40 protein-coding genes, 2 tRNA genes and 1 pseudogene are annotated in these 54,857 nt (G+C 54.7%); 26 read left to right on the top strand and 17 right to left on the bottom strand.

All coding sequences use genetic code 11. The features are described from left to right. On the bottom strand, positions 1 to 727 hold a 727-nt coding region (locus H6G52_RS17290; RefSeq protein WP_190529950.1), incomplete at its 3' end, for an RNA-guided endonuclease TnpB family protein. A 274-nt stretch (positions 728 to 1,001) separates the two neighbouring features. Here H6G52_RS17290 and H6G52_RS17285 point away from each other — a divergent pair. Then, positions 1,002 to 1,532: a DUF4330 domain-containing protein gene (locus H6G52_RS17285; RefSeq protein ID WP_099532700.1), complete on the top strand. Its 531-nt coding sequence runs from the start codon at positions 1,002 to 1,004 to the stop codon at positions 1,530 to 1,532. A gap of 85 nt (positions 1,533 to 1,617) precedes the next feature. After that, the gene (locus tag H6G52_RS17280; RefSeq protein WP_190529944.1) at positions 1,618 to 3,246 is read left to right on the top strand and encodes an alpha-D-glucose phosphate-specific phosphoglucomutase; all 1,629 of its coding nucleotides are present in this window, start codon (positions 1,618 to 1,620) and stop codon (positions 3,244 to 3,246) included. 409 nt (positions 3,247 to 3,655) lie between these two features. Here H6G52_RS17280 and H6G52_RS17275 read toward each other — a convergent pair. Next, positions 3,656 to 3,727: transfer RNA gene (locus H6G52_RS17275), tRNA-Val, on the bottom strand. Between the two features lie 499 nt (positions 3,728 to 4,226). On the opposite strand from H6G52_RS17275, the gene H6G52_RS17270 reads away from it, so the two are divergent. Beyond that, the gene (locus H6G52_RS17270; RefSeq protein WP_190529948.1) at positions 4,227 to 5,948 is read left to right on the top strand and encodes an AarF/UbiB family protein; all 1,722 of its coding nucleotides are present in this window, start codon (positions 4,227 to 4,229) and stop codon (positions 5,946 to 5,948) included. A gap of 216 nt (positions 5,949 to 6,164) precedes the next feature. On the opposite strand, the gene H6G52_RS17265 is transcribed toward H6G52_RS17270, so the two are convergent. Beyond that, on the bottom strand, positions 6,165 to 6,908 hold the full coding sequence (locus H6G52_RS17265; RefSeq protein WP_347343090.1) for a phosphoadenylyl-sulfate reductase: 744 nt from the start codon (positions 6,906 to 6,908) through the stop codon (positions 6,165 to 6,167). A 468-nt stretch (positions 6,909 to 7,376) separates the two neighbouring features. Between H6G52_RS17265 and topA the strand changes: the two genes are divergently transcribed. After that, entirely contained in the window at positions 7,377 to 10,172 is a 2,796-nt protein-coding gene (gene topA, locus H6G52_RS17260) for a type I DNA topoisomerase (RefSeq protein WP_190529940.1), read from the top strand. A 39-nt stretch (positions 10,173 to 10,211) separates the two neighbouring features. Then, positions 10,212 to 10,577: an IS630 transposase-related protein gene (locus tag H6G52_RS17255; RefSeq protein ID WP_190529938.1), complete on the top strand. Its 366-nt coding sequence runs from the start codon at positions 10,212 to 10,214 to the stop codon at positions 10,575 to 10,577. Positions 10,578 to 10,874: 297 nt separating this feature from the next. Here the strand turns inward: H6G52_RS17255 and H6G52_RS17250 are convergent, their stop codons facing one another. Next, a complete protein-coding gene (locus H6G52_RS17250) occupies positions 10,875 to 11,981 on the bottom strand; it encodes a tetratricopeptide repeat protein (RefSeq protein WP_158234476.1) in 1,107 nt (368 codons plus the stop codon). Between the two features lie 1,069 nt (positions 11,982 to 13,050). Here H6G52_RS17250 and prfB point away from each other — a divergent pair. Beyond that, positions 13,051 to 14,176, top strand: a protein-coding gene (gene prfB, locus H6G52_RS17245) for a peptide chain release factor 2 (protein ID WP_143473080.1) whose coding sequence is annotated in 2 segments (ribosomal slippage) — positions 13,051 to 13,125 and positions 13,127 to 14,176 — 1,125 coding nt in all. Because the reading frame shifts where the segments join, the coding sequence is not laid out codon by codon here. A gap of 88 nt (positions 14,177 to 14,264) precedes the next feature. On the opposite strand, the gene H6G52_RS17240 is transcribed toward prfB, so the two are convergent. From H6G52_RS17240 to H6G52_RS17230, 3 genes are all read right to left on the bottom strand, one after another. Continuing rightward, positions 14,265 to 15,179 (bottom strand): branched-chain amino acid transaminase, encoded by a 915-nt coding sequence (locus H6G52_RS17240; RefSeq protein WP_190529936.1) that lies wholly within the window; start codon positions 15,177 to 15,179, stop codon positions 14,265 to 14,267. Between the two features lie 100 nt (positions 15,180 to 15,279). Beyond that, positions 15,280 to 16,371 carry a redox-regulated ATPase YchF gene (gene ychF / locus H6G52_RS17235; RefSeq protein WP_190354791.1) on the bottom strand — a complete coding sequence of 364 codons (1,092 nt, stop codon included), beginning with the start codon at positions 16,369 to 16,371 and terminating at the stop codon, positions 15,280 to 15,282. Between the two features lie 81 nt (positions 16,372 to 16,452). Further along, the gene (locus H6G52_RS17230) at positions 16,453 to 17,868 is read right to left on the bottom strand and encodes a hypothetical protein (RefSeq protein WP_190529934.1); all 1,416 of its coding nucleotides are present in this window, start codon (positions 17,866 to 17,868) and stop codon (positions 16,453 to 16,455) included. Between the two features lie 203 nt (positions 17,869 to 18,071). Between H6G52_RS17230 and cobA the strand changes: the two genes are divergently transcribed. After that, complete coding sequence (cobA, locus tag H6G52_RS17225) at positions 18,072 to 19,754, top strand: uroporphyrinogen-III C-methyltransferase (RefSeq protein WP_190529932.1); 1,683 nt, start codon at positions 18,072 to 18,074, stop codon at positions 19,752 to 19,754. Between the two features lie 150 nt (positions 19,755 to 19,904). Here cobA and H6G52_RS17220 read toward each other — a convergent pair whose 3' ends face one another. Continuing rightward, a complete protein-coding gene (locus H6G52_RS17220; RefSeq protein ID WP_190529930.1) occupies positions 19,905 to 21,059 on the bottom strand; it encodes a hypothetical protein in 1,155 nt (384 codons plus the stop codon). 459 nt (positions 21,060 to 21,518) lie between these two features. Here H6G52_RS17220 and H6G52_RS17215 point away from each other — a divergent pair, with 459 nt between their 5' ends. Continuing rightward, positions 21,519 to 21,902, top strand: a complete 384-nt coding sequence (locus H6G52_RS17215) for a histidine kinase (protein WP_190354795.1) — start codon at positions 21,519 to 21,521, stop codon at positions 21,900 to 21,902. 192 nt (positions 21,903 to 22,094) lie between these two features. Beyond that, positions 22,095 to 22,454: a dihydroneopterin aldolase gene (folB, locus tag H6G52_RS17210; RefSeq protein WP_099534150.1), complete on the top strand. Its 360-nt coding sequence runs from the start codon at positions 22,095 to 22,097 to the stop codon at positions 22,452 to 22,454. 102 nt (positions 22,455 to 22,556) lie between these two features. On the opposite strand, the gene H6G52_RS17205 is transcribed toward folB, so the two are convergent. After that, a complete protein-coding gene (locus H6G52_RS17205; protein WP_190529928.1) occupies positions 22,557 to 23,279 on the bottom strand; it encodes a DUF4079 domain-containing protein in 723 nt (240 codons plus the stop codon). Between the two features lie 534 nt (positions 23,280 to 23,813). On the opposite strand from H6G52_RS17205, the gene H6G52_RS17200 reads away from it, so the two are divergent. The 12 genes from H6G52_RS17200 to H6G52_RS17145 all read left to right on the top strand — a co-directional run bounded on the left by H6G52_RS17200 (position 23,814) and on the right by H6G52_RS17145 (position 40,114). Further along, positions 23,814 to 26,213: a glycosyltransferase gene (locus tag H6G52_RS17200; RefSeq protein WP_190529926.1), complete on the top strand. Its 2,400-nt coding sequence runs from the start codon at positions 23,814 to 23,816 to the stop codon at positions 26,211 to 26,213. 305 nt (positions 26,214 to 26,518) lie between these two features. Then, positions 26,519 to 27,055: a pentapeptide repeat-containing protein gene (locus tag H6G52_RS17195; protein ID WP_242026470.1), complete on the top strand. Its 537-nt coding sequence runs from the start codon at positions 26,519 to 26,521 to the stop codon at positions 27,053 to 27,055. A gap of 380 nt (positions 27,056 to 27,435) precedes the next feature. Next, positions 27,436 to 28,824, top strand: coding sequence for a hypothetical protein (locus tag H6G52_RS17190; protein ID WP_099534125.1), 1,389 nt, complete (start codon positions 27,436 to 27,438; stop codon positions 28,822 to 28,824). Positions 28,825 to 28,974: 150 nt separating this feature from the next. Next, positions 28,975 to 31,683 carry a DEAD/DEAH box helicase gene (locus H6G52_RS17185; RefSeq protein ID WP_370567737.1) on the top strand — a complete coding sequence of 903 codons (2,709 nt, stop codon included), beginning with the start codon at positions 28,975 to 28,977 and terminating at the stop codon, positions 31,681 to 31,683. A gap of 24 nt (positions 31,684 to 31,707) precedes the next feature. After that, complete coding sequence (locus tag H6G52_RS17180; protein WP_190529924.1) at positions 31,708 to 33,069, top strand: MFS transporter; 1,362 nt, start codon at positions 31,708 to 31,710, stop codon at positions 33,067 to 33,069. Positions 33,070 to 33,455: 386 nt separating this feature from the next. After that, entirely contained in the window at positions 33,456 to 33,797 is a 342-nt protein-coding gene (locus tag H6G52_RS17175; protein WP_099534128.1) for a DUF760 domain-containing protein, read from the top strand. A 110-nt stretch (positions 33,798 to 33,907) separates the two neighbouring features. Continuing rightward, positions 33,908 to 34,579, top strand: coding sequence for an RNA polymerase subunit sigma-70 (locus H6G52_RS17170; protein ID WP_099534129.1), 672 nt, complete (start codon positions 33,908 to 33,910; stop codon positions 34,577 to 34,579). 360 nt (positions 34,580 to 34,939) lie between these two features. Next, on the top strand, positions 34,940 to 36,700 hold the full coding sequence (locus H6G52_RS17165) for an ABC transporter ATP-binding protein (RefSeq protein ID WP_099534130.1): 1,761 nt from the start codon (positions 34,940 to 34,942) through the stop codon (positions 36,698 to 36,700). A 78-nt stretch (positions 36,701 to 36,778) separates the two neighbouring features. After that, a complete protein-coding gene (locus H6G52_RS17160; RefSeq protein WP_190529922.1) occupies positions 36,779 to 37,705 on the top strand; it encodes a glycerate kinase in 927 nt (308 codons plus the stop codon). 107 nt (positions 37,706 to 37,812) lie between these two features. Beyond that, complete coding sequence (locus H6G52_RS17155; protein ID WP_099534132.1) at positions 37,813 to 38,652, top strand: 3'(2'),5'-bisphosphate nucleotidase CysQ; 840 nt, start codon at positions 37,813 to 37,815, stop codon at positions 38,650 to 38,652. A gap of 494 nt (positions 38,653 to 39,146) precedes the next feature. Next, positions 39,147 to 39,806: a Crp/Fnr family transcriptional regulator gene (locus H6G52_RS17150; RefSeq protein WP_190354801.1), complete on the top strand. Its 660-nt coding sequence runs from the start codon at positions 39,147 to 39,149 to the stop codon at positions 39,804 to 39,806. 137 nt (positions 39,807 to 39,943) lie between these two features. Then, positions 39,944 to 40,114: a DUF2256 domain-containing protein gene (locus H6G52_RS17145; protein ID WP_099534134.1), complete on the top strand. Its 171-nt coding sequence runs from the start codon at positions 39,944 to 39,946 to the stop codon at positions 40,112 to 40,114. 156 nt (positions 40,115 to 40,270) lie between these two features. Here the strand turns inward: H6G52_RS17145 and H6G52_RS17140 are convergent, their stop codons facing one another. Beyond that, a complete protein-coding gene (locus H6G52_RS17140; protein ID WP_190529920.1) occupies positions 40,271 to 41,164 on the bottom strand; it encodes a glutaminase in 894 nt (297 codons plus the stop codon). Between the two features lie 292 nt (positions 41,165 to 41,456). On the opposite strand from H6G52_RS17140, the gene H6G52_RS17135 reads away from it, so the two are divergent. After that, entirely contained in the window at positions 41,457 to 42,641 is a 1,185-nt protein-coding gene (locus H6G52_RS17135) for a transaldolase (RefSeq protein WP_099534136.1), read from the top strand. Between the two features lie 84 nt (positions 42,642 to 42,725). Here H6G52_RS17135 and H6G52_RS17130 read toward each other — a convergent pair whose 3' ends face one another. Next, positions 42,726 to 44,036, bottom strand: a complete 1,311-nt coding sequence (locus H6G52_RS17130; protein WP_190529918.1) for a hemolysin family protein — start codon at positions 44,034 to 44,036, stop codon at positions 42,726 to 42,728. A gap of 212 nt (positions 44,037 to 44,248) precedes the next feature. Further along, on the bottom strand, positions 44,249 to 44,920 hold the full coding sequence (locus tag H6G52_RS17125; RefSeq protein WP_099534138.1) for a hypothetical protein: 672 nt from the start codon (positions 44,918 to 44,920) through the stop codon (positions 44,249 to 44,251). Positions 44,921 to 45,131: 211 nt separating this feature from the next. Here H6G52_RS17125 and H6G52_RS17120 point away from each other — a divergent pair. Continuing rightward, positions 45,132 to 45,204: transfer RNA gene (locus tag H6G52_RS17120), tRNA-Ile, on the top strand. A 169-nt stretch (positions 45,205 to 45,373) separates the two neighbouring features. Further along, complete coding sequence (locus tag H6G52_RS17115; protein ID WP_190529916.1) at positions 45,374 to 47,188, top strand: M3 family oligoendopeptidase; 1,815 nt, start codon at positions 45,374 to 45,376, stop codon at positions 47,186 to 47,188. A gap of 47 nt (positions 47,189 to 47,235) precedes the next feature. Here H6G52_RS17115 and H6G52_RS17110 read toward each other — a convergent pair whose 3' ends face one another. After that, on the bottom strand, positions 47,236 to 48,540 hold the full coding sequence (locus tag H6G52_RS17110) for an AmpG family muropeptide MFS transporter (protein WP_370567060.1): 1,305 nt from the start codon (positions 48,538 to 48,540) through the stop codon (positions 47,236 to 47,238). Positions 48,541 to 48,703: 163 nt separating this feature from the next. Between H6G52_RS17110 and H6G52_RS17105 the strand changes: the two genes are divergently transcribed. Continuing rightward, positions 48,704 to 49,252: a DUF1003 domain-containing protein gene (locus tag H6G52_RS17105; RefSeq protein ID WP_190529914.1), complete on the top strand. Its 549-nt coding sequence runs from the start codon at positions 48,704 to 48,706 to the stop codon at positions 49,250 to 49,252. Positions 49,253 to 49,356: 104 nt separating this feature from the next. Here H6G52_RS17105 and H6G52_RS17100 read toward each other — a convergent pair whose 3' ends face one another. The 3 genes from H6G52_RS17100 to acs all read right to left on the bottom strand — a co-directional run bounded on the left by H6G52_RS17100 (position 49,357) and on the right by acs (position 52,550). Further along, positions 49,357 to 49,845, bottom strand: coding sequence for a type II toxin-antitoxin system VapC family toxin (locus H6G52_RS17100; protein ID WP_190529912.1), 489 nt, complete (start codon positions 49,843 to 49,845; stop codon positions 49,357 to 49,359). Between the two features lie 45 nt (positions 49,846 to 49,890). Continuing rightward, on the bottom strand, positions 49,891 to 50,490 hold the full coding sequence (locus H6G52_RS17095; RefSeq protein ID WP_190529910.1) for a hypothetical protein: 600 nt from the start codon (positions 50,488 to 50,490) through the stop codon (positions 49,891 to 49,893). Positions 50,491 to 50,579: 89 nt separating this feature from the next. Beyond that, positions 50,580 to 52,550: an acetate--CoA ligase gene (gene acs, locus H6G52_RS17090; protein WP_190529908.1), complete on the bottom strand. Its 1,971-nt coding sequence runs from the start codon at positions 52,548 to 52,550 to the stop codon at positions 50,580 to 50,582. Between the two features lie 904 nt (positions 52,551 to 53,454). On the opposite strand from acs, the gene H6G52_RS17085 reads away from it, so the two are divergent. After that, positions 53,455 to 54,561, top strand: a complete 1,107-nt coding sequence (locus H6G52_RS17085) for a sulfotransferase family 2 domain-containing protein (RefSeq protein ID WP_190529907.1) — start codon at positions 53,455 to 53,457, stop codon at positions 54,559 to 54,561. 179 nt (positions 54,562 to 54,740) lie between these two features. Here H6G52_RS17085 and H6G52_RS17080 read toward each other — a convergent pair. Continuing rightward, a pseudogene (locus H6G52_RS17080) lies at positions 54,741 to 54,857 on the bottom strand (IS1 family transposase); the annotation flags it as partial.

The raw sequence follows: 54,857 nt of genomic DNA, 5'->3' as shown, positions 1-54,857 counted from the left end.
GATGGCGCTTGCCTAAAATCACCCTTGCCTTGCGACGATTGCTTGACCCTTTAACCTTTCTGCTAACCCTCCTTTGAGCCTGCTTGATCCGTTGCTCTCCCCTGCGAAGAAAGTGCGGATTTTCTGCTCTGTAGTCATCCTGAGTGACGTAGAAATCGTTGAGTCCTACATCTAACCCAATCGCCTTACCAGAAGGCTGAACTATTTCAGAGCGTTCAATAGATACGGCAAATTGAACATAGTACCCATCTGCACGTTTCACCAGTCTGACCCGCTTGATTTGGTTAGGTTGGTAAAAATGCAAATCACGAGTTCCCTTCAGTTTCAATCTGCCAATCTGCTTACCATCAGTGAACGTGATTGATTTACGATCCTCCGCTAGTTTCCACCCAGTCGTTTTGTATTCCACTGAGCGAACGTCTTTCTTAAATTGCGGAAAACCTTTCTTGCCTGGGATCTGCTTTTTGCAGTTCTCATAAAACCGCGAGATCGCAGACCAAGTGCGTTCTGCCGATGCTTGACGAGCCATTGAGTTGAGTTCATTGGCAAACGGAAATTCTTTTGCCAGCACCGCACAATACTTGTTGAGGTCGTATTTAGACAAGCCTTTATTATCCATCCAATAGCGTAAGCACTTGTTTTGGATGAACTTGGCAGTCCTCAACGCCTCATCAATCGCGCTGAACTGAGCAGGCTTTCCGTAGACTTTGAACTCAAGAATTAGCATATTTGCATTATAGCTTATGCTGACTTGCTTGGCATAAGAATAACGGGCGCTAAAGTACCCTTGTCGCCTTTTATCCTTGCTCTCAAGAGACAAGGTTTTCATGCTCCCGTGCGACCTGATAACCTTACTGCTGTCTAGGCTTTCTAGGTTATCTAGACCGCGCAGGTTCTTGGATCTCATTTCCCCTTGGATCTTGGATTTTGAATCTGGGATCTAGGGGTTGGTCTTGGGCTGCACAACCCTCGCCCCTTTCGTACACCTTCGGCATACCGCCATGAAACTGCTCGACTCACAGGGTCGCCTCCTTGGCAAACTCAGCATTTTAGACCTCGGTGCAGGCCTGGTTATCCTGCTTGTGCTGGTTGGGATCTTCTTGGTGCCCGGAACCGGCGGCTCCGTGGCCCAAGTGGGCGCAGTAAAACAAATGGTTGAAATTGACGCGGTGGCTCGGGGTCTTTCCATTCGGGATCCACAAACCGTGATCCAAGAAATGACCAGTTCCGGCAAAACCAACGTGATTATTCGGAACCAACCCTACGGCAGCATCACCGTGAAATCGGTGCAAACCCTCACCCGCACCACCCTGGTTCCTCAACCCGATGGCACGGTGAAAGCCCTGCCAGATCCCCGCCCTGATTTATATAACAGTGACCTGTATTTGACCCTCAGCGGCGAGGCCACCATGACGGAAAATGGGCCCGTTCTGGGGAATAACAAGCTCAAAATTGGCATTCCCGTGGAATTAGAAGGAAAGGCCTATAACTTCAATGCCAGCGTGATTGATGTGCGGTTGCTGAAGAAATAGGACTGGTCTTTTGGTTTCTGCTAGTGCGGGTTCCCAGCGGAGGCGATCGCCCCCATGACCCCATAAAATTTCGCCCTATTACCCTATGAATATTCACCACGTCGCCAGTCAGCCTTTTTTAGATCAAAAGCCCGGCACTTCCGGCCTGCGGAAGCGCGTGCCCGTTTTTCAGCAGCGGCATTATTTAGAAAACTTTGTTCAATCCATCTTTGACAGCCTCGAAAATTTTGCCGGCCAAACCCTAGTCCTGGGTGGTGATGGGCGCTACTACAACCGCACCGCGATCCAAACAATCTTGAAAATGGCCGCGGCCAATGGGGTGGGGCGCGTGTTGGTGGGTCAGGGGGGAATTTTGTCCACTCCGGCGGCCTCCTGTGTGATTCGCAAAAACGAAGCCTTTGGCGGCATCATCCTCTCGGCCAGCCACAACCCCGGCGGCCCCGATGCGGACTTTGGCATTAAGTTCAACACGGCCAACGGCGGCCCGGCTCCCGAAAAGGTGACGGATGCGATTTATCACCGCACCAAAACCCTGGATGGCTATCGAATTCTGGAGGCGACGGATTTGGATCTTGATCGCCCCGGCACGAGCCAACTGGGCGACATGACCGTTGAGGTGATCGATTCCGTCAGTGACTACGCGGCTCTGATGCAGTCGTTATTTGACTTCGATCGCCTGCGGGATTGGTTCAAAACCGGCCGCGCCTGTGTGGATTCCATGCACGCCGTGACCGGCCCCTATGCCCAGGCAATTTTGCAAGGGCTGTTGGGTGCGCCGGCCGGCACGGTGATGAACGGTGTGCCCCTGGAGGACTTTGGCGGGGGGCATCCGGATCCCAACCTGGTTTATGCCCATGACTTGGTGGAAATTCTGTTTGGCGACGGTGCGCCGGACTTTGGGGCCGCTTCCGATGGGGACGGCGATCGCAACATGATTTTGGGGCGTAACTTCTTCGTCACCCCCAGCGACAGCTTGGCCGTGTTGGCCGCCAACGCCACCCTCATCCCGGGCTATCGCGAAGGTTTGGCCGGTGTGGCGCGATCGATGCCCACCAGCGCCGCAGTCGATCGAGTGGCGGCCAAGCTGGGCATTGATTGCTATGAAACCCCCACCGGCTGGAAGTTCTTCGGTAATTTGCTGGATGCGGGCAAGGCCACCCTCTGCGGTGAAGAAAGCTTCGGCACGGGGTCGAACCATGTGCGCGAAAAAGACGGTCTTTGGGCGGTGCTGTTCTGGCTGAACTTGCTGGCGGTGCGCGGCCAGTCTGTGGAGGCGATCGTGCGGGAACATTGGCAAACCTACGGCCGCAACTACTACTCCCGCCATGACTATGAAGAGGTGGAGAGCGATCGGGCTAATACCCTGGTTGATAACCTGCGGGCTAAGCTGGGCGACCTGAAGGGCCAGAAATTCGGCTCCTACGAGGTGGACTACGCCGATGATTTTGCCTACACCGATCCTGTGGATGGCAGCCTCAGCCAAAAACAAGGGATTCGGATCGGGTTTACGGATGGCTCCCGGATTGTGTTCCGCCTGTCGGGCACGGGAACCCAAGGAGCCACGCTGCGGTTGTATTTGGAAAGCTACGAACCCGATTCCGCCAAGCATGATCAAGACACCCAAGTGGCCCTCGGGGATTTGATCGCGATCGCGGAGGAAGTGGCCCAAATCAAGTCCCTGACCGGGCGCGATCGCCCCACGGTGATCACCTAACGATCAGTCGCTGCGATCTGATTGCTGATTAGACTTCTTGCGCGAATCAGCTAACAGCCCTCATCCCCCAACCCCTTCTCCCAAGGCGGGTGAAGGGGAGCCAGAAATCAGGAATAACGGCGATTTCGTTGTTGATTTTCAAGTCCCTCTCCCGACTTGGGAGAGGGATTTAGGGTGAGGGTCTGGATTGATGCAAGCGGCCTATTGAGGATGAGGCGAGTTCTGCACCCAGCGAGCGGCTTTCGTGGTCGCATTTTCACCGATCCTGGATCTGGGATCAGTTACCGGATACTTGGCTGATCAACCCTGAGTTTTCCGTCTTGGCCTCGACAGCCTCGATCGAAACTCTCGATTGAATTGGTGAATTGGCTCATCAAGACCCGTTGAGCTTGTGTTGAACCTGTTTAGATGGGCGATACTGGATTTGAACCAGTGACCCCTTCCGTGTGAAGGAAGTGCGCTACCACTGTGCTAATCGCCCGCGCTCAGTGCGTTTCCGCCTTTGCAGAATCAAAGATTAGCATGGTGACCGCAATTGCTCAAGTCATTTGGCAAAATTTTTTGAACATTTTCTGAACTTCCATTGGGAACTTGTTTGCCAATGCTCGCGCATCAGCCGCGATCGAGCAGCGGTACCGGAGCTGAAACACCCGATTTTTCGAGCGATCGGGCGTAATCATTTCCAGGGCCACTCCAGGGGAACACCAATTCCACGGGCGATCAAATAAGGGCGATCGAGCGGGGCAATGCGATTGGCTGGTTGTAACCAAGGGCTGCATCCCCTTGCTTCCCACGATCCGGCAACGGCAGCATCAGGGTTTCAGGCGATTTGACGACCCCCCAAGCTGGTTGTAACGAAAAGCTTTGATTGTTTTTCGATTTTTGTAGTTTCCTATACGGGTGCTACAGCTAAAATAAATACCGGCTTTAGGTTGGTTGAGGCTGCTAGCGTGAACGCCACTTCGGTTCTTTTGGAAGATTTGCGCGCTGGCACAACCAGCAATCGCGCCCGTCGCTACGATCCCAAGGAAATTGCCCGATTTTACGGCCGGCGACCTTGGATTGGCATCTTGCGACTGTTGCAAATTGCTTGGTTCAGTGCTGCATTCGTGTTTGGCTGGTTGAGCGATCAATTGTGGGGCGAGCGGGCTGACCAAGTGGGCCAGCGAGCCGAGCAACTGCGTCAAATTTTGATCCACTTGGGCCCCACGTTCATCAAAGTTGGGCAAGCCCTGTCCACTCGGCCCGATCTGGTGCGGGTGGATTATTTAGCGGAACTCGAGAAACTTCAGGATCAGCTCCCGCCGTTTTCGACGGAACTGGCTTTCAGCATCATTGAAGCGGACTTGGATCGCCCCCTGCGGGACATCTTTCGCGACATTTCCCCCGAACCGATCGCGGCGGCCAGCTTGGGACAGGTCTACCGCGCCAAGCTCTACAGCGGCGAGGACGTGGCCGTGAAAGTGCAGCGGCCGAATCTGCTGCCAACCTTGACCCTTGATTTGTATTTAATTCGCTGGTGCGCCAGTTGGGCCGCTCCCTGGTTGCCGCTCAATTTGGGCCATGATTTGACCCTGATTGTGGATGAATTTGGCAGCAAACTTTTTGAAGAAATTGATTACCAAAACGAAGGACGCAACGCCGAGCGATTTGGTGAAAATTTCCGTGATGATCCCACGGTCAAAGTACCGGTCATTTACTGGGACTACAGCAGCCATCGGGTGCTGACGTTGGAATGGATTGACGGCCTCAAGCTGACCAACACGGACTCGGTGCGGGAAGCGGGTCTCGATCGGGATTCTTTGATCGGAATTGGCGTCACTTCTGGTCTGCGACAGCTCCTAGAATTTGGCTTTTTCCATGCGGATCCCCACCCGGGAAATCTGTTTGCCCTGCGCGATGGTCGAATGGCTTACATTGATTTTGGGATGATGGATCAGTTAAACGAATCCACCAAGGAAACGATCGTGGATTCGGTGGTGCATTTGTTGAACCGGAAGTATGAGGAATTGGCGGGGGATTTTGTGCGCCTCGGCTTCCTGGCTCCGAATACGAATATTCGTCCCATCATTCCGGCGCTGGAGTCGGTTTTGGGCGAGGCGATCGGGCGGAATGTGGGTAGCTTCAACTTCAAAACCGTCACCGATCGGTTCTCGGAATTGATGTATGACTATCCGTTCCGAGTGCCGGCCAAATTTGCCTTGATTATTCGATCGCTCGTCACCCAAGAGGGCTTGGCCCTGAGTTTGAACCCCCAGTTCAAGATTCTGGAAATTGCCTATCCTTACGTGGCGCGACGGTTGTTGATGGGGGAATCGCCCCAACTGCGTCGCCGTCTGATTGAAGTGCTGTTTGAAGATGGCAAATTTCAATGGACGCGCCTGGAAAATATGCTGGCGATCGCCCGTTCAGATTCCGGGTTTGACCTGGTTCCTACCGCCGGTTTGGGATTGCGCTATTTGATGTCCGAAGAGGGGCAATTGCTGCGTCAACGGTTGTTGCTAGCCCTGGTGGAAGACGATCGCCTCCATGGGGCTGAATTGCAACGCCTGTGGGATTTGGTGAAGGATGATTTGGAACCCAGCCGCCTGATGCAAGTGGCGTTGGACACTGCTTGGGATGCGATCACTGAGTTTTCGCGCGATCGGGCTGCTCAATTGTTGCCCACTTGGGGCGCACCGGCTGCCGCCTTTAAAAGCTAGCCTGCAACCCATGGTTAATTGTGGTTGATTAACGCCAACTAATTCACGTCAACTAATTCACACCAACCAATTAACGTCAACCAGCGCCAATCAACGAAAACCAACGAAAACTTAACCAATTAGATCAGGGGCTTAAGCTATGGAACAAGGGGCTTAAGCCCCTTGTCTGTTATGGTTTCATCCGTTTTGGTTGCGCTGATCGTTGGAGCTACTAGCCTACTTTTGCTCGTTCAAGTTCACCGCATGGAGACCGCATTCTTTTTTGCCCGCATCTTCCCACCACCAACGACCTTCCCGCTCATGTTGGTTGGGCAATACGGGCCGGGTGCAAGGTTCACAACCAATGCTGATAAAGCCCTTTTCATGAAGTGCGTTATAGGGCACTTCGTAGGCGCGAATGTACATCCAAACATCGCTGGAAGACCAATTAGCCAGCGGATTAAACTTCACCAATTGATGGTCGGGTGTGGAAAATCCACCATCCACTTGCACGATCGGGACACTATCCCGAGTGGCAGGATTTTGATCTTTCCGTTGACCCGTAATCCAAGCATCCAGAGTGGTTAATTTACGGCGCAGGGGGGCAACCTTACGGATACCACAGCACTCTTTATGGCCATCTTCATAGAAGCTAAATAGCCCCTTGGCGTTCACCAATGCTTCCACGGCCGCTGCATCGGGAAACATCACATCGATCGAGATGTTGTAGCGTTGACGAACGCGATCGAGCAGTTGATAGGTTTCCGCATGTAACCGCCCCGTGTCCAGGGTAAAAACTTTAAAGGGCTTGCCCAATCGATGGGCCATATCAATCAAAACCACATCCTCAGCGCCGCTGAAGGAAATGGCCAGATTGTCATACAAACTCAGGGCCCGATCGAGAATTTTTTGGGGGCTTTCATTCTCTAATTCCTGAGCCAAACTGTTAATGTCAATGGCGGGGGCAGCTAAGGATGTCACGGTTGGTGTTCTCCCTTGGATCGTGATGAAAATTGAGCGCAATTGAGCGGGAAGCGAACGGCGAGGCAATCCCACCCCAATTTGCTGAAATGCTGAAGTCCAAGGGATCCATTCTATGATGGCGACGACCATTCAGGGATTCAGGGTTGGCGTTGCGGCCTGCTCCGAAGGGGATCCACTGTCGATCGTGAGCAAACGGCCGTCTGTTGGCAAAAGCCGGGTCAATGGCAGCGCCCATGCATCCAAGCCGACCAATCTTGTCACCGAAGCGATCGCGACTTGACATTTCCCGAAATTTCTTCCACTCTGTCCAATTAGTCTTTACGGCTAGTCTTTGCAGCCACTTCGATCGCCCGTTTTGTCCCGATCGCGTCGTCCGCCTCAGCCTGTGACCGCGATCGCACTGTCATCTATCCAAGTTTCGATCTATCTATATATTAGGAATACTGGGTCAGCCCTCCGCCATCCATGACAACCCTTGTTATTGTCGAGTCCCCGACCAAAGCGAAAACCATTCGTAACTTTCTGCCGTCTGGCTATCAGGTAACGGCTTCGATGGGTCATATTCGCGACTTGCCCCAATCGGCAAGTGAGATTCCGGCGGCGGTTAAGGGCGAACAGTGGGCCCAATTAGGGGTCAACATTGAAAAGAACTTTGAACCCCTTTACGTCATTCCCAAGGACAAAAAAAAGGTCGTTAAAGAGTTACAAGACTCTTTGAAGCTGGCCGATGAATTGGTCTTGGCCACTGACGAAGACCGGGAAGGGGAAAGCATTAGCTGGCATTTATTGCAGGTTTTGAAACCGAAAGTGCCCGTGAAACGAATGGTCTTCCATGAAATTACGGAAGAGGCCATTCGATCGGCCATTCAAAACTGTCGCCAGGTGAACGATAACCTCGTTCATGCCCAAGAAACCCGCCGAATTCTCGATCGCTTGGTGGGTTACACCCTATCGCCTTTGCTGTGGAAAAAAATCGCGGCGGGCCTGTCGGCAGGGCGGGTGCAGTCTGTGGCGGTGCGGATGTTGGTGATTCGGGAACGGGCCCGGCGAGCGTTCAAAACCGGAACCTATTGGGACTTGAAGGCGGCGTTGATCAGCTTGGACGATCGCCCCTTTGAAGCCAAGTTGGTGGCCCTGGACGGCAAAAAATTGGCCACGGGGGCGGATTTTGACGAAGCCACCGGGCAAATTGCGGCGGGCAAAAAGGTTGTTTTGCTCAACGAAGAGCAGGCCCAAACCCTGCGCGATCGCCTGCGATCGGGCGATTGGACGGTGGCGGACATTGAGGAGCGACCCAACACCCGCAAGCCATCGCCTCCCTTCACCACCTCCACCTTGCAACAGGAGGCGAACCGCAAACTGCGGCTCTCGGCCCGGGACACCATGCGCACGGCTCAAAGTCTCTACGAGCAGGGCTATATCACCTATATGCGAACCGACTCGGTACACCTGTCTCAACAGGCGATCGAGGCGGCCCGTGCTTGCGTGACGGAACTCTACGGCGCGAATTACCTGAGTCCCCAACCGCGTCAATATGCCACCAAGGCCAAGGGGGCCCAAGAAGCCCACGAAGCAATCCGCCCGGCCGGCAGCACGTTCCGCACGCCGCAACAAACGGGTCTCAGCGGACGGGAACTGCAACTCTACGATTTGATCTGGAAAAGAACAGTGGCCTGCCAAATGGCCGACGCGCGCCAAACCTTCGTTTCGGCCCAAATTCGGGTGGAAAACGCTGAGTTTCGGGCCAGCGGCAAGCGGATTGACTTTCCCGGCTTTTTCCGAGCCTATGTGGAAGGGTCAGACGATCCCGATGCGGCGATCGAGGATCGGGAAGTGCTGTTGCCGCCCCTGACCAAGGGCGATCGGGTCAATTGCCAAGACCTGGAGGCCCTGCGCCACGACACCCAACCCCCCGCCCGCTACACGGAAGCGGCCTTGGTGAAAATGCTGGAAAACGAAGGCATCGGCCGCCCCAGCACCTACGCCAGCATCATCGGCACGATCGTCGATCGGGGCTATGCCCAACAGCTCGGCAATGCCCTGGTTCCCACCTTTACGGCCTTTGCGGTGACGGGGCTTCTGGAAAATCATTTTCCTGACCTGGTGGACTTTGGGTTCACGGCCCAAATGGAACGCACCCTGGACGAAATTTCCACGGGCAAAACCTCTTGGCTGCCCTATCTGCGTCAGTTCTACTTGGGCGATGGGGGGCTGGATACGCAGGTGAAGGTGCGCGAAAGCGCGATCGACCCGGCCGAAGCCCGCACGATCGTTTTGGAAGATTTGAACGCCGATATTCGGATTGGGCGTTACGGAGCCTATGTGGAAGTCGTGGACGACCAGGGCGCAACGATCAAAGCCTCCCTGCCCAAGGATTTGACCCCGGCTGATCTAGACGCGGAGCAAATTGCCGCCCTGATTCGCCAAAAGACCGAAGGCCCCGCCTCGATCGGCAACCATCCCGAAACCGGCGAATCCATTTACGTGCTGACGGGAGCCTATGGGCCCTACGTGCAGTTGGGCGAAGTAACTGACGAAAATCCCAAACCCAAACGCACCTCCTTGCCCCGAGGCGTGACCCCCGAAAACCTGACCCTTGAGCTGGCTTTGGGTCTGCTCTCTTTGCCGCGCTTGTTGGGGCAGCACCCGGAGACCAGCCGCCCCGTCAAAGCCAGCCTTGGGCGTTTTGGCCCCTACATTGTTCACGACATGGGCAAGGACGGGGGCCAAGATTACCGATCGCTCAAGGCCGATGATGATGTCACCACCATCACCCTGGAACGGGCCCTGGAGCTATTGGCCCAACCGAAGGCCAGCCGTAGCCGCAAACAGAAAACCCCGCTTCGCGAGTTGGGCCCCCACCCGGACGACAACGAACCGGTGAACCTGTATCAGGGGCCCTATGGCATCTATGTCCAACATGGCAAGGTGAATGCGGGCTTGGCAGAAGGGCAAACCGTGGAGAGCCTGACCTTGGCGGAGGCGTTGGAATTGTTGGCGGCCAAAGCAGGTAGCAAGAAGAAGACTGCCCGTAAGACTGCGAGCAAAACCACGGGTAAAACCACGAAAACCGCTAGCAAGACGACGGGTAAAACCACCAGCAAAACCACCAAGGCCAAAACCGCAGACGCAGAAGCGGCCTCAGAAGCAGCTCCCAAAACCACTCGCACCCGCAAAGCCAAAACCACTGAGGACAAGGCCCCAGAAGGCGAAACCACCCGATCGACCCGATCGAGTAGCACTCGCCGCAAGGCTTCCTAAATCGTGCTTTGTAGTATATTCAATTAGGAATGAGACAGCATGACCTACAGCAAAGACCTCAGACAACGAGTCTTGGCTGCGGTTGCGCAGGGAATGCCTCCCACAACCGCTAGTCGTACCTTCCAGGTGAGTCGAGCCACTCTGTACCGCTGGTTAGAGAATCCAACCCCCAAGCCCCTACCCAAGATTCGGACTCGCAAACTCGATTCCAAAAAGCTCCTCGACCATGTGCGACGTTACCCTGATGCCCGCCTGCGAGACCGAGCTGCTGAATTTGGGGTTTGTCCCAGTGCGATCAGCTATCGACTCAAGCAACTGAAGGTGACTTGTAAAAAAAACAGCTTCGCTATCGACAACGCTGCCTGCACCAACGCCAGTTCTATCTCCGTCAGTTGCGGGCGCTGAAACAGGCCGGCTGGTCGATTGTCTACTGCGACGAAAGCGGATTTGAGCCAGATGCCCCTTGTTTGTGCGGCTGGGTTTGTACGGCTGGTCACCCCGAGGGGTTCCCGTCTATGGAGAGCGGAGTGGCAAGCGCCGTCCAAGAGAAAATCTGCTGGCGGCCCGGAACTGATCGGTTTGAAGAACAAAGCCATCAGGGGGCCAGGCGATTTGACGACAGACCCTAGTCCCCTGGTCACGATGATTGAGGGCATGAAAAATCAACCGTTTTCGCTTGATTCCGAGAAACGACGATCGACCCTAGCTCTTCGCCTCATCACTCAGCATCCCGATCGTGGTTTCCACCGCACTGCTATCCACCTCCGAGTCATCGGGCGAGTGACCCACCAGCGCCTCCCGCTGCCGAGCATACTCATTGGCTTTGGCATAATTTCCCAACGAGTAGTAGGCCACTCGCAAACTCGCTAGCGCCTGTAATTCCACATCCAAGTCAGGAATCAGGCGCGAAACGGTCAACCGTTGCTGGTAATACTCGATCGCCGTGCCATAGTCAGCCTGGGCATCGTAGGCCACACCCAACGCTCCTAGGGTTTGCTCTTCACCTCGCAAATCCTTGAGGGCCCGCGTCACCGTTAGCCGCTGCTTGCAGTAATTAATGGCCTGTTGCATATTGCCCAGATGCCGACAGGCGCTCGCCAAACTGCGTAAAACCTGGTTCGCCGTTGCATAGTCATCATTGGCGTAGGACAGCCGCAGCAGTTGGTCATAATATTCCACCGCGCTGATGTAGTCGCCGCAGGCATAGTAACTATTGCCCAAATTCTTGAGCACTTGCCGCTCGGCTTCCCGATCGCCCACCTGTCGCACTGCATCCAGGCTTTGGCGCTGATAAACGATCGCGTTGGGATAATCCCCGGCGGCTTTGTAGGTCAAACCTAAATTATTCAGGATGGCAATTTGGCTATCTAGCTCCCCCATATCTCGGGCGATCGCCAGGGCCTCCTGTTGATACACAATGGCGCGATCGAACTGGCCCAAGTGACGGCAAGCATTGCCCCAATGGGCTAAGGCGTGGGTTTGGCCTTGCCAATTGCCATGGGCCCGGGTGGTGGCCAGCCAGCGACGCGCACAGTCCAGGGCTTGCTCGTACTGATGGCGGGCATAGTAGCCCAAAAACAGACCGTTATAGGCCCGTTCCTCGCGATGGTGATCCTTCACCGAGATCGCCAAGGTCAACAACGCCTCAAATAACTGTTCTGCCTGATTGAACTGCCGTTCTCGATAGGCCTCAAAACCGTCATGGAGCAGCTTGGCCATGGTGGTTTCCGCTTCTCGCAAGTCGGCATTGGTCGTGATTGTTTCATCCGAATCCATATCGTCCCCAGAGTCTCCGGCAGGATTCGACATAGGCGATGTCGAGAAATGACGGTTAGCAAACCAACCACGATCTTGGATTTGCACTTCCATATCTCTCAAGTTCCCGATCGCCTCGTTAGGAATAACCGCTCGGTCGTTACCCTTGAACCATTAATCAGCCCACCCATTAGGCCATATCAGGAGCAAGTTTGACCAACGCCCACTGATGATTCCTAAACGGTTTCATTATACGTTGGGTCAGAAAAGTGCGTTTGCAAGCTCCTAGGAGCGATCGCGCACCAACCACACTGAATTGCAACTTTGAACTTGTCACTGTCTCCCGAGAGGATGTCTGAAAAGCCAGAATTGAGACGATCCTTGCCCTGCCGATCAACGAAATCAGAGGTTTAAGCCCCTTACCCTCGTCCTCATCGGGATTCGGCAAGTCCCTAAGGGCGCTGTTCAGACATCCTCTAAGATTTGGCGATCAAATCTGCCACCTTTCTGAAGCATGGAACTCAAAAAGATCGCCATTCAGAAACAAACCCATTTGGGCAGATAGCTTATCAGAAACACCCAAGCACCCCACAGGGGATGAAACCCATCAGTGAGCGATCGCTCGGTGGTTATAGAGTCCCTGCAATCGGTCGCGGCGCAGCATCAATTTTGGAGATCATCTCCTCTGAAACGGCCACGACCCAGCTTTATTGTGCCCACAGCTCGCCTAGAACTTACAGGGGCGGCTCGATTGTCGCTACAGCACAGCCCAGAACGGTCGATCGCAATTCGATCGCAATTCCACTTCCGCATCAGCAAAAGCAGGCAGGCAGAATGCCACAGGATTGCTATAGTCTTTAGGCTGTGACCTTGCCAACTGTTTACTGATCCTATTTGCTAATCGCCCTTTGCCGATCGTGCTAATGACAGCGGCCTGCAAAGACATGCAAAACAAGATGTGTAAGCACGAACAAAGACCGATCCAAGGCCGATCTAAGGCCGATCCAAGACCAACGAAAATGCACAAACCTGTACGAAAATGTACAGAAATGAGTAGCGCAAATCCCAGCGCTTAGCTCGTTTCATTACCTTGTTTCATCGCCTTAATTGCTAATTTGACCCTATGCTTGATGCCTCAGACCTGAAACGCCAAATTGATTTGCTGTGCGATCGCCTGGGCAACGCTCAGGACTGTCTTTGACCAAGCTGCCTTGAACGCCAAAGTGGCCGACTTGGAAAACCTAGCCGCCCAGCCAGACTTTTGGGACGACCAAAGCCAGGCCCAGCAAGTTTTGCAAGATTTAAATGATGCCAAGGGAGATCTACAACAGATCGATCGCTGGCAAAACACCCTCAACGACAGCCGCGCCGCCCTGGAGCTACTGGAATTAGAACCCGATGATGGTCTCCTCCAGGAAGCCTTCACCTCCTTAAATCAATTGGCGGCGGAACTGGATGCCTGGGAACTGCAACGCTTATTATCTGGCCCCTACGACAGCAAAGGAGCCGTTTTAAGCATTAACGCCGGGGCGGGGGGAACCGATGCCCAAGATTGGGCCGAGCAGTTGATGCGGATGTATACCCGCTGGGCAGAAAAACAACAATATAAAGTAGCGATCAGCGAGCTTTCTGAAGGTGACGAAGCGGGGATTAAATCCGTCACCTTAGAAATTCAAGGTCGCTACGCCTATGGCTATTTGCGATCGGAAAAGGGTACCCATCGTCTCGTGCGAATTTCGCCCTTTAATGCCAATGGCAAGCGCCAAACTAGCTTTGCGGGTGTGGAAGTGATGCCAATTTTGGATCATTCCATTCAACTGGATATCCCAGACAAAGATTTAGAAATTACCACTTCGCGGGCCGGCGGCAAAGGCGGCCAGAACGTGAACAAAGTGGAAACGGCCGTGCGGATTACCCACTTACCCACGGGGTTGGCCGTGCGTTGCACCGAGGAGCGATCGCAACTGCAAAACAAAGAAAAAGCGATGGTTCTGTTGAAGGCCAAACTGTTGGTGATTGCCCAAGAACAGCGGGCCAAAGAAATCGCGGATATTCGCGGCGACATGGTGGAAGCGGCCTGGGGAACCCAAATCCGTAACTATGTGTTTCACCCCTATCAGTTGGTGAAAGACCTACGCACGGAATTAGAAACCACCGATATTCAGTCGGTGATGAATGGTGATTTGGGGCAATTTATCGAAAGCTATTTGCGCCAAGAAAGCCAAGCTGCTGATGCTGTTGGCTTATAGTCCAGTGGTTTATAGTCGAGATTCCAGGTAGGGGCGTACGGCCGTACGCCCTTACGAGATTGACCAATTCTGTCGAGATTGTGGGAAATTACAGCGCGATTTTGTGAACCCAATCGGCGTAGGCCGGTTCGCGATTTTCGACGATCGCCGTGAGGGTGTCTCGCAACAGATTGGTGACGGGGCGATCGCTCCCCAATGTGTAGTTTTCGATCTTGCTCACCGGGGCGATTTTAGCCGCCGTGCCGCTGAGGAACACCTCATCTGCAATGAACAATTCGGTTTTATCCACCGGGCGAATTTCGATCGGAATGCCCCGATCGCGGGCGATCGTCAAAATGCTGTCGCGGGTGATCCCTTCCAGGATGTCTTGCTCAAAACCAGGTGTAATCAACGTGCCATTGCGCACCAAAAACACGTTCATCCCCGAGGCTTCGCTCACCTTGCCTTGGGAATTCATCATGATTGCCTCATCAAAACCCGACTCCACCGCTTCGGTTTTGGCTAGGGATGAGGTGATGTAAGCACCCGCGATTTTGCCGCGCAACGGCAGGCTGCGATCTTCTTGGCGCACCCAGGAGCTAATCCGGCAAGCCACCCCTTCTTGGGACAGGTAATCGCCCATTTCCAAACCGTAGATAAAGAAGCTCTTTTCAACGCTGTGCAAACGGGGCGCAATCCCTAAGTCAGAGGTGTAAACAAAGGGGCGGATATAAAACGATTTGGTCGGTTTGTTTTGGCGGACAAATTCTTCGATCGCCCAAAGAATTTTGTCGGCGGGCAAATCATAATGCAGGAATTTGGCACTTTGGCTGAGGCGCTTGCTGTGGCGATCGAGCCGGAACAGCAAAATCGTGTTCGGATCCGCCGGGTCAGGAATCCCGCGCAACCCGCCAAAGGCCCCCGTGCCGTAGTGCAGCGCGTGGGTTGCGATCGACAGGTTGGCATTCTCGAAGGGAATAAATTCGCCTTTGTAGTAGGCGATCGGCATGAAATTTTGGTGCATGGCGGGTTGCTGCGGAATTGCGATTCGATGGGATCAAACGGGCCAAATAACCGGGCGACCGGCGGGCAAGATGCCCGCGCTACGGTGATTCGGGGCAGGGCTAGACGTTAAATCTAAACAGCATAACATCGCCCTCTTGCACCACATATTCTTTGCCTTCACTGCGGACGAGGCCCTTTTCTTTGGCGGAGGAAAGCGAGCCGGTCGCCACCAAATCCGCGTAGGCCACGGTTTCGGCGCGAATGAAGCCTCGCTCAAAGTCCGAGTGAATCACGCCAGCCGCTTGGGGGGCCGTCATGCCCGCGTGGATCGTCCAGGCGCGGGTTTCCTTTTCGCCGGAAGTGAAGTAGGTGCGCAAGCCTAACAGGTCGTAGGTGGCGCGAATTAGGGACTTCAGCCCCCCTTCGGTCACGCCCAATGAATCGAGGAAGTCCGCCCGTTCTTCATCGGATAGTTCAATCAGTTCCGCTTCCACTTGGGCGGAAATAATCACCGTTTGGGCGTTTTCGGTCTTGGCCAGCTCCCGCACCTGCTCCACCCATGGGTTGCCGGTGGCCAGGTCATCTTCCGAAACGTTGGTGGCGTAGATCATCCGCTTGCGGGTCAGCAGGCCCAAGGTGGCGATCAGGGGTTCCTCTTCTTCGGTCAGGCTGACTTGGCGGGCGGGGCGACCATCTTCAAGGACGGCCAGGATCTTTTCGAGCACGACCAACTCCGCTTGGGCCTCTTTGTTGGCGCGGGCTTGCTTGCGGACGCGATCGGCTCGGCGCTCCACCTGGGCCAAGTCCGAGAGGATCAACTCCAGATTGATGATTTCAATGTCGCGGATCGGGTCGATCGAGCCGGACACGTGGATGATGTCGTCATTCTCAAAACAGCGCACCACATGGACGATCGCATCCACTTCCCGAATGTTGGCCAAAAACTGGTTCCCCAGCCCTTCGCCCTTGCTGGCTCCCTTCACCAGGCCGGCAATGTCCACAAATTCCACGCGCGTGGGGACGATTTGCTTGGACTTGGCCAAATCACTCAGCACTTGCAACCGTTCATCGGGCACGGAAACCACGCCGACGTTGGGTTCAATGGTGCAGAAGGGAAAGTTGGCGGCTTCCGCTTTGGCGTTGGCAACCAGGGCATTAAACAGGGTGGACTTGCCCACGTTGGGCAGTCCGACGATTCCGGCTCGGAGCATGGGTCGATCGGGCGGGGTGGCTGGGACTGAATTGCAGTCTACTAGCTTATCGGAAATGGGGGCGGCCGGCTGGCCGTGGCCCTAACGCGGGACGGTGGCAACCTGGGCTAACCAGCGATCGATCCGTTGATCCCACTCCACGGACTGGCCCGGCTGGGAGCGATACCAGGCGATCGCCGCCGGACGACCTTGCCGCGCGGCCAGGGTGGTGGCTTTCCAAAACATCACAGAGGCTTGGTTTGGGGCAAATTGCAGCACCAAATTAACCTGTCGCTCCAGTTTTTCCCCTTCAGCGGAACGCAACCACCACACCACCGTTGCCTGATCCCCCAGGGAGGCTTGTGCAAAGCGATCGAGTGCCCGTTGCCAACGGCTGTCGCCTAGGTCGGCCAAAATCTGGCTGGGGATATCTTTTTGGGGTGAGTCGGCTCGCACCCGGGCCAGATCCGCATGGTAGCGCAGGGCATCGTATTGGGCCTGTACCCGATCGTCCCAAACCAGCGATCGATTCACCAGCCGATCGCGCAGGGGCTGCAATTTGGTTAAGGCCGGCGACCAAAGTTCCAGCTTGACCAGCTTCAGGGCCTCTTGGTATTGGGCTAAGTCGGTTAAATCGGTCGATCGCAGCAACGGTTCCGTCAGCACGATCGGTTCCAAGGAAACGGGATCCGGCGCAAACCCGGAGGGGATCGCTCGGTAAATTGCCAAGTCCGGTGCATCGGTGGCCGATTGATCGACAATTAATTCCGGTTCCCGATTGCCGGTGATCGATTCCCAAACGGGCGATCGATCCTTGGGGCTGCTCCACTGGCCTTGGACGCTCAGGTGGCCCGGTCGCCCCAAACGGCTAATGTTCAAATGCACAATCACGCCGTAGCGAAGTTGCTGGTTCGATCGGGGCAACTGTCCGCTCACCGTTAACCAACCGCCGCCCGCTGGGCCGCCCTTCAGGCCTTGCACCGCCATGAGCGGCAAGGGATCCGTGGAACCGCTGGTGGCCACGCCGGCCTTGACCAAAGGAGCCAGCACCAAGGATTCCGGCGGCCCCTCCAAGTCGAGCGTCGTAGTGAGCCGATAGGCCAAGGGGCGATCGCCCTGGGGTTCCGGGTTCGGGGCCTGGTAGGCCCGCAACTGGACGATCGGCCAACATTGGGGCCCCGCCGTGCAGTTGGGTTGCTGTTGCCGCACGGTGGCCACCAACCATTGACGACCCAGCGGCACAATTTCCCCCATCCGTTGGTTGCCCTTGGTCAATTCCGCCCGCAGTTGGGCCACGGTTTTCAGGTCGCGGGGCGTGATGCCTCCGGTGGCGGGCAACCATTGATCCAACCAAGCAGCCGCCTCGGGATCAACAATTGAGCGAACTCCCACCGCAAAGCCCGTCGTTACCAGGGCGATCGCCCCGCCCAGGGTCAACAGCGCCGCCACAGACAGGGACAGGGAAGCCGCCCGTTTCCAGGGTGCAGAGGGCGAAACTGTGTGGCGAACTTTGGCCATAACCAAGACCGGGGATGCAGCAGGTTGAATCAATCTAACCGATCGATTCACTCCATCGATCGCTCAAAAGGTATCTCAACCCGGATCGGTGGGGCGATCGGTTGGGCTAATCGGCGGGAGGCAGTGGTGCAGCCCTGGGGGTCGGCGGCCTCGGGCCGCAGATATGCGAAGTTGGAAATAACCGTTGCGTATAGGAGCCAACCATGGCCACCGCCTCGCCCAACCCGATCGACCCGTCCGTTGTGAACCCGCCCGTGGCCTTGGTGGGAGCCGGGCCCGGCCATGGGGCCTATCTCACCTTGCAAGCGGCTCAGGTGCTGCGCCAAGCGGAGGTGTTGGTGCATGATGCCCTAGTCGATCGGGCGCTGCTGGACTGGATTCCCGCCACCTGTGAACGAATCGACGTGGGCAAACGGGGCGGCCAGCCCTCCCCCAGTCAACCGGAGATCGATCGCTTGCTGGTGGCGCAGTGGCGATCGGGAAAGCGGGTGGTGCGTCTCAAGGCGGGCGATCCCTTTGTGTTTGGGCGTGCCAGCAGCGAAATCCAAGCCCTGCAAGCAGCGGGGGCAACCTTTGAACTGATTCCCGGTCTGTCCAGTGCCCTGGCGGGGCCGCTGCTGGCGGGCATTCCCCTCACCGATGCGGTGCTGAGTCGTTGCTTCGCGGTGGCCAGTGCCCATGAACCCGATGAGTTGCACTGGGAAGCCCTGGCCCAACTGGAAACCCTCGTGTTTTTGATGGCGGGCCGATCGCTCCCAGAAATTACCCGCCAACTGATTCGCCACGGTCGATCGTCCGTCACTCCCGTGGCCGTCATTCGCGCCGCCGCCACTCCCCAGCAACAGGTTTGGACGGGCACGCTGGAATCGATCGCCCTGCAAACGGAGCGCATTTCCCTCTCGCCGGCCGTGGTGGTGGTGGGGGAAGTGGTGCGACTGCGGGATTTTCTGGCTCCTTGGGGCCAAGGGTTTGTGCTACCCCAACTGCCTGAGCTGCTTGAGTTGGGGCCAGCCGAGGCGATCGACCCGGTGGATCATTCTTCCTTGGTTCAACCGTTAATGGTTCAACCCTCGATGCCCAAACCCTCGATCGCCCAACCCTTAGCGGGCAAAACCGTGCTCGTGACCCGATCGCTCAACCAGGCAGGCAGCTTCACCGGCCGGCTTCAGGCCGCCGGGGCCCAAGTGCTGGAAGTGCCCGCCCTGGAAATTGGCCCGCCCAGCACCTGGGAACCGCTCGATCGGGCCATTGCTGACCTCCAACGTTGTCATTGGCTAATTTTGACCTCCACCAACGGTGTCGAGGCATTTTTTAGCCGCCTCCAGGCCGCTGGCAAAGACAGCCGCGCCCTGGCCCATTGCAAAGTGGCCGTGGTGGGTCAAAAAACCGCCCAATGTCTTCAGCAGTTCGGCATCGTGCCGGATTTCATCCCCCCGGATTTCATCGCCGATGCGCTGGTGAGCCATTTTCCCGAATCCCTGCGCGATCGCACCGTGCTGTTTCCGCGCGTGGAAACCGGCGGGCGCGATGTGCTGGTCAAAGAACTCAGCGACCAAGGAGCCACCCTCTGGGAAGTGCCCGCCTACGAGTCCCGTTGTCCGGCAGCCCTCACCCCCGAGGCGATCGCCCTGCTGCGGGCCAAGCGGGTGGATGCCATCACCTTTGCCAGCTCCAAAACCGTCAAAAACTTCCTGATCCTGCTGCAACGGGCAGGCTTTGAAATTGATCAGGTGGCCGGGGCTTGCTTAGCCTCGATCGGGCCGCAAACCTCCCAAACTTGCCGTGATCTGTTCGATCGTGTCGATGCGGAAGCGCGGGAATATACCCTCGATGGATTGGCGGAAGCGTTAGAAACTTGGGCGATCGCGCAACAATCGACCCCCTAGCGCCAGCCGCCCAATCCCCAAGCCCAAGATTGACAGGCTCCAAATCAATTCCCCCCACCCAAGCGACCCAGGAAGGATCGTTAGGCAGGGGGAATTTGTTGCGCTGATTCTGAATTGAAGCTGATTCTGAATCGAAATCAGCCCGCCATGCTACTGCGGTGCTGCCTGGGCATTGGCCCGGGCGATCGCCGCGTTTTGGGCATATTGCGGGGCCCGATTTTGAGCAATGGAAGCATTCGGGCTGTCGGCCGGCACTTTCTGCATCAGAGCCGAAGCCGCCTGCCACTCTGCCGCCACCGTTGTCCATTCCGCCTTGGTCTTGGCCGTTTGGGCTAACTTGGCCGCGCTGGTGGCCTTGCGCACCGCTTCCGCAAAATCCGGATTCGGTTGATTAGCTGCAGGCGAAGCGGCCGGAGCGGGGCTGGCCGCCGGAGCCTCAGCGGCCGGGCTGGCCGGAGCGGGGCTGGCGGGAACCGCTGCCGGAGCTTCAGCGGCGGGGGACTCGGCCGCCGGGGCCGGACTGGCCGGCGCAGGGCTAGCAGCGGGCGCTTCCGCCGGGGCCGGGCTGGCGGCGGGAGATTCGGCCGCCGGGGCCGGACTGGTCGCCGGAGCCTCAGTGCCATCGGCCGTAATCGCCGGTTCCGCTGATTCTGGGGTGACGGGTGGCAAATAAACTTGCACTTCCGGCGGCAAACTGGCCACCACCTCGTTGAGATGCCCTTTGGTGTAGAGGTAATACAACCCGCCCCCAATGGCAATCAGCCCCAGCAGCAACCCAATCAGGCCGCCGCCACCGCCCTTTTTGGTAGGCTTGGCCGGCTCGGAACTGTCTTCTGACTCCAAGGATTCATCGTCATCCATGGGCAGTGAGTCATCTTCCATGCCGTACTGCGCGCCGTAGCCGCCGCCGTAGCTGTCGTCATCCGATAGCGCATCCATATCCACGGGAGGCGTGTTGGGTGCTTCGATTTGCGACATGCTCAGCGCATCGAGGCCGTAGGGTTCGTCGTCGTCGAGGGAAATCGAATCAGTCCAATCGGTTAGCAAGCTGCCCGGCTGCCGCCATTCCACGGCGATCGAGCGGAGACCCTTCACCCCCAACTGGAGCATCCCCTTACGGATGAAGGCCAGCAGTGCTTCGCGGTTGACAGGCTGGGAGCCTTCCAACACCACACGCAGCACATCGCCACCACTTTCGGCTTGGACGTTGATGCCTTTGGGTTCCAGCGATCGCCGCATCAAGGCAGCAATCGCCTCCGGGTCGCCTTGTTTGGCGCGTTCCAGTTGCGGGTTCGTCGTTGCCATCGAAAAAATCTAACGAGGTTAACTCTGCGTTCGCGCGACTTCAGCACCCCACGGACGATCGTGCCAACGGCCAGGGTGGCCCGACGAAAATCGGCGGCCGGTTGGACTGCATCGCACCGTTGCACCCTGTACGGTGGCTGGGGGCTGGGGCGAGGAACCCATTGGCTTCCAAGTCTAGGGGATTGTGGCGGCGGTCATGGTGTTACCGCAACGCTTAGTTATCTCCTAACCGGGTTGCCGGGCCCTTTCCTGAACGGTTTAGCCCAAGGGCCAAATTCAGGAAAGGAGGCTAGGGGCCTTCTTCGGTCATAAGCTTCAGCCAACATCCACGGGGCGATCGGGGCTGGGGCGGTCTCGCAGACTATCCTACTCAAAATTTTTCGAGATGAAGACGGTTTTGATGGTTTGATGGATGTGTCGCAAGCATTTGGGTCTTTTCACCAGTCTTTGGGCGCGGTTATGGGTACGGCGTGTCACATTCTTGTTGAGGGCAATTCCGCAGTTGTCTATTCCAGTCGGAATGGTCAACCTCAAAAGGTTTTGCCGGTTTTGGAGCCATTTCTAGACAAGTTTTGGCAGGAACGGGAAATTTCAGGCGAGTCGATCGACACTCCCGGTTGCCTGTTGGCACAAATCGTAGTGCGGTTTGGGTTTGAAAGCGCCGAAGATGATTTTTCCAACTTGCGGGTGGGGCCGTTGTTTGATGCCACGGTGCAATATCTTTACCAAGTGATGGGCGATCGCTCAGTGACAGTGTGGGTGCCAACGGATGCCTACCGAGCGGATCCCGGCCTGGGGTTATCAGCCTGTCAGCGGTTGGAACCCAGCACCCTCAGCAACTAAGTTTCCGCCACTCAACGCAGTGACTCAACGCAGTTCTAGGCAGGTCTAGATAGGTCTAGGCAAGGGGCGAAGTCATGGCCCCTGGTGTCTCCGTGCCGTAAGCATCGGAGCTGCGGAAATTTGAAACTGCCAACAATGCCGCTTAATCGCTGCTGAATTGAAATGGTAGGGAGAAAAAACTTGGCTCAGAGTTTGGATCGGATCTATATCTCGCAAGTGCGATGCTACGGTTACACGGGACTTTTACCAGAAGAAAAAGTTCTGGGGCAATGGTTTGAAGTGGATGCGACGCTGGATATTGATTTGGCTCCATCGGGCCAGAGCGATCGCATTGAAGATACGTTGGACTACCGCGCAGCGATCGAGCATATCCGCCAAACCGTTTCCCAATCCAAGGTGGATTTGATTGAACGGGTGGCCCAAAACATTGCTGATGGGCTGTTGACCCTGAAGGGGGTGGAACGGGTGGTGGTGCGGGTAACGAAGCCAGCCGCACCGATTCCAGAATTTGCAGGCACAATTGCAGTGGAAATTACCCGATCGCGTGGCTAATTCCTTATGGTTAATTCGGTTGCAGTCGATTTGGCTACAGTCGATTGGGTTGTAGCCAATATCTGACCTTGGCTCGATCGCTTGGACGATCACCCTCACAAACTATGGAGCTGGCGGGGCAGGCGCTTGGCAGGTTTGAGTCTCAGCATTGCAGCCACCATAAACAAAGCTCTTCTGCCAACTGAGGGGCAATTCCAACAAATCCCTTGCGCCAGTAAATCCCAGACCTAAGAACAGCAACAGGGCAACCACATTGGCCACAATATGGGCTTTGCGCCAGGTCTTGTTGCGGTAAATTTCCGGCAAAATTGCCAGGGCAAAAATCATTAATAGGCCAGCCAGGGTTCCATAGTAAAAATGGGAAACCCACCATTCATGATCGCGGCGATAGATTCCTTCTTGGGCTGCAATGATGGTTAGACCCATGCCGGACAGGGTGGCAAATGTGGCTCGCCACTGTTTGCTGCTGGAGCGATATAAACAAATTAATGAGCCGATCGTTACGCCAAAAAATGCTAATTGGGTTGCCAATAGCCCACCCTTTTGGCTCCAATTAGCCGCATCCAACAGGTTGGTTTTGTCTGCAAATAAAATGTAGGCAAATGCAACCAAAATAATGCCAACAATCGATCCCGTCAGCCAGCGCCCAATCTCCACGTGTTCGAGGCCAACGCTGGGCGGGATCTTTGATTTTTGACCGGCGGCGCTGGCAAGCCGACGTTGGCGAACCTGCCAAGCGGCCCGCGACACAATGCCAATCATTGGGAAGACAAGGACAACGGCTAGCCCTGGATGCAAAATCCCCAAAATGTCTACGGCTGTCATGGGTCTCTCTAGGTATTCGGGCTGATTGAAGGATGCTCAAGCACGATCGAGGAAGTCCGATTTTGGGCGGCTTTTAGATCGCCTTTAGGTGGCCGATCCAAGCACTGATTCAAGCCCCGCAACCCCTGATCAAAATTCTGATCAGAATATAGCTTGATCGCCCCGATGCCGTTGGTGAATTGTGATGGATTGGGGCGATCGCCGTTGTAACCCCATCTTTCAACCCTGTTGAAGATGGCGATCGCCCTTGCTGATAGCGACCATTAGTGCCCGTTATTTTGTAAAGATATTTTTACAAAGAATTGTTACTCTGGCAGAGGGAGTGATGAACGACGCATCTTGCTCGATCGGGGGTCACCGCCGAATCAATCCGGAGTCCATAGGCTGGAATGGCTGAGTGAGCGTGGACTTGGGAATGAGCATGGCAGAGGCGACCAAGTGACCAGCGATCGAGTCAGATCCGATCGAGTCCTGACGGTGACATGAAATAGCGAAACGGAATGGCGTTTTGACGGTTGTAACGATTCTGAACCTATGACTCTTTCTTGGTTACGTCGTACCTCGCCGGCCCGGGCGCATGGTTCAAAACCACGGCGATTGACGGGGCGTTGGCTGGGCATTTTGGCTGGGGCGATCGGACTAATGCTGCTGTTGGCGGAATCCCTGGCTCGTTGCACTGGCCTAACGGAATTTGCCCAGTCGTCTTTGATGTTGCCCCTTTGGGGGTTGGAACTGTTGGGACAAACGCCCGACCAGCCCGAATATCGCAGTTGGTTAGTGGCGATGGTGGTGGGGTTGGTGGCGACGGTGGCCCTCGTACCTCGCTGGCGACGAATGCCCAGCCAACGATCGCGCGCCTTGGTGGTGGCGATCGTGGGTGCTTTGACCCTGCGCTACATCGTTTGGCGGGTCACCATGACGCTGAATTTCAGCACGGTGGCCGATGGGCTGGCCAGTGGCTTGCTGTTGGTTTGTGAAATTGCCCTTTGGGTGAATAGTGGTTTGGATTTGGCGCTGATGTTGCGATCGGGCGATCGCCGGGCCGAAGCGGCCCGAGCCGCCGCGTTGGTCGCCACGGGCTATCAACCCACCGTGGATATTTGGATCCCCACCTATGGCGAGCCGGTGGACGTGTTGCGCCGCACGGTCATTGGCTGCCAAGCGCTGAACTACGGCCCCAAGCAAATCTATTCATTAGATGACGGACGGCGGCCTGAAGTGCGTGACCTGGCCCAAACCCTGGGCTGTCATTACCTGACGCGGGCGAATAACACCCATGCCAAGGCCGGTAATTTAAACCATGCCTTGGGTTGCACCCAGGGGGAATTAATCGTTTGTTTTGATGCGGACTTTGTACCCACTCGCAACTTTTTGCAACGAACGGTTGGGTTTTTCCATGATCCCTCGGTGGGTCTGGTGCAAACTCGCCAGCATTTCTTTAACCCAGATCCGATCGTTTATAACCTGGGGCTGGGCGATCGCTTCACCACAAACCGTGACGTGTTCAGCCGCTATATCCAATCGGTGCGGGACGGTGTGGGCGCAAGCATTTGCTATGGCTCGTCCTTTGTGGTGCGTCGCAGTGCCCTAGAGCAGGTGGGCGGCTTTGTCACCAGCAGTCTTTGCGAAGACTACTTCACGGGAATTGCCTTGATGTCCAGTGGCTACCAAATTCGCTACTTGAATGAGGCCTTGAGTGCGGGGCTGTCGCCTGAGAGCATGTCGGCTTACATTGCCCAACAGCAGCGCTGGGCAGCGGGAACCATGCAGGGCTTTTTCATTCCGGAAAATCCGCTGACCATTCGGGGGCTGACGTTGGTGCAGCGGTTGCACTATGCCCAAGGTTGGTTTTACTGGGGCTTGTCGCTCATTCGGCTGTTGTTTTTGATGGCTCCGTTGCCGATCGCCCTGCTGGGCATTTCGCCAATGCAGGCGGATGTGATGGAGTGGTTACTGTGGTTTTTGCCGCTTTACGTGGCCCATTTGGCCACCTGCAATTGGTTAAACCGGCGATCGTGTTCGGCCACCTTGGGCGATGTCTATGCGATTGTGAATTGCTTCCCGATCGCCCTCACGGTGTTGCACACGCTTTGGCGGCCCTTTGGCCGCGCCTTTCGGGTCACTCCCAAGGGCATTGCCCGCGATCGGGCGGTGTTCAACCCCATGCCGGGGCTGCCGCTGCTTGGCATTTGGGGGTTGACGGCCATGGCTTGGGGCTGGTCTTTGGCGCAGGTGTTGGGGTGGTTGCCCTTGCCAGCGGGCCAAAGCGGCGGTGAGCTGAATTTGGCTTGGTTGACCTATAACTTGCTGTTGGTGGGGGCGGCGGTTTTGGCTTCCGTGGATGCTCCGAAGCCAAATCGGCATGAGTGGTTCCGGCGCGATCGCCCGGGGTTGCTGCAACTAGCCGATCGCCCCTGGCCCATGGGAGTGACGCTGCGTCTGGCTTCCGAATCGGGAGCCATTGTGGCCCTCACCCGGTCGCCCCAACCCACACCGAAATCGGGGATTGGGGCCCGTTGGGCAACGGTGCGCCGGATCCTGTTGGGAGAAGCGCAACCATCCCCAGTGACCCAGACCGCTTCGATGCTTGCGGATTGCTCGCCGCTGAGTATCACCCCCGAGAACCCGGAGCAGGGGCAATTACACCTCATCGATCGCGCCTTTGGTCAGCCCTTGGTTTTGCCGGTGCGATTGCTCCAGCAGCCCGATCGCGATCCCCAAACCGAGGAAGCGCTTTTGGAAGTGGCCTGGGAACCCCTGACCCCGACCCAACAGCGGCAACTGGTGGAATGGCTCTATTGCCAGCCGGGCCAGTGGCAGTCTCGGGAATCGCCCGGGGAGTTGGCTTCCTTGGGGTTACTGTTGCGATCGAGCCTGTGGGCTTACCGACGACAACGCGATCGCCGGGCCCGTGAGGCGATCGTGCTGCCCTAGGGGTAATCAACGGTGATGATTCTCAAAATTTCCTCAAGCATCACTCTCCAAGAATCATTCCCCAAGAGTCATTCCCCAAGAATTTTTTCCCTAAAGTCCTTCTTCGACAATTACCACCGAAAAAATCACCACTGGAAAAATCACCACCGACGGATCGGCTCGAAAAGGCTCATGGCAAAATGCCTATAGCCTCAAGCCGTTTCTCAAGCTGTCTTTCGGGGATCGCCGTCATGATCGTTTTTTCCCACCATTCTTCCCAACTCTCACGATCAGCTCGATCGATCCTGTCCTGCGGTTTTCTGTCTTTGGGTTTTTTGCCTCGTGGTTTCGGGTTTTCCCGACTACGGGCCGCCGTGGGGGCGATCGCGCTCACGGCCCTGCTAATGGTGAGTGGGCTGGGGATCGCTGCTCCCGCTTGGGCTGCCAGCTCTGCCGCCATCCGGGCCATTGACGATGCGGAAGTGAGCAACCGCAACTTCGCCGGCCAAAACCTGGAGCGGGCTGAATTTGCCAGCGAAAACCTGGAGCAAGCCGACTTCCATGGGGCCAACTTGCGAGGAGCCGTTTTCAATGGCAGCAATCTCAGCGGCGCAAATCTGCAAGGCGTGGATTTCAGCAACGGAATTGGCTACCTGAGCAATTTCAACGGCGCGGATTTAACCGATGCGGTGCTGTCCGATGCGATGTTGCTGCGATCGACCTTCAAAGGGGCCAAGGTACAGGGAGCCGATTTTACCTACGCAGCGCTCGATCGCCTGCAAGCGGCCCGGCTCTGTGAATATGCGGCCGGCACCAATCCCCAAACCGGCGCAGATACTCGAGAATCGCTAGAATGCCCTTAGGGCAAATATCATTGGTTTTCCCCGCCAATTTCCCCCAGCGCTGGCCCCAAAGCGTCACTTCTGACCGATCGACCTCATGGGTACTGGTGTCAAAAATCACGCCTAGACCCTATCCCATGCGCTATAAATGCCATTGAGAGGAATGTCGCTGGATGCCATTGACTGGATGCCATTGACTGGTGTTTAGCTCATCGGACAGAGCCAGACCGCTGGGCGGGGAGCCAAACAGCTCAAAAGTGATGATTCCGACCGCCTCGCTCAGAATGTCGGTTAAGATTCGGAAGATTCAACCTCAACCAACCTAGACATTGAGATTCCCAACCGCCAACGGTGGGGAGGCTGTCTAATCACCATCAGGCAAACCTATCGGGGGCAACGCGATGAGCCGAGAACGCGATCGAGAAGAATGCCTTGAGAAGCTTGTGTGGGCGACTCAGGCATCGGGGCTGTCGATTGATCGGGCCCCGCTCGATAAGATTGCCGCCACGATCGTGCAAACCATGACCGGCCCGTGGCGCTATTTCCACACGCCGGAGCACATCTTTGAAGTGGGGGGCCATGAAGACCCGATCGAGGTGCTCTCGGCCCTGTTCCATGACTTGGTTTATGTTCAGGTCGATCGCAGCGTTAACTTCAACCTCAGTTACTTCATCACCCCCTTTGTGCGCGAAGAGGGAGAAGCTTTAATTATTCGCGATCAATCGGAACTGCTGGAAAAAGACCAAACCTTTGCGTTGGTCACCGATATTTTTGGCTTTGAACCGGGGCAAACCCTCTCTCCCTATGCCGGGATGAATGAGTATCTCAGTGCCCTGGCTGCCGGCAAAATTTTAGAAGACTATGCCCCCGCTGCCCTGATTGCCCAAATCACCGCCTGCATTGAGGGAACGATTCCATTTCGGCCCAAGAGTGCCGAGGGGTTCAGTAACTGTGATGTTCTGTATCAGCGCCTGAACTCGGTCAATGAAAAATATGATTTGGGGCTAGATGAGGCGTTAATTGAAAAAACCGTCAAGCGATCGGTGCGCTTGGCCAATCGGGATGTGGGCAGCTTTGCCAACCCCAGCGCCGCTCGGTTTTTGGACAACACCTGGAGCCTGCTGCCGGAAACCAACCACAATCTGAAGTTTTCCACCTCTTACACGGTCTATCAATACCGAGTTGCCCTCCAAAAAATGGAAGGCTTCATGAATTCTCTGCAACCGGAGCGCATTTTTCATCAGTTCCGCGATGAGCCAGATGATGCCACCTTTAATGCGCTGGTGGAACAGGCCCGCAGCAACTTGGAAATTGGTCGCCTTTATCTGGGCACAAAGCTATTTACGATCGCCTTTCTAGAGGCTCTGTCCATGCGCTTTGGCAAGGATATTCCCCTGTCAATGTTGATGGGTGAAATGCCGAGCGAAGGGTTTAACGTTTCCTCCTTGGCGGACTTTTTGCCCGCGCTGGATCATGTTTATTATCCCCGCAACACCATTGAAGAGGAGGTGTTGACCCTGGTGGAAGTGGGCCGGTTGCAGGATTTTGACTATGACATCAAAAACTCGCCCCTCACGACCTACATGGTGAAGGCCATGGGCTATGACGAAATGTCACGACTGCGCGATCGGGGCAAGGCCTTCTTTGCCGGTGAACTATCCGCCGAAGCCTTCATTGCGGAATGTCCCCAAAAGATCGTGGCGGACGTGACGGAGGGACTGGGCAAGCTTTTTGACAGCCGCAAGTCTGCCCTCAGTGGTCACAAGTTAGTGGCCGAAGTGCCTGCCTAGGAATGACCATTGAGCCGGTTGGGGGATGGGGGCGTGGTGGCACGGGTTTTCCAATTCGCTCTACTATTGAAGACGGTTCTAGCCTGTGCATCACCCATCCAACAGGTTAGGGTCGATCGCCCCTTCACCCCGTTTGAGTAACTGCCGCGCGTGACTGTTTCCCCCATTTCGCCCCAGGCCGGCTCAGTTTCGATCGCTCAAGGGCCGCCTCCTGCTGATGTTTTTGCCTTTGACCTCGATCGCTTTCAATTGGAAGCGATCGAGGCGTTGAATGCCAACAAGTCCGTGGTGGTTTGTGCCCCCACCGGTTCCGGCAAAACCCTGGTGGGTGAATATGCGATCTATCGCGCCCTCAGCCAAGGCAAACGGGTGTTTTACACCACGCCTCTCAAGGCCCTTTCCAATCAGAAATTCCGCGACTTTAAAGAGCAATTTGGCGAAGATCAAGCGGGGTTATTGACCGGGGATGTGTCCATTAACCGCGATGCCCCCGTGGTGGTGATGACCACGGAGATTTTTCGCAACATGCTCTATGGCACCCCGATCGGGCAAATCGGCACTTCCATGACCGATGTGCAAACGGTGGTGCTCGATGAATGCCACTACATGAACGACTCCCAGCGGGGAACCGTTTGGGAAGAGTCGATCATCTATTGCCCCTTTGAAATTCAATTGGTGGCCCTGTCGGCCACCGTGGCCAACAGCCAACAGCTCACGGATTGGCTGAATTATGTCCATGGGCCCACAGAGTTAATTTATTCCGACTTCCGCCCAGTGCCCTTGCGGTTCAGTTTTGGCAACTACAAAGGGCTGTTTCCGCTGCTGGATGACGAAGGCAAACGGCTGCACCCTCAGTTCAAGTCAGAGCGCCGGAACCGTCGCAAGCCCCGTGACCAGGTGAAGCGGGATCTGCGGGCCGAAACGCCGGATATTCCTTTTGTGTTGGCCCAACTCCAGCAGCGGGACATGCTCCCGGCCATTTATTTCATCTTCAGCCGCCGAGGGTGCGATCGTGCCGTGGCCAATGCGGCCGGCCTCTCCTTGGTGTCCGATCGCGAAGCCGCGCTGCTGAAAACCCGCATCGATAGTTTCTTGGTCAAAAATCCCGGCGCGGCCCGCGATGGCCAACTGGCCGCCCTCTATCGGGGGATTGCTGCTCACCATGCGGGAATTTTGCCCGCCTGGAAAAGCCTTGTTGAAGAGCTGTTCCAGGACGGCCTGATTAAGGTGGTGTTTGCCACGGAAACCCTGGCCGCCGGCATCAACATGCCCGCCCGCACCACGGTAATTTCCAGCCTGTCTAAGCGAACCGATCGGGGACATCGCCTGTTAAACGCCTCCGAGTTTTTGCAAATGGCTGGCCGAGCCGGTCGCCGGGGCAAAGACATTCAAGGCTATGTGGTGACCCTGCAAACGCCCTTTGAAGGAGCCAAGGAAGCGGCCCACCTGGCCACCTCCCAACCGGATCCCCTCGTTAGCCAGTTCACCCCCACCTATGGCATGGTGCTGAACCTGCTGCAAACCCACTCCCTAGAGGAAGCACGCAGCCTGGTGGAACGCAGCTTTGGCCAATATCTCTCCACCATTCATCTGATTCCCTACCAAGAGGAAGTGGAGGAACTGGCGACCGAGCTGGAGCAACTGCAAGCCCAAACGGCCGAGGTGGACTTGGCCCAAGTGGCCCAATACGAAAAGCTCAACCAGCGCCTCAAGGCCGAAGAACGGTTGTTGCGAACCTTGCAAGAACAAGCGGAGGTGGTGCGCGGCAAGGACTTGGCTCCCGCTTTGCAATTTGCCGTGGCGGGGACTGTCCTGGCTCTTAAGGGGCCGTCAATGCCGGTGAAGGAACCTTTGCCAGCGGTGTTGGTGCTGAAGGTGGCTGGCTCCGGGCGATTCCCCTATCTGGTTTGTTTGGGGATTGACAATGCTTGGCATGTGGTGAAAACCGAGGATGTGGCGGGCCTTTACGGTGAATTTCCGCGCATTTCAGCGGTCGATCGCCTGGAACCCCCGGTGGCTTTGCCCCTGCGACCTGGCCAGCACCTGGCCGGCGACGAAGAAACCCTGGCCATCATCCATCGAATTCCTGTGCTGCCCGATCCGGAGGATGCGCCGGAAGTGATTGAGCAGCGAGAACGGGTGGAAGCGGTGGCGGCCCAATTGGAAGAACATCCCGTTTCCCAATGGACTAATCGCAAGTACCTGTTCAAGGCGTTGCACAACTTGGATGCGTTGGCGGCCACTCTGGCGGAAAAACGCGGCCAGTTGGGGCGCATGTCTGAGCGCTATTGGCAGGAGTTCGTGAATTTGATTGAAATCCTGCAATATTTCGAGTGTTTGGACGAAAACCACAAGCCCACGGAATTGGGCCAGGCGATCGCCACGTTGCGCGGGGAAAATGAACTGTGGTTGGGGTTGGCTCTGATGTCTGGCGAGTTCGATCGCCTGGAGCCGCCCCAACTGGCCGCTGCCTGTGCTGCCCTGCTGATTGAAGAACCCCGCCCGGACACTTGGACGGACGCACTCCCCACGGATGGCGTGTTGGCCACCCTGGAAGATCTGAGCGATCAGCGGCGAGAACTGTTCAAGATTCAGCGGCGCTATCGGGTAATGTTGCCGATTTTGCTGGAAGACGAGCTGATCGGTTTGGTGGAGCAGTGGGCCTTGGGGGCGGAGTGGTCGGACTTGTCGGCCCGCACCAGCTTGGATGATGGGGATGTGGTGCGGATGGTGCGCCGAACGCTGGATTTGCTCTCCCAGGTGATTCATGTGCCCTATTTGGCGGGAGACTTGAAGGATCGGGCCAGCGAAGCGCGGGCCCTGCTCGATCGCTTCCCGGTTTCGGAAACGGTCGATTAAATCCTTGCGGGGTGGGGTCTGTTCATGGCCGTGTTGCGTCACACCAAAAAACGACTGAAACAGTGGCTGTTTCCCAAAGGCCGATCGCTCCGTTCCACAGTCCAATCCACGATTCAAGCCGCAGTTCAATCCACAACTCAAGTCACAACTCAATCCACTGGCCAACAATGGTTACCCCCCTTGTCCGGCGTGGTTTGGATTTTGACCCTGGGGCGCGTTTTGCTGCACCTGGGCACTGGCTTGGTCATGTTCTACGGAGCAATTTACTTTGTGGAACAGGTGGGTCTGTCGGCCACCGCCGTGGGCACGGCACTGGGGTTGGGTCAGTTGTCGGGGGTGCTGGGCCGGGTGGCCAGCGGTTCTTGGTCTGATTCGCCCCGGGTGGGCCGGCGCAATGTGTTGCTGTTGTCGGCGGTGGCTTCGGCCCTGGGAGATGGGGTGTTGGGGTTTGCGGCGGGGTTTCCGTTGCTGATTGTGGGCAATCTGCTGATGGGCTTGGGCGTGGGGCTATATTGGCCGGCCATGGAGGCGTTGGTGGCAGACTTTACCCCGGAAGAACATCGGCGGGAAGCCTTTGCGGTCACGCGGCTGGCGGATGTGGTGGGGTTGGGCTTGGGTACGGCGATCGGGGGATTGCTGGTGGGCCAAACGGGTCTCTATCGGTTGCTGTTTTTGGGCGATGCCCTGTCTTTTGTGCTGTTTGCGGTGGCGGTGGTGGCCCTGGTTCCCGATCGCCGGCCCGCAGTCCAAACGGCGATCGGCCATTGGGCCGGCTGGCGCAAAACCCTGAGCGATCGACTCCTCGGCCTGTTTGTGATTGCTAATATTTTGTTCACCACCTATTTGGCCCAGGTGGAAGCCACCTTGCCCCTTTATCTCAAACGGATCGTGGGCTTGGCTCCCGCGCAAATTGGCGTGCTGTTCTCGGGGCATATTATTTTGGCCGCCGTGACCCAACTGCCCATGTCCCGGCTGCTGCGCCCCTATGGCCATGCCCGATCGCTGGCGATCGCCGCTGGGCTATTTGGGGCGGGCTTTGTCGCCGTTTGGTGGATTCAGCCCGGAGCCTGGGCCCTGGCCGGGGCGATCGGGGCCTTGGCCCTGTTGTCCCTGGCCATGGTGGCCTATACGCCCTCTGGCTCGGCCCTGGTGGTGGATTTGGCTCCGGAATCCCTGCGCGGCACTTACCTTTCGATTAATTCCCTCTGTTGGGCCGTGGGCTATGCGGTGGGGCCGCCGTTGGGTGGGTTGGCCCTGGATGCCACCCCAGCGATCGCCCGGGGATTCTGGATTTGGCCCGTGTTGAGTGTGGGACTGGTGTTGGGCTTGCTGCACTGGCTCGATCGCCTGCTCGATCGACACCTGAACCGGGCATCCTCAACTTAGGATCAGTGGGAAAAGGATTCGGCAAGAAAAATCACCGCCCATCAACTTCCGTTGCAGACTTGAACAAAAATGTCACAATAGGGCCAGATTGTTGAGCAATGTTCGTTAATTTCCGTTAGTGCTTCTATTTGTGCTTCCGTTGGTGCTATCCCACTCGATCGGGAATGCGTGCAAATTCATTCACCGTCCCCTCAACTGCCCTTTGCACCTTTCCAGTCCCGTTCTGGGTAATTCTTGAATCACCAACCGTTGCAATGTGCGGCAGATCGTTGTTGCATAAGGTTGCAGGTGAACTCAACAACATCGTTAACGCCAACCAGAACGCTAACCAGCATTTCTGTAGGATTCTCCAAGAGTCCGATCGTCCTTCCGACTGAATCGACGCTATGGTTTTTAACCCCGAAACGGCTGACTGGTTTGATGACGCATCGAATGACGATCGCGTCAATCCGCTGCTGCAATACCTCCAGCGTCAATCGCCGGAAGTGTTGGCCCGTGTGGCCCGGGCGGTGACCCCTGATGTGAAGCAAATTGTTTCCCAAAATGTTCAAGGCTTGGTCGGTTCCTTGCCCGGTGAACATTTCAGCATCCAAATCGTGACCGATCGAGAAAACCTGGCCGGATTGTTGGCCTCGGCCATGATGACGGGCTATTTTTTACGGCAAATGGAACAGCGAATGCAGATGGAAGATGCCCTGCATGATGTGGCTTCCTTGGGGGATGATTAGCCCCCGAAGGTAGGCTGATGGTTTCGGCCAGTGCCTATGCCTAATCCCAACGAGGGGATGCAGCCTCTTGGCCGAATTTTGCCACCGCAACGGATATTGCTTGATTGCCCATGGATGCACCCAGTTTTCATGAATGTCGCCATCCGATCGTTCAATCACTCAATCAATACAGTGATTCAGAATTATTGGACTTATTTAAACGCTATCCCGACTCCGGCCGCTATTTTGTAGCCTTGTTTTGTCGCTATAGCCCGATCGTCTATTCCCTGGTACAACATTCTGCTCCGTCTGATGCCCAGGCGGATTATTTATTTGCCCAAATTTGGTTCCGAATTTTTCGTGAATTACCCACTTTAGATCTGGAACGGGCGCGAGCGACTCGCATCGATCGCGCCGATGAATTTACCTTGCAAAACTGGCTCATTAACATGACTGCTTTGATGGTGAATCAGGCGGAATTGCCCCCTGTGGAATCCATTCACTATTCCTTGACGGCCGCCCCGCCGCCCCTTTGGTGCTACCTGCAATCGGCGCTCGATCGGCAAGATCCCACGGCGCGTTTGATGGTGTTGATGGCCCAAACCCTGCATTGGAGCGAGCCACGGATCGCCGCCTATTTGCAAGCGGAAGGGGAATCCTTGTCGCCGGCCGCCGTTCGGGCCAAGTTGCGCCAAAGTTACCGCGCCTTGGAATCAGCCTTGCCGCCGGATATTCGGGCGATTTATTTGGGTGAATCCTTTGATGGGCCCGGCGCAGGAGAAGCGGAAACGGCCTTAAATTAAGACTCTGAACCAACGGCGCTCAACTCAAGACTAAAGCGCAGGATTCTGAAAACCTAAGAGGGTGTCTAACAAGCATCTTGTGGCACAGGTCAAGCACCGATAGTTGTGGGGGCAAGGGGCTTAAGCCCCTTATTTGTGTCGATCGCTAGGGTTTACTGAGTAGCAATTTTGGCTGTTCAAACGGCCTCTAAGGCTCAAGGCTCAAAATTCAAAGCTCAAGATTCAAGGCTCAAGATTCAAGAATCAAGGCCCAAAAAGAACCAAAACTCCGAGGTGAAAACCTGGGGGACAATTTGCGGGCGAAGCTGATTGGTTCAACAAATTCCTCCAAAGAATTCCTATATCAGGATGGTCTAATTTATGGCTGGCTCCAATCGATCGAACTTGAAAATTTTAGGCAGTTATTTACGACCCTATTGGAAAAAAACCTCGATCGGGATTGGCACATTACTGTTGGTGAATGTGTTGGGGGTTTATATTCCCCTATTGATTCGGAATGGAATTGATGAATTGCAAGCGAGCTTCTCGTTCGATCGCGTCTTTGCCTTTGCCGTGACCGTGATGGTTTTGGCCTCGGTGATGTGGGTGATTCGGATGGTGTCGCGGGTGCTGGTGTTTGGGGTGGGTCGTCAGGTGGAATTTGACCTGAAACAACGCATTTTTCAACATCTATTGACCCTGGAGCCGGCCTATTTTGCGGTGAACACGGCCGGAGATCTCATTAACCGCACCACCAGCGACGTGGACAACATTCGTCGGTTAATGGGGTTCGCCGTTTTAAGCTTGGCCAATACCCTATTTGCCTATGCGTTAACCCTGCCCATTATGCTCAGCATCAACGTGCGGTTAACGCTGTTGGCTCTGTTGGTTTATCCCTTGATGTTGGTGTTGGTGCAGTTGTTTGCCAATCAGTTGCGAACCCAACAGTTGGAAGTACAAGAACGGCTCTCGGAAATGAGCGACCTCATTCAAGAGGATATGAGCGGCATTTCTCCGATCAAAATCTATGCCCAAGAGGAGAATGAGCGGCAAGCTTTTCGGCGGGTTAATGATCAGTTGCTGCGGGTGAATTTGAGCTTTGCCAAAACCCGCAGTGTGCTGTTTCCCCTGCTGGGTGGGCTGGCGAGTGTCAGCTTGCTGGTGCTGTTGTGGTTTGGTTCCGATGCGATCGCCCAGGGGGAACTGTCGATCGGGAATTTTGTGGCGCTGCTGATTTATGTGGAGCGATTGGTTTTCCCCACGGCGCTTTTGGGTTTCACGATCAGCACCTATCAACGGGGCGAAGTCAGCATCAATCGTGTGGAAGCGATTTTGCAAACGGAACCGAAGATTATCGACAACAGCGAATCGATCGCCCTGCCGCTGGATCAAGTGGTGGGCCACCTCAAAGCCACCCACCTCAGCTACGGCTATCCGGGGAGCGATCGGCTGGCCTTGAACGATCTGAACTTCGAGATTAAACCGGGGGAAATGGTGGCGATCGTGGGCCCCGTGGGTTGCGGCAAATCCACGTTGGCCAATGCCCTGCCGCGCCTGCTGGATCTGAAGCCGGGGCAACTGTGGCTGGATGGAATTGACATTACCCAACTGCGAATCCAAGACCTGCGCGGGGCGATCGCCTATGTGCCCCAAGATAGTTTTCTGTTCAGCACCTCGATCGCCAATAACATTCGCTACGGCAATCCCGCGATCGACCTGGGGGCCGTGGAAGCCGCCGCCGACACCAGCCAAATTCGCAACGAAATCCTCACCTTCCCCCAGCAATACGAAACGGTGGTGGGCGAACGGGGCATCACCCTTTCCGGCGGCCAACGCCAGCGCACCGCCCTGGCCCGCGCCCTGTTGATCAGTTCCCCAATTTTGATTTTGGATGATGCCCTATCGAGCGTGGATAACAAAACCGCCACAGAAATTTTGCGCAATCTGACGGACGGAACCGCCAAGAAAACCGTGATTTTTATTTCCCATCAAATGTCCGCCGCCGCCACTGCCGATCGGATTTTAGTAATGGATCAAGGCTCCATTGTGGATATGGGAACCCACGATGAATTGCTCTCGCGTCCGGGGCTATATCGTGACCTTTGGAACCAACACACCCTAGAAACAATGTTGGTTGCTTAGGGGCTGTTATCAACTGTTTGCTTGCGAACAAACCGCCCCTAAACACTTGGGAATTCATTGGGAATTCATTGGGAATTCATGCCGGATTTTGAAGCATTTTGTGTTGCCTTGGGCCAGCGATCGCGCTTGGCCTTTTTGCTTAATCACCCCAGCAATCGGGCCATGATTGAGCAAGCTTGGTGGCCTTTGGCCTTGGAGTTAGGGCAATTACGCGCCCAGAGCGATCGCCCGATCGTGTTGGGAATTTTGGGTGTGCAAGGCGCAGGAAAGACCACCCTTTGTGAAGCGATGGCGGTGGCTTTGGAGCTGCTGGGGTGGCGAACCCTCAGTTGGTCGATCGATGACCTCTACAAAACCTATGCCGATCGGCAACGGTTGCAAGCACAGGATTCTCGGCTCATTTGGCGGGGGCCGCCGGGAACCCATGATGTTGATCTGGGGCTGGAAACGTTACGGGCCTTGCGATCGCCCCAATCTTCTACCATAGCCATTCCGCGATTCGATAAATCCTGCCATGGGGGACAGGGCGATCGCGTGGCGGCGGAGATGATTCAGCCGGTCGATATTGTGTTGTTTGAAGGGTGGTTTGTGGGAGTGAAGCCGATTGATTTCACAACCCTTGTTGATTGGCCAGCACCCATTTTTTCGGAAGCTGATCGCGCCTTTGCCCAGGATTGCAATCAACGATTACGGGACTATTTACCCCTTTGGGAATGGTGCGATCGGCTCTTGATTTTGAAACCCACCGATTACCACTTTTCAAAACAGTGGCGACAGCAAGCCGAGCGCGATCGAATTGCCGCCGGAGGGCAGGGGCTGAGTGAGGCGGAAATTTCTGATTTTGTGGATTACTTTTGGAAAGCTTTGCACCCGAAGCTATTTGTTGATCCGTTGCTAGCCGCCGGGGTTGCCGATTGGGTGTTTGAATTTGGAATCGATCGACAGTTAACCCGAGTTACCCGATCGCCCGGAAGCTACCTGAATTTTGGTCACCCAATAGCCTAATCCCCCAATAGCCTAATCCCCCAATAGCCTAATCCCCCAATAGCCTAATCCCCCAATAGCCTAATCAACTGATACCATCAAGGCTCCCATCCTGCATTTAAGCCACCATGCGACCCCTTGAGGATTTGTGCGCGATCGCCCGTCAAGCCGCCTGGGCCGCCAGCGACGTGCTGCGGGCCTATTACCGAGGCGATCAGTTGGCGATTGAAGACCAAGGCGACGGGCCCGTCACAGCCGCCGACCTGGCCGCCAATCAAACCATCCTCAGTCATTTGCAGCAGGAATTGGGGAACGCCGAGTTTGGCTACCTCAGCGAAGAAACCTATAAATCAGAAGGCATTCCAGCCGATCGAGATTGGATTTGGATCATCGATCCCCTGGATGGAACCAAGGACTTTATTCAAAAAACCGGCGAATATGCCATTCACCTGGCGCTGGTTTATCAAGGACGGCCGGAACTGGCGATCGTGGCTTGTCCGGAGGCGGAACGGTTGTATGCGGCCGTGAAAGGGTCGGGAACGGTGGCGTTCGATCGCGCTGGCCAAACCCGATCGCCCCGGGTGTCGGCCTGTGCCCAACTGTCGGAGCTGACCGTGGTGGTCAGTCGATCGCACCGAGACCAGCGGTTTAACCAATTGCTGGCCGCTCTGCCCTGCCAAAATCAGCACGCCGTGGGTAGCGTTGGGGGCAAGATTGCCGCGATCGTGGAGCAAAAAGCAGATTTGTACCTCTCCCTTTCGGGCAAATCGGCCCCCAAGGATTGGGACATGGCGGCCCCGGAATTGATCTTGACGGAAGCGGGCGGCCAGTTCACCCACTTTGACGGCCAACCCCTGCGCTATGCCACAGGCGATCTGAACCAGTGGGGCGGCCGCATTGCCAGCAACGGCCCCAACCATCGGGAACTCTGCCAAATCCTGCAAACGGAACTGGCCCGTCTGCCTTGAGAGGATGTCTGAAAAGCCAAAATTGCCACCCTGTAAGCTCCAGCGATCAATGCAGACAAGAGGCTTAAGCCCCTTGCCCCCACGGCAATTGATGCTTGGCCCATCCTGAAAGATGCTGCCCAGACATCCTCGGAGAGGGGGGTTGATCAACGGATCATCCCTAAGCGCTGCGGCGCAATCTTCATGGATCGTTAACATTCCCTTGGCAAGGGGTTAAACGGTCGCCGTTAGCCTGAGTTGGTGTGGGGCACTACAGTTTTGACCCAGTTATTGCAGAGGCTATTGACAAGCTGAGACCTCCAGCCTCGCAATCACTAGGGTTTTGCCGATGATTTGGTTATTGCTTATTGAAAATTAATGTCAATTGATCAAAAACTGATACGATCTCAATTGGCAGTCATCGAGCACAGATCATTCAAGTCCCAACTCCCAAGACTCAGCACCCGCAATTTGCGTCCTGGGATCGCACTCCATCGCCCTCTGCTTCCCCTCCCATGCCCAAAATGATCCGATCGACCCTGGCCAGTAGCACCGACCTGGAACTGCGCCGGTTGCTCGAAGCCCAATACCGCAGCCAAAACCTCGAATCTTTTCGCACCAACCAAACCATTCCCCTCCAACCCGATCGCCTCTGGGTTGTCTATCGCGGGGCCGTGGCCCTCGAAACCCTGCTGCCGGACGGTTCCGAAGCAATTTTGGGCTTTGCGAGCACGGGGACATTTTTTGGACAGGTTCTGAGCGCGGTGAATCCTTACCGGGCCTCGGCCTTGGCTCCCACAGATCTGTTGCCCCTCTCGATCGACCAGGTGCAACGATCCCCGATCCTGGCCCGTAACCTGCTGTTCCATGCCCTGCGCCGTTTGGATCAGGCCAGCGATTTGAAATCCTTGCTCACCCTGAAGCGCGCCGATGAGCGCCTTTGGCAATTGCTGCAACTGCTCGATCGGGAATTTGGGCAGCCCCTTGGCTCAGCGCGTCGTTTGAACTTGCGCCTCACCCATCGGCAATTGGCCAGCGCCGCCCAAACCACCCGGGTCACCGTGACTCGGCTGTTGCAACTGTTCCAAGCCCAAGGCCGAATCGAGATTGATGCCGATCGACACCTTTGGTTTCCCGCCGGAGGCAAGAATTCGCCTGATGCCCGCGGCCTTTGATACCAGAAGCCTTTGATGCCAGAGGTCTTGGAGACCAAAGGCCTTTGGGAACCTGCCAAAAATTCGGGGTGAAAATTCGTTAGAATGCTTGCGCCAATTGAATGTTGAATTGTGCGCTCCATCCGCCTGAAGATTCCATGCCCAAACAACGCAAGAAAGCCGACTTTCCCACCAAAGTTTGTGTCGTTTGTGGTTTGTCGTTCACCTGGCGCAAAAAATGGGCAGACTGCTGGGACGAAGTGAAATACTGCTCCGATCGCTGTCGTCGCCGCAAAAATCAAGCCGATCGCCCCGAGTCTGCCTCCTGAACCGTTGCCCAATCAATAATCTTGACAATCAATAATCTTGACAATCAACAACCTTGACAATCAACAACCCTTCAACAACCTTTCAACGGAATTTGAAGTGATTATTTGATCATTTGAAGTGATTGATTGGATTCAGGCTATTGGGTTCAGGGTGAATCAAAACCAGCGAATAGCCCCTTCCACAAAGTCCAACCCCAAAATCGAATGGCCTTGGGGATTCAGCAGAGGACTGTAACAGGCGATCGATCCTTGGCCGGGCTGGATTGACCAAACCACGCCGCTCACGCCGGACTTGGTGGGCCAGCCCACGTGCGCCATCCAGGTTTCCGAATCTTGGTAGAGACCCCCCACAGCGATCGCCCCTAGGGTTTGCTGCACCAATTCAGCCCATTGGGACGGCGGGTTGGCAAACCAACAGCCCAAAGCCGCCAACTCAGGCATCGTGATCCCCAGGCAACAAAGCCGGTTGTAAATCTCCAGGGCAATTTCCGGCTCTGCCACCCGGCCAGAATCCACCAAGGTTTGCACCAAAGCACGATTGCGGCCGTTGGGCAGGCTTTGCACCGAAGCCAGCACCGTTTCATTCACGGGCATGAGGCAGCCCGTTTCCCGATATAACCAAGCTTGGAACCGCCGCACCCGATCGCGTGCGGTGGTTCCAGGCAGGGCCCCCGCCAGGGCCAGGGCCCCACTGTTGAGCATGGGATTGCGGGGATGGCCCGCATCTTCCAGCAGTTGATCCAAGTCGTTATAGGCCTTGGCGGATGGTTGACAGCCCACCAAGCCGCTCACAGCCTCGGGGCCCAGAAGCGCAAGGGCATAAAACAACAGCAGGGGTTTCATCACACTCATCAACACCACCCGCCGCCCCGGGGGCGATCGATCCCAACTGCGGCCATCCACGGCCTGCACGGCGGCCGCAAACTCTTGCGGATTGGCCTTTGCCAAAGCGGGCACGTAATCTGGCAAGTAGCCACTAATGCCCGATCGGGTTCCTTGTCGAGCCAGATCATCCAACAACAACCGAGATGTTGCGATTAGTCCAGTCATGTCGCCTGCATCGCCTTGGGCCGGCATACAGAAAGCAGCCACCAGCCCTGCTAATACTCTAGAGAAGGCCAGGGAGCCTGATAAGCAATTGTGATCAAGTGATGAGGTTTCTTATCGATCGCTGATTGAACACTTACCGGGAACTCCCGCTCTCTTTGAACTTTTCTGTGATTTTGTTGAAGTTCTCATCGGGAGCGTCACCATTCCCGGTGGGATCGGCCACACTGGAAGCACATTTCCCGGCCCAACCGAGAGGGCGGGACACTCGCAACGCTCTCAGCGAGAAGTGATCATGGCTCAGACCTTGCTTGAACAATTACGCACAATGACGATCGTGGTGGCCGATACCGGCGACATTCAGGCGATCGAACGACTCAAGCCCCGCGATGCCACAACGAACCCTTCATTGATCACCGCTGCGGCCCAAATGCCGCAATACCAGGAAATTGTGGATCAAACCCTGCTGGAGGCCCGCACCGAAAAGGGCAAGCAAGCCAGCGCGGAGGAGGTGGCCTCCCTGGCCTTTGAGCGCTTGGCAGTGGCCTTTGGTAAAAAGATTTTGCAAATTATTCCCGGTCGGGTCTCCACGGAGGTCGATGCGCGCCTGTCCTATGACACGGAAGCAACGATCGCCAAGGGTCGCTATCTGATTTCGGAGTACGAAAAAGCCGGTGTTTCACGCGATCGAATTCTGATCAAAATTGCCGCCACTTGGGAAGGCATTCGCGCCGCCGAAGTGTTGGAAAAAGAAGGCATTCACTGTAATCTCACCCTGTTGTTTGGGTTGCACCAGGCGATCGCCTGTGCAGAGGCGGGCGTGACCCTCATTTCGCCCTTCGTGGGTCGAATTTTGGATTGGTACAAGAAAAAGACCGGTCGCGATTCGTTTCCAGCCCCAGAGGATCCCGGTGTGTTGTCCGTCACGCGGATTTACAACTACTACAAAACCTTCGGCCACAAAACGGAGGTGATGGGGGCGAGTTTCCGCAACATGGGCGAAATTGTGGAACTGGCCGGTTGTGATTTGCTGACGATTTCGCCGGCCCTTTTGGACGAGCTGGAAAGCAATCAGGGCGAGCTAGTGCGCAAGCTGAGTCCTGACTTGGCCGGTGCAGAGCCGATCGAAAAAATCGAGATGAATCGCGAAGTTTTCGATCAAATGCACCAAGACGATCCAATGGCTTCCGAAAAGCTCACGGAGGGGATTGAAGGCTTCTCGAAAGCGCTGGAATCTCTGGAGTTGCTGTTAAAAAATCGTCTGGCTCAACTGGAAGGCCAAGAAGCCCTCAGCCATGCGGCCGATGACATTTTCCATGTTTACGACTTGGATGGGGATGGCTTCATTACCCGTGAAGAATGGGCTGGGAGCGATGCGGTTTTTGATGCCCTAGATTCCAACCGAGATGGCAAAATCACCCCCGCTGAAATGGCGGCCGGTCTTGGGGCAGCCTATCACCACCACTTGGTAGGTGTTTAGGGCCTGATTTGGGTCACGGCTTCAAGATTCTCCAGTGGGGAATCTGAGGAACTGACGAAGGATTTTTAAGGATCTAGTCAGGATCTAGTGAAGGCGGCGAATGCGGATCCGATCGAGTCGGGCCCCATTGGCCGCTTCAATTTCAAATTCCAAACCGTTGTAACGAAAGCTTTCGCCCACTTGGGGAATTCGTTGCAGGTGGCAGAGCACAAACCCGGCCAAGGTTTGGTAATCGTCGGCTTCCGGCAGGGTTAGCCCCAGACGGCCATTCACCTCGTCGATCGTGATTTGGGCGGGCACGCAGGCGGTTTGTTCGTCGATCGCCTCGATCGAGCTGTCGTCGGCGGCCAGGGGCCCCACAATTTCCTCCGCCACATCAGTGAGCGTGACCAAACCCGCCGTGTTGCCAAATTCATCCACCACGATCGCCATGGGTTGTCCCGATCGCCGGAGCGATCGCAGCAAGTCCGCCGTATTGGCAAATTCCGGCACAAAACAGGCGGGCTGAATCCAAGCGCTCAGGGGCGTATCCAGGCTCAATTCCCCAGCGGCCAGGGGCGTGGCTAAATCTTTAAACCGCACCATTCCCACAATGTCATCGATCGAGTCACCCATCACCGGGTAACGCAGGTGGCCGGTTTGGCCCACGGCCGCCAGCAAATCCGTCACGGAATCCGACTGCTCCAGCACCACCATCTGGGTGCGGGGAATCATCACATCCCGGGCCGTCACGGCTCGAAAGGTCAGAACATTTTGCAGCAGGCGGCGCTCATCGGCTTCCAAGTCCGGGGACTCTGTGGAATTCCCAACAATTTGTTGCAACTCCGAAAGGGCGATCGGGCTGGCCCAATGGCGATCGCTGGGCCGCAACCCCAAGGCCCGCAACACCCACCGTGTGGAGCGCTCCAAAAACCAAACGATCGGCTGTAAAAATCGCCCGATCGTGACGCTGGGCGGCCCCAACACCAAGGCCACCTGTTCCGCATGACGCAGGGCGATCGATTTGGGGCCCAATTCCCCAAACACGATTTGCAGATAGGCCACCAACAGGAACGCGGTTCCCACGGCCACCGCCTGCACCAAGGGGCGATCGGCCGCAGCGGGCCAGTAGTGAATTGCGCCGCTGATCAAGGGTGCGGCCAAAACCGACTGACCCAACCAACCCAGGGTGAGGGCCGCCAGGGTGATCCCCAACTGGGTTGTGGACAGCAACCGATCGACATGTTGTTGCAAATACTGGACGCTGCGAGCCGCTGGATCCCCACCCGCAACGAGTTGATCAATGCGCGATCGCCGCACAGCCACCATGGAAAACTCTGCCGCCACAAAGAACGCATTCAGCGTGATGGGCAACAGCAGCACCCACAAGCTCAACGTCCAGCCTTGACTATCCACCGCTACTAGATTCCGTTTAATTGAGTTTGATTGAGTTTGCTTGATCCTGGTTAAGTTTGCTGGATTTTGCGGAATTTTGCTGGGTTCTATTCAGAAACCAAGACTCGGCCATCTTGCTGGCAGGGATTTCTCAAAAGGAATTTCTCAATCAAATCTATCAATCCGATCTTGAAATCAATGGCTGATGGAGCTGTGGCCAAGGGCGATCGGCCCTAACGCACGGGAATGCCCTGAATTTGAAGCTGTAATTGCTGATCGGGATAATCGGTCAGGGACAGTTGCAACGACTTCACGCCATCCAGCAACACCGTTGGCACGATCGCCTTGCCCCGAACGGTGGCTCCGTCGGCCGGTAACTCACTGGGCAAATCTTCCACGATCGCGCTCAGGGGATCGCCCCGATCGTCCGCCATTTCCAAAAAGCTATAGAGAAACTGCACCGCCCGATCGCCCTGATTGCGCAGCGTCAACTCCAGCACCAACGAATCGCCCACCCGGCTGGCTCCCACCACCGTCAGGGTCACACCTTCCGCCTTGGCCGAAATGGGCAACTTGGCCACCGCCGTTTGTGACAAAGGCTTGGCCTGAGGTTGAGTTTGGGTCAAGGCCGGATCCACCGGCTTGGGCGGCGCATTGCCCACGGGAGCCGTTTGGGTGATGGCCTTGGTTTTGGCCAGCAACTGTTGCTCATTCAGCAGTTTTAGGGGAGCCGGTTCCGGTCGCTTGCCGCCTCGTCCTGAGGAGTCCGCCGTGGGGCGAAAGTCCGGCTGCACAATGCCCTTCAGCGCCTCCCGTCCAAGGTTGTAGCCCCAGGAGGTGCTGGCGATGCCCGTGCCCGCCATCAATAACAACAACAGAATGGTCAAACCAGCGCTGGGATTCACGGCAGTTGATGAAGATTACTTGAGAGAGGTTGAGAGATCCAGAACAGATGGCGGCTGGCTGATCACTCAAGCCATTCAAACTCTATCCAAGAATATTGCCCAAACTAGCGGCCAATGGCAAAATTAATGACGAGTGTAAACTCACACGACTCTCCAAAAGCGATAGACCGCCCCCACAACCTATCGCTGAGCATTGAGTCTCCGACATTTTCCAGGGTTGGCCGAGCGGTTTAGGCAGCGAACTCATAATTCGCCTCAGACAGGTTCAACTCCTGTACCCTGGATTGTTTTACGATCGAACCGACTTGATCAAGCCAAATCGATCGAGCTGGCTCACTCGAACCGGCCTGATTGAACTGTCTTGCTTGAACGGGCTTGATTGAACCGGCTTGAATTGAATGTGACTGTCTGAAATTGCTGCGTGAACCCAAGGTTGAGGCGAAGGTTGGAGCTATGGTAGCAAGTGCGATCGGGACGGCCCAAACCACCGACAAGAACGACCCATTAACCTGGAATTTAGCCGATTTATACGAGGGATTTGATGATCCCCGCTATGAGGCTGATTTGCACTGGGTGAGCGATCGAGCAGAGAATTTTCGGATTACTTACCGCGATCGCGTGGCCTCGCTGACAGCGCAGGAGTTGGCCCAGGCTTTGGAAGAACTAGAAGGCATCTACCAAGCGGTGGGCTATCTTTGGAGCTTTCCCTCGCTCACCTTTGCGGCCAACACCCGAGACACCACCGCCCAAGGGGAGGTCGATCGGATCCAAACGGCCTTGACCACCGTGAATAACGAGCTGGTCTTTTTTGACTTGGAACTTCAGGCCATGAGTGCCGACCACTTGGCGGAGTTGCGACAGGCCCCAGAACTGCGGCTTTATGCCCATTACCTGGAATCCGTGGGGCGATTTGCGCCGTTTCGGTTGCCGGAAGTGGTGGAACAAACGCGCAACCGAGACAGCCTGACTGGGCGGCAGGCCTTTATTCAGTTGCGATCGATCCACTTGGGCGAACAGACCTACACCCCCGTCACCACGGCCGATGGCAAAACCGCCACCACGGAAGCCGAACTTTCGGCTCTGTTGTTTCAGGGCGATCGCACCGTGCGCGAACAGGCCTATCACTCGGTGCGAGTCGTCAGCCAACAGCACAACACCCTCTATGCCTACATCCTGAGCACGATCGCCCAGGATCACGCGATCGAGAACCAAATGCGCGGCTATCGATCGACCCTGGAAAAACAGTTAATTAGCGACGAAGTGCCCGAAGGGGTGTTTTGGGCCGTGATGAATGGCACGCGCGATCGCACCGAAATTTGGCAAAACTATTACCGCATCAAAGCAAAAGCCACCGGAGCCGCCATTCGCACCTGTGATGTTTATGCCCCCTGGAGCACCGAACCGATCGCCCCGCTCCCGTTCTCAGAAGGCACTCAAATCTTGCTGGCGGCCCTGGAACAATTCGACACCACCTATGCCCGCCGGGCCGAAGAGTTTTTCCTAAACCGTTGGGTTGATGCTGCCGTGCGGCCGGGCAAACGAGGCGGCGCATTTTGCAACTACACCCACGGCAAACATAGCTATTTGTTTTTGTCCTACACCGACGATTACAGCTCTCTATTTACCTTGGCCCATGAGATGGGTCATGGCTTGCACTTTGCCTGGATTGACGATCATCAACGCTATTTCAATAGCAATCCACCTTTGGTGTTGGCGGAAGTGGCTTCCACCTTTAATGAACTGCTGCTGTTGGACTATTTGCTCGATCGCCATTCCGATCCGAATATGCAGCGCAGTTTAATTACGCGCCAGCTAGAAGATCAATTGAGTTTGCTCTTCCGACAAACCACCATCAGCCGCTTGGAATTGGCCCTGCACGATCGAGCCGAAAAGGGGCGATTTGATGCTGAATTTTTGAATGAAGTTTGGGATAGTCTCTACCGAGATCTATGTGGCGATGCGGTTGAAATTCTGCCAGAGCACCAATACGACTGGGCCCGAATTGGTCACATTTTCTTCAAGCCCTTTTACTGCTATCAATACGCCGCTTCGGACATCGTGAGCCTGGCTTGCTATCAACAATATCGCCAGCGAGGCCGAGATTTTGTACCCGGCTATTTACAACTGCTGGCCAGTGGGGGCAGCGAAAACCAAATGGCCGCCCTTAAGCATTATGTGGGTGTGGATTTGGAAGACCCGGCAACCATTTCCCAAGCGCTAGATTATGTGGCGAATTTGGTCGATCGCCTGGCCAGCACCGTGCCCTAGCGGAAGGCTGCCCAATCATTCAGGCTGAAGTTGACCGGGGTTGGATTCTATTGGTTAAGCTCCGATGGAGAATTCGATTGATGCCAAGGAGCAAACCAGGGCAACAATGCCAACCCCGGCAGCGCCGCCCCGATCGTGAGCAAAAAGAAGCCAGGCCAACCCAACTGTTGGGCTAAAGCACCGGAAGGAGCCGAAAACAAATCACGACTCACAGCCATCAAACTGGACAGCAAAGCATATTGGGTGGCGGAAAAACGAGCATTACAAAGACTCATCAAAAATGCCGTAAATCCTGCTGTTGCTAATCCACCGCAGAAATTTTCCACATTAATCGCTAACACCATGGCGGTAGCATTTTTCCCCACCCAAGCCAAAATTAAATAGGCAACATTGCTCAGGGCTTGTAATCCACCAAAGACCCAGAGCGATCGCCCAATGCCAATTTGACTGAGAATTGCACCGCCCGTTAAGGAGCCGACAATGGTGGCAATCAAGCCCATCACCCCTTGAATAGCGCCCACTTCCGTTTGGCTAAAGCCCGTTTGCAACAAAAAGGGCAGGGCCATGTTGTTCACCATCGAATCGCCCAAGCGATAGAGCACAATAAAGGCCAAAATGGCCAAGCCCCGCTGCCAATGGTAGCGATCGAGGAAATCCTTAAAAGGTAACCAAACGGCCTCCGACAAGCTGGCGGGTGGTTGTTGGGGGGCTGTGGGTTCTGGGGCCAGCCAACTCAACAGAATGCAGCCCGCCATCAAGACCGCCATCATGCTGTAGGTAACCGGCCAGGTGAAGCGATCGGCCAGCACCAGCGCTGCTCCGCCCGCAATGAGCAGCGCCCCGCGATAGCCCAACACGAAGATGGCCGCTCCGGCTCCCATTTCCCGAGGAGTCAACACATCTGTGCGATAGGCATCGGCGGCAATGTCCTGGGTGGCGCTGAGCAGGGCCACCAACACCGCCGCGATCGCCACCCCCTGTAGCCCCTGCTGGGGATTTTGCAACCCTAATGCCAACAGGGCCAGGGCGATCGCCCCTTGGCTGAGGGCCAACCAACCCCGCCGCCGCCCAAAAAACGGCGGCACAAATCGATCGAGCAAGGGGGCCCACAAAAACTTGAGGGAGTAGGGCAATCCCACCAGGCTAAAGGCCCCGATCGCGCTCAGGTTCACCTGCTCCATCGTCATCCAAGCCTGGAGGGTACGGCTGGTTAACAGCAAGGGCAACCCCGAGCTAAACCCCAAGAGCAGCAGAGCCGCCATCTTGGGCTGTTGAAACAACCGGGCGATCGAGGCGAGGGGGGACGGAAGAGGAACTTTCACGGGTGTTGGGCAACCGGCATAGAGAAACATTGGGTTGAGTTTACTGCTGTTAACCAACCGAGAGCGATTCGGCGGGAGTGGTGCAACAGTGGTGTGAATACCAGAGACTCCCCCCTTTCGCTGCGGCTCTTTTTAGCCACAACCCCTTGAGCCTCCATATCCTAGTGCTAACTTTCTCCCACGAGATCGCGTTATGCCCGTCAATTCTCCCGGCTATCCTCGTCGCCCCAGCCGCGCCAATATTACCCCCGAGCAATATCGGCTGATTCAGCGCCTACGGGAACGCAATCCCGCTGAGAACCCACCCAAAGAAAAAGCGGATTTGGGTTCGCATCTTGCTGACTTGGTGGCTTCAACGGTTGGCTCTTGGAAATTTGTCATCATCCAGTCCATTTGTTTAGGTTTCTGGATTTTTTGCAATGTCAGCAACAAGACTATCCATTGGGATTCCTATCCATTCATTTTGCTGAATTTGATGTTGTCATTCCAAGCAGCATACACAGCACCAATCATCATGATGAGCCAAAATCGGCAAAATGAAATTGATCGCCAAGAGGCTAAGCATGATCATGAAGTGAATCTGAAATCAGAGCTGGAAATTGAGCTGCTGCATGACAAAATTAATCTTCTACGCGAGGCAGAGTTGAGCGAAATTCTGCACCTGCTGCGTGAGCAGCAAAAACAGATTGATGAACTCCAAAAGCAACTGAAAGCCGCTTCCATCAAACCTGATTCAGCGTGAAGGCCAGGATCCTTTTTTGAATTTCAGGTAAGTTCAGAGGATCACAGCTCATCGCAGCTAGACAATTCAGGATTTTTCTGAGTGCTCAAGTATGGGGCGATCGCTCATGATTCCATTCCTGGGAATAGGATTTCTTGGAACGATCGAGCATCAATGCCATAGCGTGTTAGGTGCTTGCGATTTTCAGTGACCAAAACCACATTGACCCAGGGTGAAAAGAGCGATCGAACCTGAGCCGCCAAAATGGGATCGCCGCCCAAGTCACGATCGCCTTCTGTTTTTTGGCCCCGGTAGCGCGCTTCGGCCCAAAGAGTTGCTGCGAGATTCAGATCAGTAATTGTGATGGGTAAGTATCGAACTGATTGTAAAAATCGGTTTAATCGCTCAACTCCTCGATAGTTTGGATCTTTAAGGCGCTGTAATTCTAAAGATCGCCGCATTTCATAGTCAACAATTCCTGGTAGAAAAACTTCAGCATCAGAGAGCAATATTGCCCGAAACCATGCTTTCAATTCAATGAATTTTGTAGGACTAGGGTTTAGTAATTGACCTAAAATATTTGTATCAAGAGCAAGCTTATTAATGATTTTCATTTCATTAAATTAAGAATAATAGATTGGCATGACAAAGCAAAAATCTCATAAATTTGCCATTACTTCGTCCCAGGTGCGATCTAATTCATGATCAGGGTTGTTATTCCACTCATCGAGTAAATTCAAGAGTTCTTGATTTCGTGTTTTGATTTCCTGAAGACGATCTGCATGGAGTGATTCAGCATCAGGTACTAAGCTAGGATCCAATTTGAGTTCAATACTAAATCTGCTAGGGTCTGAAATTTGGTACGCAGACCGTACTTGTAATTCAGAATCAGAGGTTAACAAATTTCGATTTTCATCTACAGAACCATTTTGATGCTGTAGACAAAGTTCTAGCCCAGACATTGCAAGGCTCTGCAACATGGCTGTCGCCTGAACATGATGTTTTTTTTGGGATAATTCAATCAAAAAATTCACAAAATTTTCATCAATAATGATGAATTTTTCAGGTAATTTCGTTTGTGTGTTAATTGCAACCAAAAATTTTAGTTTCGGTGAGAGATGGTGATTTTCAAGCGCCAAAAACCGTAAAATAATGCTTAAAGGAAATGCATGGTCAGTTTGTGAAAATTGATAGACTGGAAGCGAAGTTTCTCCCACCGTAATTGTGTCGCTAGAAAGTATCGTTGGATGAGTTGACATAGATTTCTCTGATTAATTTAATGTTATGGAGTGTGGTTAGCACTATGGGCAAGATAGATAGACTCTCTATCCTGCCCATAGTCTAGCAATTACGATCCTTCGCGGAGTTTGTCGAGCACGGAGCGATCTTCGAGGGTGGAAGTGTCCCCAGAAACCTCTTGACCCGAGGCGAGCGATCGCAACAAACGACGCATGATTTTGCCCGATCGGGTCTTCGGCAGCGCATCCGTGAAGCGAATTTCACCGGGCCGGGCGATCGCCCCGATTTCCTTCACCACGTGCTGTTTCAGTTCCTTGATCAGCTCCTCGCTAGCCGTCGCCGTCCCTTCCAGGGTGACAAAGGCCACAATGTCTTCGCCCTTCAGGTCGTCCGGCTTGCCCACCACGGCCGCCTCCGCCACCGCCGGGTGCGACACCAGCGCCGACTCCACCTCCATCGTCCCCAGCCGGTGGCCCGACACGTTCACCACGTCATCGACGCGGCCCATGATCCAGTAGTAGCCATCGGCATCGCGGCGCGCGCCATCCCCCGCAAAGTAGAAATGCTGGCCGTCCTTGGGCGCGATGTGCTCCCAGTAGGTGCTGCGGAACCGTTGGTCATCGCCAAACACCGTCCGCATCATGCTCGGCCAGGGATGCTTCACGACCAGGTAGCCACCCTCGTTGTCGCCTACCGGGTTGCCATCGAGATCCACCACATCCGCCAAAATGCCAGGGAAGGGCTTGGAGGCGGAACCGGGCTTGGTGGGAATTGCGCCCGGCAGCGGCGTGATCATGAATCCGCCGGTTTCGGTTTGCCACCAGGTATCGACGATCGGGCAGCGCTCGCCGCCAATCACCCGGTAGTACCACATCCAAGCTTCCGGGTTAATCGGTTCGCCGACGGTTCCCAACAGCCGTAGGGAACTGAGGTTGCGGGCCTTGGGCAGGTGCTCGCCCATTTTGATGAAGGCGCGGATCGCGGTGGGGGCGGTGTAGAAAATCGTTACGCCGTATTTTTCGATCACATCCCAGAAGCAGCCGGGATTGGACGATCGGGGCGCGCCTTCATACATCAGCGTTGTTGCGCCGTTCGACAGGGGGCCGTAGACGATGTAGCTGTGGCCCGTAATCCAGCCCACATCGGCGGTACACCAATAGACATCGGTTTCTTTGATGTCGAACGTCCATTTGAACGTCATGTGGGTGTAGAGGTTGTAGCCCGCTGTGGTGTGGACAACTCCCTTGGGTTTGCCGGTGCTGCCGGAGGTGTAGAGCACAAACAGCAGGTCTTCGCTGTCCATCGGCTCGGCGGGGCAATCGGCGCTGGCGTTTTGTTGCAGGTCGTGCCACCAATGGTCGCGGCCCGGCTCCATGTGAACGTCTTGGCCCGTGCGCTTCACGACCAGCACATTTTCGACGCTGGGGGCGGCGTTGTTGTCGAGGGCGCGATCGACCTGCACTTTCAGGGGCACGGCGGTATCTTTGCGGAAGCCCCCGTCGGCGGTGATCACCAGTTTGGCCTTGGCATCGTTGAGGCGATCGCGCAGGGCTTCGGCGCTGAACCCACCAAACACGACGCTGTGGGCCGCGCCAATCCGGGCACAGGCCAACATGGCGATCGCCGCTTCCGGGATCATCGGCATGTAGATGCCAATGATGTCGCCTTTTTGCGCGCCGAGGGATTTCAAGACGTTGGCAAACTGGCAAACTTCCCGATGCAGTTGGGCATAGGTGAGGGTGCGCGAGTCGCCGGGTTCGCCTTCCCAAATTAGAGCGGCTTTGTTTTTCCGCCAGGTGGTTAAGTGGCGATCAAGACAGTTATGGGAAATATTGATTTTCCCGCCGCCAAACCATTTGGCAACGGGGGGCTGCCAATCAAGGGCGGTGTCCCATTTTTGGAACCAGTTGAGTTCTTTTTCAGCGAGTTCTGCCCAAAAGGCGGTGGGGTCGGCGGCAGCGCGATCGTACAGGGCTTGATAGTCGTCCAGGCTTTTAATTTCGGCATTGGCCGCCAAATCCGCAGGCGGCGCAAAGGTGCGATTTTCTTGAAGGATCGATTCGATCGTCGGTTGTGACATGACAGTTCAACTGATCAGCATTTGCTCTCAGTCGAATGTAGTACGAGCCGGGGCTACGGGCGATCGTCTGGTTAAAACTCGATACAGATGGAATCGTGGTTTTATTAAAGCCAACCAAATTTGACAAATTTTGTGAGGTAATGATTTTTAGCAAAAAATAGCTTATACTGCAAAACCTTCACTGGCTTATCATTACTAAATTGCATTATCAGCTCAAGCTCTTACATCAGCCTCAAAAGGCTACCTTGTTAAATCAATGACATTTTCTTGACTTTTGTGACTTATTATGATAGTAATTTAAAATTGGCATTTCTCGAAAAACATAAAAGACGACCTTGTTTTAAGAATTTGGGTAGTTTTTGTAAAATGATGACTTCCCATAACTGATCGCTTACACTGCAAGACTTTCACTAGCTCATCATTACTGAACTACGGCACTACCAAGATTTGTTTTTCTTCCTAAACTCATTGGATAAAGCCTAATGAGCTTAGCAAGAAAAATTTTCCTAACAGCATCAAACTAGATCAGTTAATCTTTTTAGATCAGGCGTTCTATTGACCTACAGTCAAGAGTGTTGAATTTGCAATGAAAACCATTCTTTCTCGCGTAAAAAATTCCTCCATAACTCGGGTTCTTGCAAAAACTAAAAATCTCGATGTTTTTTACGCTGTATCATCAACAACTAAGAGATTGACAACTTCCAGATATCTAAACTATTGTTGAAATATCTTTTAGAGTTCTGAATTTTTCAAATTGTCTCGTTTTGAATAGCTTTGGAGAATAATTCCAAAATTATCGAACAAGATCTTCCTTGTCAAGAAAATCATTAGTAGACTTAATTAGTTCATGTATCTTAATGGTTTAATTGAGTGAATTCCGATTGTTGAAAACCAAGGTAAAATCATGAAAAATATCCCGATCTTAATTCATAGCCATATACCCAAGTGCGCTGGAACAACAATCAATAGTCAATTGGTAAATTTTTTTGGAAAAGAAAATTGCTTAAATGCCAACTACACTCATAATTTTAGTCAAGCTTTTAATCAGCTATTAAGAATGGACTCCGATCAATTGAAGAAAATTCGCTTCATTTATGGACATTTACCTGTGAAGTGGATTGAATCATATTTGAAGTCAAAAATAGATGCTGAATGTTATACATTTTCTATTTTGCGAGATCCTCTAGATCGTGCAATGTCGCAGATTTTTTATTGGTTAGAGCATGGCGTAGTTTCAATTAGCAGCAGTGGTCAACAGCTAATTAATCGAGAATTGGTTTGGAGAACTTTGGATGAAAATATTGAAGATTTTTATATTAAATGGTTAAGTAATTATTTCTTTGGAGGAGATAATATTACTCTAAACAGAATATTGGTTGACGATCAGGAAACTGAGACTTTCATTCAAGAAGTTAAATATTGGTTTCCCAATAACCAGTGTCTAAATTTCATTCAGGATTGCTTTATTGAGCTGAAACGACATCCGGACTTTCCTGATCTCCATCAATCATTGACAAAGAAAGATTTAAAGTCCCTTTCAGAAATTTATCGCTTGAAAGCGTTTTTGAATATCTTAAAAGGTAGTTGTGCATACCCATGGAGTGAATTTTATGAGAGGCAGAAAAACTCTCAATTTTCTACGATACATTTATACTCTCTCTCCCAGACTCAAGCTTTGCAATCAGATATTCGAAGAATATATGGATTTTTAATTGATTTTAAACAACAAAAAAATGTGAGCTTAACAAGAGAAGAAGATAAGATTGTCGGCAGCCCTATATATATTATAGAGAAAATGCTCTGTCAAGGTATTGGATTAGAGCAACTTAAGCTTGCAGGTGCTTATCCTCTTACATATCTAAATAAATCTGCTCAAATTCTGTTCAAGAAAGTGTTTGAAGAATTTGGAGGCGGGCTTCTGCATAAGAAAATTGCTTTAGATTCTGCTCTTTATCAGTATGTTACGGAACGCTCTGTAGCTCAAAACGAAGGGGTTGCCTTTTGGTTATAGGTTTAGTTGTAAGTAGTCTGTAGAGTTGACACTGCCCACGACTCTCTAACCAAGGCAGCACTCATCCTCCAACTCCCGTCATTGCTAACCCCACTCGAAAAGCATATTTTAGCGACTTGAGCGACACGGAAATAAGAGGACAGTTTACAGCTTTAATAGTGGCAAAAAAGGGTAGTGAATCAAATTAATGTGGGATAGGTAGCAATGTCATGCCAAGTCCATGCCCTAGTCGCTAATCCCGCTCGTTCAGCAGCCGTGGTTTTGAAACGACTATGCTGCCAAATCCAGTTGAAATA

Origin of the sequence: Limnothrix sp. FACHB-881, assembly GCF_014698135.1 — a bacterium.
Lineage (GTDB): Bacteria > Cyanobacteriota > Cyanobacteriia > CACIAM-69d > CACIAM-69d > CACIAM-69d.
The sequence above is the reverse complement of the archived record's forward strand: the minus strand, read 5'-3'. Positions and strand labels throughout refer to the sequence as shown.

What these genes read in the sequence shown, in the direction of transcription:
- H6G52_RS17230 (WP_190529934.1), bottom strand. Translation starts at nt 17,868, where the DNA reads ATGGCCAAAGTTCGCCACACAGTTTCGCCCTCTGCACCCTGGAAACGG.
- H6G52_RS17135 (WP_099534136.1), top strand. Translation starts at nt 41,457, where the DNA reads ATGGCTCAGACCTTGCTTGAACAATTACGCACAATGACGATCGTGGTG.
- H6G52_RS17165 (WP_099534130.1), top strand. Translation starts at nt 34,940, where the DNA reads ATGGCTGGCTCCAATCGATCGAACTTGAAAATTTTAGGCAGTTATTTA.
- H6G52_RS17285 (WP_099532700.1), top strand. Translation starts at nt 1,002, where the DNA reads ATGAAACTGCTCGACTCACAGGGTCGCCTCCTTGGCAAACTCAGCATT.
- H6G52_RS17095 (WP_190529910.1), bottom strand. Translation starts at nt 50,490, where the DNA reads ATGTCAACTCATCCAACGATACTTTCTAGCGACACAATTACGGTGGGA.
- H6G52_RS17160 (WP_190529922.1), top strand. Translation starts at nt 36,779, where the DNA reads ATGCCGGATTTTGAAGCATTTTGTGTTGCCTTGGGCCAGCGATCGCGC.
- H6G52_RS17155 (WP_099534132.1), top strand. Translation starts at nt 37,813, where the DNA reads ATGCGACCCCTTGAGGATTTGTGCGCGATCGCCCGTCAAGCCGCCTGG.
- H6G52_RS17205 (WP_190529928.1), bottom strand. Translation starts at nt 23,279, where the DNA reads ATGACAGCCGTAGACATTTTGGGGATTTTGCATCCAGGGCTAGCCGTT.
- H6G52_RS17215 (WP_190354795.1), top strand. Translation starts at nt 21,519, where the DNA reads ATGGGTACGGCGTGTCACATTCTTGTTGAGGGCAATTCCGCAGTTGTC.
- acs (WP_190529908.1), bottom strand. Translation starts at nt 52,550, where the DNA reads ATGTCACAACCGACGATCGAATCGATCCTTCAAGAAAATCGCACCTTT.
- H6G52_RS17150 (WP_190354801.1), top strand. Translation starts at nt 39,147, where the DNA reads ATGCCCAAAATGATCCGATCGACCCTGGCCAGTAGCACCGACCTGGAA.
- H6G52_RS17190 (WP_099534125.1), top strand. Translation starts at nt 27,436, where the DNA reads ATGAGCCGAGAACGCGATCGAGAAGAATGCCTTGAGAAGCTTGTGTGG.
- H6G52_RS17140 (WP_190529920.1), bottom strand. Translation starts at nt 41,164, where the DNA reads ATGACTGGACTAATCGCAACATCTCGGTTGTTGTTGGATGATCTGGCT.
- H6G52_RS17175 (WP_099534128.1), top strand. Translation starts at nt 33,456, where the DNA reads ATGGTTTTTAACCCCGAAACGGCTGACTGGTTTGATGACGCATCGAAT.
- H6G52_RS17255 (WP_190529938.1), top strand. Translation starts at nt 10,212, where the DNA reads ATGACCTACAGCAAAGACCTCAGACAACGAGTCTTGGCTGCGGTTGCG.
- H6G52_RS17105 (WP_190529914.1), top strand. Translation starts at nt 48,704, where the DNA reads ATGCCCGTCAATTCTCCCGGCTATCCTCGTCGCCCCAGCCGCGCCAAT.
- cobA (WP_190529932.1), top strand. Translation starts at nt 18,072, where the DNA reads ATGGCCACCGCCTCGCCCAACCCGATCGACCCGTCCGTTGTGAACCCG.
- H6G52_RS17170 (WP_099534129.1), top strand. Translation starts at nt 33,908, where the DNA reads ATGGATGCACCCAGTTTTCATGAATGTCGCCATCCGATCGTTCAATCA.
- H6G52_RS17110 (WP_370567060.1), bottom strand. Translation starts at nt 48,540, where the DNA reads ATGTTTCTCTATGCCGGTTGCCCAACACCCGTGAAAGTTCCTCTTCCG.
- H6G52_RS17085 (WP_190529907.1), top strand. Translation starts at nt 53,455, where the DNA reads ATGAAAAATATCCCGATCTTAATTCATAGCCATATACCCAAGTGCGCT.
- ychF (WP_190354791.1), bottom strand. Translation starts at nt 16,371, where the DNA reads ATGCTCCGAGCCGGAATCGTCGGACTGCCCAACGTGGGCAAGTCCACC.
- H6G52_RS17180 (WP_190529924.1), top strand. Translation starts at nt 31,708, where the DNA reads ATGGCCGTGTTGCGTCACACCAAAAAACGACTGAAACAGTGGCTGTTT.
- H6G52_RS17100 (WP_190529912.1), bottom strand. Translation starts at nt 49,845, where the DNA reads ATGAAAATCATTAATAAGCTTGCTCTTGATACAAATATTTTAGGTCAA.
- topA (WP_190529940.1), top strand. Translation starts at nt 7,377, where the DNA reads ATGACAACCCTTGTTATTGTCGAGTCCCCGACCAAAGCGAAAACCATT.
- H6G52_RS17145 (WP_099534134.1), top strand. Translation starts at nt 39,944, where the DNA reads ATGCCCAAACAACGCAAGAAAGCCGACTTTCCCACCAAAGTTTGTGTC.
- H6G52_RS17220 (WP_190529930.1), bottom strand. Translation starts at nt 21,059, where the DNA reads ATGGCAACGACGAACCCGCAACTGGAACGCGCCAAACAAGGCGACCCG.
- H6G52_RS17200 (WP_190529926.1), top strand. Translation starts at nt 23,814, where the DNA reads ATGACTCTTTCTTGGTTACGTCGTACCTCGCCGGCCCGGGCGCATGGT.
- H6G52_RS17250 (WP_158234476.1), bottom strand. Translation starts at nt 11,981, where the DNA reads ATGTCGAATCCTGCCGGAGACTCTGGGGACGATATGGATTCGGATGAA.
- H6G52_RS17115 (WP_190529916.1), top strand. Translation starts at nt 45,374, where the DNA reads ATGGTAGCAAGTGCGATCGGGACGGCCCAAACCACCGACAAGAACGAC.
- H6G52_RS17280 (WP_190529944.1), top strand. Translation starts at nt 1,618, where the DNA reads ATGAATATTCACCACGTCGCCAGTCAGCCTTTTTTAGATCAAAAGCCC.
- H6G52_RS17240 (WP_190529936.1), bottom strand. Translation starts at nt 15,179, where the DNA reads ATGCACCAAAATTTCATGCCGATCGCCTACTACAAAGGCGAATTTATT.